The 57,671-nt window shown below is 37.1% G+C and carries 40 protein-coding genes (1 of these 40 running past the window's edge); 15 read left to right on the top strand and 25 right to left on the bottom strand.

What is annotated here, in order from left to right; all coding sequences use genetic code 11:
• On the top strand, window positions 1-636 hold the 3' end of the coding sequence (locus KQI76_RS04030; protein ID WP_216399027.1) for a sensor histidine kinase. Its footprint begins 789 nt before the window's first position; the window shows 636 of its 1,425 coding nt (coding positions 790-1,425); its start codon lies beyond the left edge, outside the window; its stop codon occupies window positions 634-636.
• Between the two features lie 105 nt (window positions 637-741).
• Window positions 742-2,337 (top strand): response regulator transcription factor, encoded by a 1,596-nt coding sequence (locus tag KQI76_RS04025; RefSeq protein WP_216399026.1) that lies wholly within the window; start codon window positions 742-744, stop codon window positions 2,335-2,337.
• A gap of 297 nt (window positions 2,338-2,634) precedes the next feature.
• On the opposite strand, the gene KQI76_RS04020 is transcribed toward KQI76_RS04025, so the two are convergent.
• The 4 genes from KQI76_RS04020 to KQI76_RS04005 form a co-directional block, all read right to left on the bottom strand.
• Window positions 2,635-3,210, bottom strand: coding sequence for a class C sortase (locus KQI76_RS04020; RefSeq protein ID WP_216399025.1), 576 nt, complete (start codon window positions 3,208-3,210; stop codon window positions 2,635-2,637).
• The gene (locus KQI76_RS04015; protein ID WP_216399024.1) at window positions 3,210-4,052 is read right to left on the bottom strand and encodes a class C sortase; all 843 of its coding nucleotides are present in this window, start codon (window positions 4,050-4,052) and stop codon (window positions 3,210-3,212) included. The genes KQI76_RS04020 and KQI76_RS04015 overlap by 1 nt, the downstream gene beginning before the upstream one ends.
• A gap of 66 nt (window positions 4,053-4,118) precedes the next feature.
• On the bottom strand, window positions 4,119-5,822 hold the full coding sequence (locus KQI76_RS04010) for a SpaH/EbpB family LPXTG-anchored major pilin (RefSeq protein WP_216399023.1): 1,704 nt from the start codon (window positions 5,820-5,822) through the stop codon (window positions 4,119-4,121).
• Window positions 5,823-5,833: 11 nt separating this feature from the next.
• A complete protein-coding gene (locus KQI76_RS04005) occupies window positions 5,834-8,431 on the bottom strand; it encodes a SpaH/EbpB family LPXTG-anchored major pilin (protein WP_216399022.1) in 2,598 nt (865 codons plus the stop codon).
• Window positions 8,432-9,760: 1,329 nt separating this feature from the next.
• Here KQI76_RS04005 and KQI76_RS04000 point away from each other — a divergent pair.
• From KQI76_RS04000 to KQI76_RS03990, 3 genes are all read left to right on the top strand, one after another.
• Window positions 9,761-10,900, top strand: a complete 1,140-nt coding sequence (locus tag KQI76_RS04000) for a response regulator (protein ID WP_216399021.1) — start codon at window positions 9,761-9,763, stop codon at window positions 10,898-10,900.
• Between the two features lie 328 nt (window positions 10,901-11,228).
• Window positions 11,229-12,383, top strand: coding sequence for a response regulator (locus tag KQI76_RS03995; RefSeq protein WP_216399020.1), 1,155 nt, complete (start codon window positions 11,229-11,231; stop codon window positions 12,381-12,383).
• Between the two features lie 5 nt (window positions 12,384-12,388).
• Window positions 12,389-15,499 (top strand): ATP-binding response regulator, encoded by a 3,111-nt coding sequence (locus KQI76_RS03990; RefSeq protein ID WP_216399019.1) that lies wholly within the window; start codon window positions 12,389-12,391, stop codon window positions 15,497-15,499.
• Window positions 15,500-16,109: 610 nt separating this feature from the next.
• Here the strand turns inward: KQI76_RS03990 and KQI76_RS03985 are convergent.
• Window positions 16,110-17,234, bottom strand: coding sequence for an NADH-dependent flavin oxidoreductase (locus tag KQI76_RS03985; RefSeq protein ID WP_216399018.1), 1,125 nt, complete (start codon window positions 17,232-17,234; stop codon window positions 16,110-16,112).
• 96 nt (window positions 17,235-17,330) lie between these two features.
• A complete protein-coding gene (locus tag KQI76_RS03980) occupies window positions 17,331-18,776 on the bottom strand; it encodes a DEAD/DEAH box helicase (RefSeq protein ID WP_216399017.1) in 1,446 nt (481 codons plus the stop codon).
• Window positions 18,777-19,179: 403 nt separating this feature from the next.
• On the opposite strand from KQI76_RS03980, the gene KQI76_RS03975 reads away from it, so the two are divergent.
• The gene (locus tag KQI76_RS03975; RefSeq protein WP_216399016.1) at window positions 19,180-19,884 is read left to right on the top strand and encodes a dihydropteridine reductase; all 705 of its coding nucleotides are present in this window, start codon (window positions 19,180-19,182) and stop codon (window positions 19,882-19,884) included.
• 408 nt (window positions 19,885-20,292) lie between these two features.
• Here KQI76_RS03975 and nrdG read toward each other — a convergent pair whose 3' ends face one another.
• The 7 genes from nrdG to gloB all read right to left on the bottom strand — a co-directional run bounded on the left by nrdG (window position 20,293) and on the right by gloB (window position 30,087).
• Entirely contained in the window at window positions 20,293-20,862 is a 570-nt protein-coding gene (gene nrdG / locus KQI76_RS03970; protein WP_216399043.1) for an anaerobic ribonucleoside-triphosphate reductase activating protein, read from the bottom strand.
• Window positions 20,849-23,026 (bottom strand): anaerobic ribonucleoside-triphosphate reductase, encoded by a 2,178-nt coding sequence (gene nrdD / locus KQI76_RS03965; protein WP_253288796.1) that lies wholly within the window; start codon window positions 23,024-23,026, stop codon window positions 20,849-20,851. Before nrdD ends, nrdG begins: the two co-directional genes overlap by 14 nt.
• Before the next feature lie 757 nt (window positions 23,027-23,783).
• Window positions 23,784-25,196: a glycoside hydrolase family 1 protein gene (locus KQI76_RS03960; RefSeq protein ID WP_216399015.1), complete on the bottom strand. Its 1,413-nt coding sequence runs from the start codon at window positions 25,194-25,196 to the stop codon at window positions 23,784-23,786.
• Between the two features lie 9 nt (window positions 25,197-25,205).
• Entirely contained in the window at window positions 25,206-27,056 is a 1,851-nt protein-coding gene (locus tag KQI76_RS03955) for a beta-glucoside-specific PTS transporter subunit IIABC (protein WP_216399014.1), read from the bottom strand.
• A gap of 102 nt (window positions 27,057-27,158) precedes the next feature.
• Window positions 27,159-28,019, bottom strand: a complete 861-nt coding sequence (locus KQI76_RS03950; protein ID WP_216399013.1) for a PRD domain-containing protein — start codon at window positions 28,017-28,019, stop codon at window positions 27,159-27,161.
• A gap of 655 nt (window positions 28,020-28,674) precedes the next feature.
• Complete coding sequence (locus tag KQI76_RS03945; protein ID WP_216399012.1) at window positions 28,675-29,295, bottom strand: DUF3298 and DUF4163 domain-containing protein; 621 nt, start codon at window positions 29,293-29,295, stop codon at window positions 28,675-28,677.
• A 90-nt stretch (window positions 29,296-29,385) separates the two neighbouring features.
• Window positions 29,386-30,087, bottom strand: coding sequence for a hydroxyacylglutathione hydrolase (gloB, locus tag KQI76_RS03940; protein ID WP_216399011.1), 702 nt, complete (start codon window positions 30,085-30,087; stop codon window positions 29,386-29,388).
• Window positions 30,088-30,377: 290 nt separating this feature from the next.
• On the opposite strand from gloB, the gene KQI76_RS03935 reads away from it, so the two are divergent.
• From KQI76_RS03935 to KQI76_RS03910, 6 genes are all read left to right on the top strand, one after another.
• Complete coding sequence (locus KQI76_RS03935) at window positions 30,378-30,899, top strand: Gmad2 immunoglobulin-like domain-containing protein (protein ID WP_216399010.1); 522 nt, start codon at window positions 30,378-30,380, stop codon at window positions 30,897-30,899.
• A 416-nt stretch (window positions 30,900-31,315) separates the two neighbouring features.
• Entirely contained in the window at window positions 31,316-32,338 is a 1,023-nt protein-coding gene (locus KQI76_RS03930) for a LacI family DNA-binding transcriptional regulator (RefSeq protein WP_216399009.1), read from the top strand.
• Between the two features lie 131 nt (window positions 32,339-32,469).
• A complete protein-coding gene (locus tag KQI76_RS03925) occupies window positions 32,470-33,717 on the top strand; it encodes an ABC transporter substrate-binding protein (protein WP_216399008.1) in 1,248 nt (415 codons plus the stop codon).
• 14 nt (window positions 33,718-33,731) lie between these two features.
• Window positions 33,732-34,604: a carbohydrate ABC transporter permease gene (locus tag KQI76_RS03920; RefSeq protein WP_216399007.1), complete on the top strand. Its 873-nt coding sequence runs from the start codon at window positions 33,732-33,734 to the stop codon at window positions 34,602-34,604.
• A gap of 12 nt (window positions 34,605-34,616) precedes the next feature.
• Window positions 34,617-35,441: a carbohydrate ABC transporter permease gene (locus KQI76_RS03915; protein ID WP_216399006.1), complete on the top strand. Its 825-nt coding sequence runs from the start codon at window positions 34,617-34,619 to the stop codon at window positions 35,439-35,441.
• A gap of 53 nt (window positions 35,442-35,494) precedes the next feature.
• The gene (locus KQI76_RS03910) at window positions 35,495-37,678 is read left to right on the top strand and encodes an alpha-galactosidase (RefSeq protein WP_216399005.1); all 2,184 of its coding nucleotides are present in this window, start codon (window positions 35,495-35,497) and stop codon (window positions 37,676-37,678) included.
• A 269-nt stretch (window positions 37,679-37,947) separates the two neighbouring features.
• Here KQI76_RS03910 and KQI76_RS03905 read toward each other — a convergent pair whose 3' ends face one another.
• From KQI76_RS03905 to KQI76_RS03850, 12 genes are all read right to left on the bottom strand, one after another.
• Window positions 37,948-38,997, bottom strand: coding sequence for a 2,3-butanediol dehydrogenase (locus tag KQI76_RS03905; protein ID WP_216399004.1), 1,050 nt, complete (start codon window positions 38,995-38,997; stop codon window positions 37,948-37,950).
• 21 nt (window positions 38,998-39,018) lie between these two features.
• Window positions 39,019-39,654: a GntR family transcriptional regulator gene (locus tag KQI76_RS03900; RefSeq protein ID WP_216399003.1), complete on the bottom strand. Its 636-nt coding sequence runs from the start codon at window positions 39,652-39,654 to the stop codon at window positions 39,019-39,021.
• 497 nt (window positions 39,655-40,151) lie between these two features.
• The gene (locus KQI76_RS03895) at window positions 40,152-41,270 is read right to left on the bottom strand and encodes a 5-methyltetrahydropteroyltriglutamate--homocysteine S-methyltransferase (RefSeq protein ID WP_216399002.1); all 1,119 of its coding nucleotides are present in this window, start codon (window positions 41,268-41,270) and stop codon (window positions 40,152-40,154) included.
• A gap of 687 nt (window positions 41,271-41,957) precedes the next feature.
• Window positions 41,958-43,580: a glycoside hydrolase family 13 protein gene (locus KQI76_RS03890; protein ID WP_216399001.1), complete on the bottom strand. Its 1,623-nt coding sequence runs from the start codon at window positions 43,578-43,580 to the stop codon at window positions 41,958-41,960.
• 49 nt (window positions 43,581-43,629) lie between these two features.
• The gene (locus tag KQI76_RS03885) at window positions 43,630-44,607 is read right to left on the bottom strand and encodes a LacI family DNA-binding transcriptional regulator (RefSeq protein WP_371817645.1); all 978 of its coding nucleotides are present in this window, start codon (window positions 44,605-44,607) and stop codon (window positions 43,630-43,632) included.
• A 948-nt stretch (window positions 44,608-45,555) separates the two neighbouring features.
• Complete coding sequence (locus KQI76_RS03880) at window positions 45,556-46,077, bottom strand: YdcF family protein (RefSeq protein ID WP_216399000.1); 522 nt, start codon at window positions 46,075-46,077, stop codon at window positions 45,556-45,558.
• A gap of 387 nt (window positions 46,078-46,464) precedes the next feature.
• A complete protein-coding gene (locus KQI76_RS03875) occupies window positions 46,465-47,445 on the bottom strand; it encodes an ATP-grasp domain-containing protein (RefSeq protein ID WP_216398999.1) in 981 nt (326 codons plus the stop codon).
• 667 nt (window positions 47,446-48,112) lie between these two features.
• Window positions 48,113-49,687, bottom strand: a complete 1,575-nt coding sequence (locus tag KQI76_RS03870; protein ID WP_216398998.1) for a bifunctional metallophosphatase/5'-nucleotidase — start codon at window positions 49,685-49,687, stop codon at window positions 48,113-48,115.
• Window positions 49,688-49,821: 134 nt separating this feature from the next.
• On the bottom strand, window positions 49,822-50,628 hold the full coding sequence (gene phnE, locus KQI76_RS03865) for a phosphonate ABC transporter, permease protein PhnE (RefSeq protein WP_216398997.1): 807 nt from the start codon (window positions 50,626-50,628) through the stop codon (window positions 49,822-49,824).
• A 14-nt stretch (window positions 50,629-50,642) separates the two neighbouring features.
• Entirely contained in the window at window positions 50,643-51,458 is an 816-nt protein-coding gene (gene phnE / locus KQI76_RS03860; protein ID WP_216398996.1) for a phosphonate ABC transporter, permease protein PhnE, read from the bottom strand.
• A gap of 3 nt (window positions 51,459-51,461) precedes the next feature.
• Window positions 51,462-52,235: a phosphonate ABC transporter ATP-binding protein gene (gene phnC / locus KQI76_RS03855; RefSeq protein ID WP_216398995.1), complete on the bottom strand. Its 774-nt coding sequence runs from the start codon at window positions 52,233-52,235 to the stop codon at window positions 51,462-51,464.
• Between the two features lie 101 nt (window positions 52,236-52,336).
• A complete protein-coding gene (locus tag KQI76_RS03850; protein ID WP_216398994.1) occupies window positions 52,337-53,398 on the bottom strand; it encodes a phosphate/phosphite/phosphonate ABC transporter substrate-binding protein in 1,062 nt (353 codons plus the stop codon).
• A gap of 323 nt (window positions 53,399-53,721) precedes the next feature.
• Here KQI76_RS03850 and KQI76_RS03845 point away from each other — a divergent pair, with 323 nt between their 5' ends.
• From KQI76_RS03845 to KQI76_RS03835, 3 genes are all read left to right on the top strand, one after another.
• On the top strand, window positions 53,722-55,059 hold the full coding sequence (locus KQI76_RS03845) for a CoA-disulfide reductase (RefSeq protein WP_216398993.1): 1,338 nt from the start codon (window positions 53,722-53,724) through the stop codon (window positions 55,057-55,059).
• Window positions 55,060-55,280: 221 nt separating this feature from the next.
• The gene (locus KQI76_RS03840; protein WP_216398992.1) at window positions 55,281-56,342 is read left to right on the top strand and encodes a DUF4352 domain-containing protein; all 1,062 of its coding nucleotides are present in this window, start codon (window positions 55,281-55,283) and stop codon (window positions 56,340-56,342) included.
• 358 nt (window positions 56,343-56,700) lie between these two features.
• The gene (locus KQI76_RS03835; protein WP_216398991.1) at window positions 56,701-57,516 is read left to right on the top strand and encodes a class I SAM-dependent methyltransferase; all 816 of its coding nucleotides are present in this window, start codon (window positions 56,701-56,703) and stop codon (window positions 57,514-57,516) included.
• Window positions 57,517-57,671 lie beyond the last annotated feature (155 nt).

The following is a 57,671-nucleotide window of genomic DNA, read 5'->3' as shown; positions in this document are numbered from 1 at the left end:
TTAGCACAGAGTGAAATGCGAGTGCTTCAAGCTCAGATTACGCCACATTTTGTATATAATAGTATGGATGCTATCCTAACTTTAGCTGAACAAGGAGACATCGATTCTGTCAAAAAAATGACCTATGCACTGTCTGACTTTTTCCGAATCTCATTAAGTAAAGGACAAGATTGGATAACCGTTGAGAAAGAAATAAAACACATCTCTGATTATTTGCTTATTCTAAAAATTAGATATGGCGAAATGTTAACTTATAACATTGATATTCCCCAGGAAATGTTCAATTTTAAAATACTTAAGATGGTACTACAACCGATTGTTGAAAATGCCGTCTACCATGGGATAAAGCTTGTCCGTAGAATTGGCTATATTCATATAAGGGGCTGGCATGATAATCAACATCTCTATTTCTCGATCGAAGATAATGGCAAAGGGGTTCCAGAAGAAAAACTAACAGAAATCCATGCGGAATTAGCTAAGGGAATAGAGACAAATTTTAAGGAAGGGTACGGCCTCTATAATGTGAACAAAAGGTTGTTACTCTATTATGGTGAATCCGCAAAAATCACCTTTGATAGTACACTTAATAAAGGAACAACCGTTAAAATCAAATTACCTTTGCAGACATTCGACTAAATGATTGAATAGCGAAAGATTTTCTTACATACGTTAGCAAGGGGTTTACTTGGTGACCCTCCCAAGTCGAGTGATTGATTATCCTATGATATGAGGTGAACATTAATGTATAAAGTTTTTATTGTCGAAGATGAACCACTCATTCGTGACAACTTAAGAAATGAAATGATGAGACTAGCTAAACAACTCCCAATTACATATGCAGGAGAAGCATCTGATGGTGAATTAGCCTTAGCTTCAATTATTGATATAAAACCGGATATCCTAATCACGGATATCAGAATGCCATTCATGGACGGTCTAGAATTAGCCAATGAGGCGAAGAAAATATATCCGTGGATTAGACTTCTCTTCATTAGCGGTTTTGACGATTTCTCATACGCTAAATCTGCACTTCAATTGCAGGCAGAGGACTACTTACTTAAACCAATCAAGTCAAAGGAACTCGAACAAACTTTAAGAAAAATCACTGAAAGCCTAGAGGAAAGAAAAGACCAATTTAGTGTCAAAGACGAGAATGAAGAATCACTTACTCAAGAAGTACACAAGAATCTTTTCTTAAACTGTCTGTTCAAAGGTGATTTAAAGATGAATGAGGTCATTGAAGAATCTAACAACTTTCAAAAAACAATTGTTGGCAAAAAGATCTCTGTTATCCTCGCTACCAATCATTATAATAAGAGCTTTGAAGATTATTTTCACTTTAGTGAAAAACTCAACTTTTCCTTTGGCGATGATGAAGAAATCCTATTCTCTAGCATTTCTTCTCGCTATATTAAGATTTTAGTTTTTCATTATGATTACAACACTTTACTCGATAAATGTTATCAAGTAGCTCATACATTACTTCACGAACTTGACATCGACTCTTCCGATTTAGTCGTCGGCATTGGGCCAATCATTGATCGAATCAGCGAAATCCCCTATAGCTATGAGATGGCGAAGCAATTGATAGGAACTTACGGTATTATCCGTTCGGAAAAGATTATTAGTTTTGTTGATAATCTAAAAGAAGGTGAAGTGTCACCAACAAATCCCTTTAAAATTGATTTAGCTGATAAAATAACTTCTATTTCAGTTGAGAATATGGACGCATTTATCGAATCCTTAAATGGCAGTCAATTCGATACAATTGCCCGGCAAAGAATGTTTCGCTTTTTTGTTTTACTAGAAATCAATGCCCTAATCTTGAAAAAACAAGAAGGAAAGGATGCCCCAGTCTATCAAATAGAAGATTCACAGGAAATGAACCAGATCGCCAAGTCTTTAGATAGATATACAAACTATTTAAAAGATACCTTAACCTACTTCCTTGAAGTAGAAATTCACCCATCCATGGTGAAATATAGAAGTATCATTCAAAAGGCACTTCTCTATATGGATGAGAGTTTCTCCGACCCTGATATGTCTTTAAATACAGTTGCGGAAATTGTTAACCTAAGCCCTTCCCACTTTAGTACCATCTTCTCACAGTCCTTAGGGCAAACCTTTATTGATTATCTTACTGAACAGCGAATTAATAAAGCTAAACATCTACTAGCGACTACTAATGACAAACTAACAGCTATTGCTTTAGAAATCGGCTACAATGATTCAAATTACTTCAGCTATTTATTTAAAAAGAAAGAAGGCCTCTCCCCGACAGAATATCGAAAACAAATGAGGAAAAGACCTGTTCATTTCAAAGATAAGCCTAGCTAGTGTTGATTCAAATCTGTATTTTAACAAATGGAAATCCGTTAAAAATGGGCAGAACCTATACAAGTTCGATTTGCTTGGTGGAACTAGGTCAAGGATAGGAGAGATCCCTATAAGCAAATCGTTATTTACAAAAAGCGTAAAAGTTAATCAAAGGCCATTAGCATTTCCTGAATTTATCCAGAAAATCAAAAAGTTAAATTCATCTTATCGTTTATACCGGTAACAAGGATTTAAATCGATTTACCCTTCATAGCCAGTTGCTCATCTAGTCACTTGATAACTTTCAAATGTCTTAATTTAATCTGGAGGATTGTTAACTCTCTCTCCAATTACAATTATTCTATAGTTCTTTGAATCAAAAGGAGGACAAGTTAATAAGGTTACTAAATCTCTGCCTTTTTGTACCTTAAGATACTCTGTTTCAGTTACCTTTATCTTTCGATTATCTATCACCCTATAATTTAACTGTTCATCTAACCTATTTATTTTAAAGATATCACCAGAATCTAATTTATGAATATTAGTAAAAAACTCTTTTGATGCCATCCCTGAATGGCCAGCCAAAACACTATGCGTATTCATACCACCAATTGATTCTTGGGGATTTTCAATCAGTCCAATCCCTTTTGCTAAAATATCATTTGATGCACCGTAATAAATGGGTAAATGTAAGTTGAGCTTTGGAATTTCAATTGTTGCAAATACGTCGGCATCGATGGCACTTTTAGGGAGGTCCTTTTCAAATCCCCCATTGAAGCTTTCCACCACATCATTCAAATGCGCCTCGTAATATCGCTTTGATACAATAGGATAAAGAACTAGACATATTCCAACTAGGAAGATAGCTAGCATGAGTGTTTTTTTATATTTCATCATCCTATTCCCTTTCTCTTCTTTATGACTTTTCGGACTACTACCAGTACCGTTATCACTATAATTAAGCCGCTCACTATCAAAGTATACATTTTCACTTTACTATTTTTTACAGGTTGCATCGCTTCTTCACTATCTTGATCTTGAAGGTCTTCCAGTGGGATACGTGTTCCTCGGACTAATAAGCGATGACTATTTATCATATAAGGTTCACATGTTATCAATGTAACGTAATCTTGGTCTGGTACGATTGATAAATCATCCATTTCATGTGGAAGGACAATTTTAATTTGGTCAACCTGATAAGCTAATGTTTCATCTAATGTATGAACAAAGAATTTATCGCCTATCTCAAGTCCATCTAAATTTCGAAATAATTCAGATGTAGGGAGTCCTCGATGTCCAGTTAGAGCAGCATGTGTACCTTTTCCGCCAATTGGTAATGATGAACGCGGTAGATGCCCTACCCCTTTTGATAAAACAGTATCACTAACACCGCTGTAGATTGGAAGTTCAACATCTATAGTTGGGATGCTAATATACCCCATCGCCTGGCCAACATTTATAATACTTTCATACTCAGATATCTTCCTTTTTTCCTTATCATCTTCAGAGAAAGGATCATCTATAGTTTTAACTTGTTCTGTTAATAATCGATTATGTTCTATTGCGTCTTCCTTTTTTCTATTAAGTGTCTCTGCATCAATTTCATTAATGTTACTTTGATAATCTTCGATTACTGTATAGTGCACAATGCTATTAAGATAGTTGGTTATAATCGGGAACAAGAAGATTGATAAACCCAATAAAAAGGTGAGCGTAATAACTATTCTTTTTTTCATGTCCGTACATCCCTACTTATTTAAATAAGGAATAGGTGTTCAAACCTATTCCTTTTTTATTAAAACTTAAATTTCTTTATTCACTTGGCGTTTTTTATTATTTAATAAGTTAAAACCTGCGATACTCATTAGCAGTAACCCGGAAACAGTAAATACTAGTGTTCCCATGCCCCCTGTTTGAGGAATCAACCCTTCTGGCATATTTTCAATTAAGAATTCTTGTGTTAAATTCGTACCATCATCAATGACAAATTCAATCGGATTAGCTAGCAAGTTATATCCTTCTGGAGCTTCAATTTCTACTAGTCTATATTCACCCGAAACTAAACGATCCCAAGTTAATACCCCACTAGCATCTGTTGTTTTTACTGAACCAGCTACATCTACCCAATTACCATTTTCATCACGTTGTTGTAATTTAAAAGTTGCTCCTTCTAGTAAAATATCATTATCATTCTTTGCAACTTTTGTAATTGTTACGCTTCCTTCTTCTGGTGTTGTAATCGTTGGATCTGACTCTTTATCACCGTCGTCACCTTTATTATTATCCCAATCTACGACTGCTGTATTCTCAATTGGGCCTTCGCCTAATGCACTTTCATCTACTACAGCGGAGAACTCTACATAAAGTACATCACCTGGATTTAGTTTAGCAATACCAGCTTCTGTTAATGAAACGTCTAAAGTAAAATCATTATCTTCAGATGCTTCTACTAAGACATAGTCCTCATTAATCACTAGGCTCTCTTCAAGATCATTGATGTATACCTTTGTAGAACCAACTGTGTAGTTAAGACGATTGTCGATTTGGTCATATAGTGAAAATTTAGCATATTCATCTATATCAGTTGGTGCAATCGCTGATAGACGAAAATCTACAGTTTCACCAACTAGAGTCGTTGTTTCTTCTCCCCATTCAACTTCGTTTATATCTTTTTGTTCCTTGAAAACTTCTGGTTCTTTATAGTTTTGGAAATCTGGTAGAACAATCGTTTCAGGCTGTTCATCACCAACTACTTCCTCAATTTCAAAAGGTATCTTTGTATTATTTAATAAATAACCATCTACTGTTTCAACTTCTTCAAAGTAATAAGAACCTGGTGTCAAGCCTGTCACTCTAATATAACCATCAAGACTAGAAATATAGTCTACTTGATCAACTCTAGTTCCATCTTCATAAAATAGGTGGAAGGTAACACCTGCTAAAGCATTTTCCTCAGCATTCTCACCAACTTTGACAAATTCAACCCCACCATTAACCGGCGTATTCTTTGGATACACATGTACGTCATATAATAACTGTGTACCATTTTCAATCGTTAATGGAACATCAATGTAATAAGTAGCAGGATCTGTTAAATGCCCTGGTGCAGAGACTTCCTTCAGTGTATAGCGACCAAGATCTAAATTATCAAATGTAACTAGACCATTTGAATCTGTTGTGCCTCGAATAGCCTCACCTGGGGTTTCTAATTCAACCCACTCTTCTTGATTATTTGTCCCTTTTACTAATTCGTGTGTTTGCTGAATTTCATAAACAGTCCCTGGTAGGGGTGTTGCTTGATCGGGAATATCAATATCCTGATCTAATTCAATACCTGTGCCATCAACCTTTTCTGATTCGTCACCATCGAAACTATACTTATGGACTGAGATTGATCCTCTTTTTGTGAAATCAACCGGTGGATCTTCGGACGCAAAGGCTGACGTCGTGAAGTTAACCAATAAAAGTAATGCGATTAGAAAAACTCTAAAAAATTTCTTTTTCATTCTTATACCCCTTATCTATAATTAATTTTTTTGAATCTTGAAGTGAATAGACTTAAGCCTGCAGAAATCATCAACAAAAGTCCTGTTACTGTAAAGACTAGACTTCCAACTCCACCTGTTTGTGGAAGCTCCTCTTTCGGTGTATTTTCTACCATATAACTCTGTTCATGCGTTGTTTTATCACTATCAATCTCAAATTCTATCGGATTAGCAAGTAATAAATAGCCTTCTGGGGCTTCAACTTCTATAATTCTATACTTTCCTTTAGGGAGTTTACTCCAGTGTAATTTCCCATCTTGGTCAGAAATCTGTTCTTCCCCAAAGTCCTCCCATGTCTCTCCAGACTTAATTTGCAAACGAAATACTGCGTCAGGAAGTGGTAACTCTTCTAATAAGTCATTTTTAAAAATCTTAAGAATATCTACACGACCTGTTAATGGGATCGTATTTGTTTCATTTGATTCAGGATTACCTTCTTGGTCTGACTGATTAATAAATTCAATCGTTGCCTGATTCGGAATATTTGTTAAATCCCCCAATGTTGTTTCATTTACTTGTGCAGTAAATATTAAATTTAGTTTAGAAGTTTCAGTAAGTTTACTAATTCCTGCCTCTGTTAATTCGACGACTAATAAACCATCTTCCCACTGCACTGTATAATCCGTCTCTGGTTCTAATTCAACATTTGAGTTAGTCGTTAACTGTGCTGATTCTTTAACGTAGGTTAATCTAGAGTCAAGTTCATCTAGAATTCTGAATTCCTTATATTTTGTAATGTCCTCCGGTAAAGAAGATGTGATTTTGAAATCAACTGTATCTCCAACAAGTGTTTCAGATGTATCTCCATACGCACTGTCATCTTCAAAACTGTTCTTTTGTTCTTTTATTAACTCAGGATATCTATAATTTATAAAGACTACTTCTAATTCAACAGTACCTTTCTCAATTGTTACAGTCTGTGGCTCAGCCGTAGACATATAGCCTTCCGGTGCTTTGGTCTCAGTTATAATGTAATCACCAGGCTCAAGATAATCAATTTTATAAGCGTGAGATATTTCTTCTCCTTCTCTCGGAATATTGAGCTCAAAATCATTAGGACCTTCTACAGTAAACTCTGCACCTTCTAAGGGTTGATTACTGCCATCAACTTTTACTATATTTAACGAACCACTATAAATCTGCGCTGTATCACTGATTGGATTGGTGTATCTTGAATAAAACATAGCTGTATTATCAATAACCACTTCTTGTTCCACAACTGCTTGATAAGTGACAACAAATTCACTTCCAGGATTGAAATTACCTAAATGGATCTCACCATCATTCCAATCCGGGGTCGGCTCCACATCAACACCGTTTAATTTCACGGTCAATGAACCCTCTAGATAGCTAAGTTCAGCAGGTAAATCATCTTTAATAATCCCTGCTATTATTTCTTGTGTATTCCCTTCTTCTGGGTAATCTAGTGTCACTTGGTATTCGACTGTGTCACCTAACTTCATTATTGCTTCATCTGAAAACTCAGCATTTTCACCATCTTTAGTGATATTACGCACTAATTTTTCAATTGTACTTTCTGTTTGATCAGGCAATTCAAATATTCCAACTTGTTGGAGATTATGTGAATCACCGGTTGAACCAGTAAATCCCCAATAGACGAGTGACCCACCAAATGTATCGATTACATCCTCTTGCCCATTAAATTGGTAAACGATTGGATCATAACCAGCAATATTATAAGTCAAAGTATAGGTGGAACTATCCCAATCTACTTCAACTTTGCGCCAACGCTTGTCTGTCAAATCTTGGTCAGCTGCGTCTTGTAAATTATCTGGCGATTTAAAATAAGGTGAAGATACATCATGCTGTTTATAAAAAGGATCTTGAGCTGCGCCTCTCCAAGGAGGTGTCTTGGTTAAATCAATATGCCCATAGAATTTATCACCATTAGCGCCTCCGTTACCGAAGTTAGGTGTCCCGTTATCATTTGTATTTTGTTCATGATTGTTATAAAAGGTATCAAATTCTAGAATAAGGGCATTCCTAATGAAATTACTTTTATAGGGGTTGAATGGATCGTTATCATCATTATCCTTGCTATATGCCCCTAATCCAGCACCATTTGCTCCAAGTGTACTTTTTAACGGCACTCCACTCGTATTTGTGTGTCCCTGAATAGTAAATGTGATTCCGTCCGCTCCCCGCGTACCATCATAATTACCATTATCCCATTTGTCTCCTAAATTCGTGTACATCAGCATAGAGAAATCCTTGTTCATATCAATCGGGTTCCTATACCAAAGTCCACCGAATTGCCATTGTTCATCCTGTGTAATAACCACAACGTCAGAACGATTAGGATCCAATGAAGGGCCATGGTTTACCCCCCAAGTACTCCCTCGATTTGCTGTAATTAATTCAAATGTATCCGTAAGAATGATGTCGCTTTCAGGTAGCTGATCAAAATCGTAAAAGTCTTCATAAACGATCTCATCTGAATGAGCATCTGCATGAACAACTTTTAAGCTACCAATATTATTTACAGAATATATGATAAACAACATCGAGAGAAGAATCAGTATATCCTTAGGGTAACGCTTCCACCTCATCTAAACACATCCTTTCTTAAGATATTTTTAATATCTGTGAATAAAATACATAAGCTTTACCTATCAATTTACACTCGATAGGGCAAGCGTTTGCATTTTCGGCAAAAATATAGGTCCTTATTATTAACCCCCTTTTCTCTCTCTTTTTTTGAAATTTTATTGAACTTCCCTGTATGATTATTAAAGTTACTTGCTATTTCTATCTTCCATCGTAGAAACCATTAACTATGTACTTAATCTTTAAAACTATAGTTCGGTTATAAAGAAGTATAACGACTCTTACTATTTCTATAACTGAAATAAAACTAGACAAAAACTGAATTGTAGAACTTTTCTGTCAAAATTGGCGATTAGGATCTGGTTAAACGACTGTTCCCGACTATACCCGCATTCAAAAGTCATGACTAAATAGCTTCTACTTAACACTTAGACCATTAACCATAATTGACATTCTTTTTGATTTGATTATTACATCAAGTACTATTTCATCTATTAAACCGCCTATAATCATTAAGTCACTCGGCCGTGCTCATCTGACTATATTCTTAGTCATTTACCAGCTATGTGTGTGATTAATGACAATATTAAGAAAAGTATATTCTTAAGGGTTGGTTAGTTGTAAAATAAAAGAGAGAGGATTTTCCTTAAAGAATTGGATAGATTTCTGGTATTGATCTACCACTGACCAGCGAATGTCTAAAGCTGAATTTTTTTCAATCAGCAACTCATTTTTTAATAACCTTCATTGATAGTTGTAAGTGGTAGAAATAACTGTATAAGTAGAGGTGATATTGGATGTGAATATAGCCACTCCCCATCTATCGCTTAAAAAAGGATAGGGAATGCTAGTATTCATCAAGCATTGGTGGAAATCAAGCTCAGAAGATCACAAGTAGAATTCAAGTAAAAAGGACGTGATAATAAGGGAGCTAAACAAGAATGATCTATTTAATTTTTTAAAGTCCTTCAGATCAAAGCTAGAAATTAGACTCATTAATAGGGATCATAACTTTAGTAGATTACAGAAAAATGCAAGCGGTTACATTATAATCAAAAATTGGGTGGTTAAATACAAATGACCCTAACTATATTTACCTTTTCAGCGTGCTTCCAGATAAAATATGTTTAGTCATTTGTCACTTATTGTTCAGTTATTGTTCGGTTATTGATAGTAAAATTAATACAGTTATTCTACTTTTTCGAATGAAAACTATATAAGCATCATTTTTTGATGAAATGCAATCATACTTTATAACATTATAAATACTATATTCAAAATAATATGACTTACCTCAACACTTATTATATATACAGTAGGAGCTGATTATTTTGTTAAAGGTAATAATTGCTGACGACGAACAACTTGCAATCTATCAATTAGAAAGATTCCTAAAGTCATCTAATATCGTTGAGTTACAAGGGGCATATTTAGACGGTTATAAAGCATTCGAAGCAATTGTAAAGTACAAACCCGACCTTGTTTTTCTAGATATTAATATGCCAGGAATAGACGGGATAGAAATCACTAAAAAGCTTCTTGAAAAAAATATCAACACCATTGTTATTTTTATAACAGCTCATGATGAATATGCGATAAAAGCATTCGAAATTGGTGTAACAGACTACGTATTAAAACCATACACAGAAAAGAGAATACACCAGATTCTTCATCATTTCAACAATTTGCTTCCACCAACACCTAGAAATCAAGAAAATACAGTAATGATACATACTTTTAAATATCTCCACTTTACGAAGAACGGTAAGGAAATAAGGAATATCAGATGGAGAACATCAAAGTCACGCGAACTATTTATTTATTTAGTACAAAATAGTGGGGAACTTGTCCGAAAAGATGTATTAATAGAATTATTATGGCCAGATATTGAAGTGGACAAAGCTTATGATAATTTATATACGACGATTTACCAAATGAGAAAAACCCTAAAAGATATTGGCATTGACATTGATATCATTAATACAGTAAATGGCTATGAAATAGATTTCAAGGAGACAATTTATGATGTCATTGAGTGGCGAAACTTAATGATTCAAATAGAAGACCGCATATCGGATAATGGGAATCTGCAAGAAATAACGGTTTTATATAAAAAGGCTTTAAAACTTTATAAAGGGCATTACTTAGAAGAAGAGCCTTATATATGGAAAGAAAATATTAAAGAACAATACCGAATCATATTTTTAACCATATCGAAAAGCGTTATCAGTTTACTAGAAGAAAACCAAAAATATACAGAGGCTATACTGATAGCCTTGCATATCCAAGAAATATATCCATATCTTGTTTATCCTTATTTTGTTTTAATGCAGCTATATGACAAGTTTGGTGACCATTATAACGTTCAAGTTCAGTATAGAAATTTGAACACAATGCTCGAAGATGAGTTCGGCAGTAAGACGGATAAAGAAGTTCAAACGTGGTATCGAAACTGGTTGCAATCGCTATGATTAAATATATAGAGCAAGTTTGAATTGACGATAAAACGATTATTCCTTTCAAATAAGTAGCGGACTACACCATATCTTAGCAATTATTTATTTTTTTTAATTATTAAAATAGATATAAATAAATGAGCAATTCAAACGATATTTAAAGTAATCGATCTAATTCATATATTTTAACAATAAATGGTGAATCGGAGTAACAACCTGCCAGATATTTTTTCAATATGGGGTCGTGTTGTTACTTCACCAATCCCTCCAATTATAGAAGATAACTGGATTTTTATTTTTTTAACTTTTTTACAATATAAACATAACCTAGAGGATGATAGATATGAAAGCAATACTGATTGACGATGAATCCCTTGCTTTAGACTTTTTAGAAAGTCAACTTAAAAAAATTAGTGATATCTCAGTCGTTCATAAATTTGTTGAATTTAAAATTGACCGAGATGCAAAAATATTGAATGAAATTGACGTCGTTTTCCTAGATATAGAGATGCCTCAAATGAATGGGATTCAATTGGCAGAAAAGCTTCTTGAAATTAAACCATCTTTGATCATTGTTTTTGTAACAGGATTTCATGAATATGCAGTTCAAGCATTTGGATTAGATTCATTAGACTATATTCTCAAGCCGATTCAATTAAATCGATTAAAAATAACAGTAAACCGAATCGAAAAAATGCTAGACTACTACCGAATGAAGAAAATATCAGAAAAGAATCATCTTCAGATAAAGGTTTGCAAAGAATTATCCTTTGAAATTGCCGGTGATAATCCCGAAATTGTCCATTTTCGCACAGCGAAAGCCCAAGAGTTATTTTTATATTTATTATTACATAATGGAGAAACCCTACTTAAATCTGAGTTAGCCGATTTGCTAAAGCTAGGTGAGCATGATTATTCACAATTATATACAACAATTTATCATATCCGTAAAACGTTAAATCAATTTTGCCAATATATATTATTGGAGAATGTTAAGGACGGATACCGACTGACGCTTAACAATGTTGCTATCGACATTGTCGAATGGGAAAATTCTATTCTTTCTGCACCACCTGTCAGTAAAGATAACATTAATAAGTATGAAGAAATTATGAAATTATACACAGGTCCTTATTTACAAGAATATAATTACTTTTGGGCTGAAGCCGAACGCAAGCGATTAGAAGAGTTATGGCTAAAATCTGCTCATCAAATCGCAGGTTTTTATTTATATTATAACTATCTAGAAAACGCTGAAAAATGGTATTCTAAAATATATAAGTTAACACCAGCAAATGAGAAAGCAAACTTTTCCTTAATGAATATATATGACCGTTTTGGCTATGGAGTCCTTGTCGACCACCAATTTAATCAATATAAAAGTACCTTGATAGAACTTGGTTTGGAAGTAGAGCCCCACATTCAGAATTGGTATGAACAATGGATTCGAAATAAGAAAAGATCAGATCACAAAAGTAAATCTCTGAAAGGGGTTTGATCAAATTGCAAGCCAAAAGAAATAAACCAACCAGCTTATTCATATTAATCGCCATCTTGCTATTCTTAACTAGCCTTCGCTTGTTATGGTATTTTTATTTTTATTATTCCCCTTCTGAACAACCTGTCGCTAAAGAAGGCGTATTAGATTTACAAGACTATGATTTAAGTGATGATCAAATCCTTGCACTTGATGGAGAATGGTCGTTTATTCCGGAAAGGCTCATTGAGGATCCACAAGACCTTCATCCCAATCAGATTGATCAATTTATTAATATATCAGAGCAAGAAAGGGTCGATGAATCCATTAAATATGGAACCTACTATTTGAAGATTTATCTTGATAAGGATACCGATTTTGGCCATTTACTTTCTATACGTATACCATCCACAAATACAGCATCAGCACTATATATAAATGGTCATTTAAAAGAACAATCGGGTATTGTATCATCAGATAAAAGTCAACATAAAGGGAAAGGAAACCCTTATCTAGCGACATTTAACATTGACGATAATGAAATTGACATAATGTTACAGGTTTCTAATTTTGATACTACTAAAGGAATCTCAGTCAGTAAGCCCTTTAAATTTGGTAGTTTAAAAGCAATAACAAATAATAAAAATTTTGAAGATTATTTGGTCATAAGCATGGTTGTTATTTTGATTCTTCACAGTGTCTACAGTCTTCTAATTTATATCTTTATTCATCGTGAAAGAATTATGCTGTTTTTCGCAGTCGGATTTCTTTTTCCTGCCATGGATGAGTTACTTACTTATAATAGTGCCTCAATGGAATGGTTACATTTAAATTATGAATGGTCATTTAAATTTAAAGAAATCATTTATCTGGGAGCAGCTTTATTTCTTGTCCAAATGATGAGATATTTATTGAAAGACTTTAAGAAATACAAACAATTTAAATGGTTCACCATTCTGTATGGGGTTTGCGCACTCCTAATCATTTTCTTACCCCTTAATGATTTAATCGAAGTTAATATGATCTTTTTCGCTCTTTATTTTATCTCCTTTATTACCGTGATACCATTAGCATTAAAGGACTATTTTCAATACAAAGAAGAGTCTATTTTCATTGCTGTCATTATAATCGGCGTCATATCCGGGATTATCTGGGGACTTATTAAGGCAGTTTCAGGAATTCATTTGCCTTTTTACCCATTTGATTATATCTGTGCTTTTATTGGATTAGCACTCTTTTGGTTTAAACGCTTCTATCGACAAAACGAACAAGTGAACGATCTTGTTGATGAGCTGAAAATTGCAGATCAAAAAAAGGATGAATTTCTGGCAAAAACCTCCCATGAACTACGCAACCCGCTTCATGGAGTGATCAATATTGCCCAAACAATCTTAGCTGAACAAAAGCATTCATTAACAGAGAAAAATAAAGCTGACTTAAAATTACTCATTCAAATTGGACAACATATGAGTTTTACCTTAAATGATCTACTTGATATCACACGACTCCAGGAACAAGATATTGACCTTCATAAGGAAAGGGTAAATTTACACACAATTACTACTGGGGTACTTGATATGATTTATTTTATGACAGAAGGAAAAAACATTTCTTTACGATCAAAAGTTCCCGCTTCCTTCCCCGACCTTTACGCGGACAAAAATAAATTGATTCAAATATTATTTAACTTAATCCATAATGCGGTGAAGTTTACAAACGAGGGGACTGTAACCATTGGTGCTTCACAGGAAAAAAAGATGGCCATCATCACAATTACAGATACTGGTGTCGGTATTGATAAAGAAATTCAACCCTATATTTTTCAAGCCTATAAACAAGACGACAAGAGCACAACTGCCATCAATAGTGGGATTGGCTTAGGACTCAACGTTTGTAAACAACTTGTGGAATTACATGGTGGAACAATTAAAGTGGAATCAGAGGTTGACAAGGGATCGATATTTACCTTCACTATTCCTTTGGCAGAAACTTCAACAGCTGAACTAAATCGTAAAACAGAAATGACTAGCTCTGCGCGGATAGAAGAGGAACCCGAATTAATGACGGAGTCGGCTGATACCCTTTCTGAAAGTAAAGTGACAAATACCAATATATTAGTTGTTGATGATGATCCTATTAATCTACGCGTTTTAAAGAATATCCTTGATACAGATTTCGACATAGCCACGGCTACAAGTGGTCATCAAGCATTAGAACTTTTAAATACCAGGGAATGGGATTTGGTCATTACAGATGCAATGATGCCAAACATGTCAGGTTATGAATTAACAAGGACGATTCGTAAACAATTTACTCTTTCGGAACTACCAATTTTAATTCTGACGGCAAGAGCACAAGCTGAAGATGTTTATACTGGCTTCCAAGCAGGTGCAAATGACTATTTAACTAAACCAGTGGATAGATTAGAATTACAAGCACGCGTGAAGGCATTAACAACATTAAAGCAGTCTGTTAATAAACAACTTCGCATGGAAGCTGCCTGGATGCAGGCTCAAATAAAACCGCATTTCTTATTTAATACATTAAACACGATTGCTTCTTTAGCAGAAATAGATACAGACAGAATGGTCAAATTACTTAACGAATTTGGAAATTACCTGCAACGTAGTTTTGATATCCATAATACACAACCTTTAATCTACCTTGAAGAAGAATTAAAGATCACACGTTCCTACCTATATATTGAACAAGCTAGATTTGGGGATAGAATCCAAGTGGAATGGGAGCTTGAAGGTGACTTGTTAGCAAAAATTCCTCCATTATCCATTCAACCCTTAGTAGAAAATGCAATTAGGCATGGTATTCTCAAACGGCAAAGGGGAGGAACTATCACCATCAAAACTACAGATTATCAAGGTTATCAAGAAATAGCAATTAGCGATGATGGTGTGGGAATGAGTTCGGATAAGATCACACATCTTTTAACTGACCCACCTGAATCCGTGAAGGGTATTGGTATTTCAAATACCAACCGGCGTTTATTAAAATTATACGGAAAAGGATTATCAATCCGAAGCATACCTAATCACGGCACAACAGTATCGTTTCAGATTCCTAATGATGAAGTTGCTAAAATGTCTAGTCAACAACCTATAAATAAACTAAAGAGTTCCTAATTGGGATAAATCACACTGTCGATTTTAACTTAATCGGAGAGGGGAAATCTTGATTTAGGACTGTCTAAGGTTGCAGGAACAGACTAAAACACGCAAACTTTTATCTTTTCGATTGATACGAAAAGATACCTTCTAAATTTTCGTGGCCACTGAAAAAGTAAAAAAGCGACTTGGATCTGTAAGGTCAGATCTAGGTTGCTTTTTTTGTTGTATAAGATGACTAAAATCCCAATTCAAGGTTAGTCATTAAAAGTCAAACAACTTACCTAATAGAACGCACCGTTGATTTTCACTCCAGGTGGCAACTCCTGCGGAAAAAGTGCGCGTCCGGAAATCCTTATTGCAACACGGCAGTGGAGCAATAAGGAATGTTAGACTAAAACCGCCACGTCCTGTGGCAACGTCTAACTGACCCACATCCCGTGCGCCCGAGGACGTACCCAGGGAAAGCGTCCACCCAGACTGTAAATCACGGAGCGACACTTCTAAACCATTTAAGTCGTGATGAATCCATATAAATAATCATAATATCAAAAGGGAATCCAGTATCTATTGAATCCCCTTTTTATTTTTTAGCCGCGTTTTGTTCCACTCTCTCTTTTTCCTTATCTTACTTAACGATCGGCAACCATCCTGGTCTGGTCTGTATATATTCCCACATTGCGTCAGGGAAGGCTAAGTCTGCCCTGTCTTCCAAATGAATTTCTGTCCGGATCGTGCTTTCTTTTCCTGTTTTGACTTTAATAATCCAATCAGGTTCGACAATTAGTTCCCTACCTATCGCTAATAGTGGTAGGTTTAGTTCTTCGATTGCTGAAATAGCATCGTCTGGTGTAATGATTTGGCCAACCCCAATAATTGGCGTATCTGCACCAACTGTTTCAACAATTGCTTTAAGGACTGGTGTTTGATCTTCCGAATTACGGATAGAGCTTTGCAGGTAATGACCGGTGGATATGTGAATATAGTCGAGTTCTTTTTCTTTTAATTCCCTTAATAGAGCTAATGTATCGTCCAGTGTGATGCCTGGCTCTTCGATCTCTTCGGGAGAAATCCGGTAACCTAATATAAAAGGTCGATCAGCATGTTTTTTGATTGCTGCTTTAACGGAATCAACAACTGCTAGCGGGAAGTTCATTCGTTTTTCTAATGTCCCGCCCCAGTGATCATCTCTTTGATTAGAGTGTGGTGAGAAAAATTGCTGGATTAAATATGTGTTGGCTCCGTGAATTTCTACACCATCGAATCCTGCTAGAATCGCTCTTCTCGTTGCTTGGCCAAAGGCTTCAATGATGTCATGTATTTCTTCATCTGCTAATGCTCTTGGTATTTCAGCATTTTCACGCATGGCTGCGATTGCACTTGCACTGACAGGTTGAAGCCCTCTGAGTGTGCGGGCTGATCCCATTCGGCCAACGTGGAAAATTTGCAAGATCGCTTTTGTACCCGTACTTTTAATCGTGTCTGCGAGTTTGGCTAAGCTCTCAATATGCATGTCAGATGCAGCGCTTAATGAGCCAGCGAATTTTCCATCTTCTCTAACTTGCGCACAAGAAGTAATCACTGCACCAAGGCCTTTTGTCCGACGTTTATAATAATTGTGCTCATCTGTCGTCACCATGCCATTTTCAAATGCTGAGTTTGTGGTCATCGGTGCCATCACAATCCGATTATCGATCGTAACACCCGATTTAAAAGTAAACGGTTCAAACAAGGGCTTATATTTTTCCTTCATTTGTAGAGCCTCCTCTTTTAATATAATACCTTTATTATCCTTTATATATGTGGAATTAACTAACTTTTTGATCTTTCTTTTTGTTCAGCGACCCTCTTATTCCTTAGCTTCATAAACCTTCAACAACTTCCCTTTTACTGTTGTGTTCTTCATCGTTTTTAAGACTAGGGGACCTTTGCCATTTAAGATTTCGATAAAAGTTGCCCGATCAAGAATAGTAATAATCCCAATATCCTCTGCGGTTACACCCTTTATTTTAGCGATTGTCCCTACAAAATCAACTGCTCTAAGCTTCTTTCTCTTACCACCATTAAAGTACAGTTTCATAATATCTTTATTTAGATTTTCATTTTTTTCTTTTTTTATCGTTGATTTTAGGTTGATTTTCCGATCAAAGGCTGGCCGATTCTTAGCCACTTCCGCTTTCTTTGGAGCTGCTGATCGCTTAATCTCAAAACCAAGATAGGCTTCAATCTCTGGTAAAAACTTCTCTTCAGACGGAAGCATAAATGTGATTGCTTTCCCTACCTCGCCAGCCCTCCCAGTTCTTCCAGTGCGATGGACGTAGCCCTCCTTTTTTAGTGGCAGATCATAGTTGATAATATGACTGAGCTTATCAATATCGATGCCTCGCGCAGCTAAATCAGTTGCCACTAAATAGCGAAAACGGCCGTGTTTAAAGTCACGCATCACAGCAAGCCGAGCTTCTTGGGCCATGTCACCATGGATTTTACCACATGGATAGCCTGCTTTAATTAATTGATCAGTCAACCGATCAACGCGCCCTTTTGTCCGACAAAAAATTATACAGCTATCTGGATTTTCAACGATCGTTAAATCACGGAGGAGGTCATATTTTTGATCATCTGACACTTCAATCAGCACATGATCAATTTCATCTGCTGTTATTGCACCTGTCTCTATCTCAATGTCGACAGGTTCTACCATATACCTATGCGAAAGCTCTTTAATCTCCTTTGGTAAGGTAGCCGAGAAAAGCATTGTCACTCGATCTTTAGGTAGGGCTTTGATAATCGCCTCGACCTGTTCGATAAAGCCCATATTCAACATTTCATCCGCTTCATCGATGACCAAATAGCGGATCTGGTCTAACGATAGTGTCCCTTTACCGATATGATCAAAGACACGGCCAGGTGTGCCAACAACGACATGTGTCTTTTGTTTTAATTGTACTTTTTGGCTTGCGAAAGATTGCTTACCAAACACAGCCAGCGCCTTAATTCGTTTAAAGCGCCCGATGTTGGTAAAATCCTCTTTAACCTGAACAGCAAGCTCTCTCGTTGGTGTCAAAATTAAGGCCTGGGGTTTATTCTCAAGCCAATCAATCGATTCAGCAATCGGAATTGCATAGGCGGCTGTCTTACCGCTTCCGGTTTGCGACTTCACGATCAGATCTGTTTGTTCTAAGACGAGTGGGATCACCTTTCGCTGCACGTCAGTTGGTGTGTGATAAGCTAAAGCCTGAAGGGAAGTGATGATCTCATCACCCAATTTATAATCATTAAACCTTGAATTCTTCATTTTTTGACCTCTTTTTAGGTTAGTTTCTATTTAATATTGTACCACGATTAGGGAAATCGATTAGGCTTTAATACATAAGTCTAAATCTGAGCAAAGCAGGTGAGATAGGATAGATGACATAATCTTTTAAGCTTGAACGATCAAAAAGCGGGGTCACTAAGCTTAAGTAAACTTTGACTTTGTGGAGGACGCCTCCCCAATTAAGTTTGGGATCAACGAAACAAACTTCTGTTGACTCTTGGCAACTTGCTTATAACCCGGTAATTTCTAAGAAAATGACAGTGAAGAACTTACAGTCAGATAAGCTTTAGTAAACCTTTTTAAATAATCAAACTATTTAATTGAGAATTGTTATCACTTAGTGTATGATTAAATACATATAGTTAAGTGAGGAGAATGAGACATGCAAATATATTGGACCAAAATAAATCAGATTATTGAAGAAACACCCGAGATTAGAACCTATCTGCTCGATTGTCCGGAAGATTTTACTTGGGAGGAAGGTGCGCATACCCACTTCGCATTAAAGGGTTTTAATGATGGAGATAAACCGAATCGTAGTCTAGTTCGCCATATGTCTATTTCTACTTTACCACATGAAAATTCAATTGGGATTACAACACGGATTAGGGAGCAATGTTCTGAGTTTAAAGCAATTCTAAGAAACCTTGAAGTCGGTCAAGAAGTAGCCCTATTTAAAACAATTTCAAACGTACAGCTAAAAAGGGAAAATAAAAATATTTACTTATTATCCGCTGGTGTCGGTTTAGCAACTTTTAGACCGCTTGTACTTGAGTATTTCGAACACGATGACAGGATTAACCACATCCATTCATTGAATATTGACTCTTCAAAAGCGTTCTTATTCACTCATATCTTCAAGTCTTCACCTGAAAAGAAGTTCACAGCCCAGTTTGTCGATAACCGCCAAGATTATTACAATGAAGTGGAAAGACTGGCTACCGATCAGGATGGACTTTTCTATCTTGTTGGTAGTGATGAATTTATCCTAGAAAATATTGAATTGCTTTATGAACGGGGTATCAAGCCGGAGCAAATCATCCTTGATAAGCACGAACAACAGCGAATTGAACTTTTAGCTCTTTAATTGTCATTTGATTCATGACATCCATTCAGTTTCTTTCGTTAAAATGAAGCAACAAAAACAATTAAAAGCTTCTAAACATTTACCAGACCACTGAAAAGGTCAAAAATGCAAGCTGGAATTAACTTCAGCTTGCATTTTTATATACTTGATCTATCTTCTGACCTAAAAAACGAAAGCACTCCGGCATTAGATCCATACAGGTCGGAGATCAGGTCATACTTGGTTAAGACTTTCTCTTGGAAATGAGCCTACTTAGCAAACTCACAACGATTAATGAGGAAGTACTTAATGGAATTTACGTTAAGCATATTTTAAACATTATGCTAACGTTCGCCCATGGTTGGTGAACAAAAAAATACCCCCTAGGAAATCACCTAAGGGATATCTTTTACTGGTTATCTCTATCCGTTAATCATAATTGCCATCCTTCCAAAGGACCAGTTCATCAGCTGCCAGTGTTTTTTGAACATCAATAATCTTCTGGTTTGAACTGCCTCGGAAAGCTAAATTCAAGTCTTTTTTTGCCTCGACAAAGCGTCCATCAACAAGGACATCAATCAGTTCAAGTAAGTCAATCTTATCCTGACTACTTTTCATTAATTCCTGATAAGTGTAACCACTCCATGACCAAATATCTTTACTTGAGCCAAATACCTCTCTTACCCTCTTACATAAAGATAGAGTCACTTGAGTATTTAAAAATGGCTCCCCACCTAATAAGGTCAGTCCTTGGCAATAATCAGCTTTTAAGTCTTCGATGATTTGGTCTTCCAACTCTTTTGTATATGGCTGACCATAGGAAAAGTCTTGTGCCGCCTTGTTGTAGCAACCTCGACAAGCAAAAGGACAACCACTGACATATAAACTACAGCGAACCCCTTCTCCATCGACAAAATTATAAGGTTTATAGTCCGCGATATAGCCTTTACTTAAGGCTTCAGCTGTCCAGGTTATTGGGAGGGATTTAATAAGAATCAGATCCCTTCATGTGCTTCTTACGTGAGGAGATTTCCTCATGTCGTCCTTCTACCATTGGGCGTTTCTGTGGATTACCTAAATAGCCACAGGTTCTCTTAACCACGTCACAGGTCTCTGGATTTGTATTGCCACAGTTTGGACATTCAAAACCCTTCTCAGTTGGGTTGAAATCCCCATCAAAGTTACATTCATAGCAATGGTCAATTGGCGTATTCGTCCCTAAATAACCGACCCGATCATAGGCATAGTCCCAAACAGCTTCCAAAGCCTTTGGATTGGTTTGTAATTTCGGATATTCACAATAGTGGATAAAACCACCACTTGTATATGGTGCATATTCCTTTTCAAAATCAATTTTTTCAAACGGTGTCGGCGCCTTTCTGACATCATAGTGAAAACTATTCGTATAATAGCCCTTCTCCGTAATGTCTTCAATTGCACCAAACTTCTCACGATCCAGTCTACAAAATCGGTCGGTTAAACTCTCGCTTGGCGTTGAATAAACACTAAAATGTAGATTTGCTTCATCGCCCCATTCATCTGCTTTTGCCTTAAGAATTTTAATGACATTTAAGGTGAAGTTTTTCGCCTCAGGGTTGTCCTCCCATGCCTTTCCGTAAAATGCAGCAGCAACCTCATACAATCCGATGTAACCTAAAGAAACTGTTGCGCGTTTATTCAAGAAAAGTTCCTCTACTTTATCTGACGTTTTCAGTTTTTCACCAAAAGCACCGTGTAAATATAAGATCGGAGCATTCTCTGGTTTTGCTTCCATTGTTCGACTTGCTTTAAACATTAAAGCATCTTTGATTACATTTAAACGTTCTTCCAATAATTCATAAAATTTATCAAAGCTTTTATCTGCTTCAATCGCAATTCGCGGTAAATTTAGAGTGACAACTCCAAGGTTCATCCGACCTGATGTCACTTCATTTCCTTCTTGGTCCTGCCAAGACTGTAAGAAGGAGCGACAGCCCATTGGGACTTTAAAGCTACCTGTCAATTCAACAATTTTGTCATAGCTTAAGACATCTGGATACATGCGCTTAGTCGAGCATTCTAAGGCCAATTGTTTAATATCGTAATTTGGATCTTGTGGCTCAAGGTTTACACCCCGCTTCAAGGTAAAGACGAGTTTTGGAAAAATAGCCGTCCGTTTTTCCTTACCTAAGCCATTAATCCGAATTTTGAGAATAGACGCTTGAATTTCTCTTTCAATCCAGCTTGTCCCCAAACCAAACCCTAATGTTGTAAATGGGGTTTGCCCCTGAGAGGTATAAAGTGTATTAATCTCATATTCCAAACTTTGCATGGCATCATAGATATCTTTTTTAGTTTTTTCTAAAGCAAATTTTTCTTGCCGTTCCACACCTTCGATCCACTCTTTGGCCGTTGTCAGGTTCTTTTGATAGTTGATTTCTGCGTAGGGAGCTAAGACTTCATCGACACGGTCAAAACTACACCCACCATACTGACTTGAAGCAACATTCGCAATAATCTGTGCCGTCTGAGCTGCAGCAGTCTGGATGGATCGTGGCGATTCTACCTCAGCATTGCCGATTTCAAATCCCTCTTCAAACATCGTTTTGAAGTCAATTAGACAGCAGTTTGTCATCGGTGCATAAGGTGTGTAATCTAGGTCATGATAATGAATTTCACCTTTTTCATGGGCATTTGCTACATGAGGGGGAAGCATTCTTAGTCCAATGGTTTTCCCGACGCTTCCTGCCGTTAAATCACGTTGCGTATTAAAGACCTTACTATCCTTGTTGGCATTTTCATTTACAACCGTCGGATCTTTATCTAATAATTGATCAATTTTTTGGTTAATATCACGGCTATTTTTCCGTCTCTCCGCTTTTTCCTTCCGCCTTTGGATATAGCTATCAGCTAAATCCTTCATCCCATGGTGATGTAAGCGTTCTAAAACATATTCATCGATTAAAGAGGTATGAATTGAAGTGGGTTCACTTTGTTGAATAATGCGATCTACTTCATTCGTAATCTCTTCAATCGTTACTTTTGCATAAGGTAAATTTGATTTTTGTACAGCTTGAATGAGGGCATTTTTTATTTTAGCAGGGTCATACTTCTGCTTCCGACCATCCCTCTTCTCAATTGCTTGATTGATCAATGTTAATTGAATACTACTTGTATCGATCATTTCTTTAAATCCCCTTCCCATCCTATTGTTGATAAGCAGTGATACTTACCGCTGCTATGATATAAGAAAAAAAAAGACCTCTAAAAAGGCAAATCCCCCCTCAGAACCTTGTCTGATTCTTTGCCTTGAAGTAGGAATATTTCTCTATGCCACTTTTGAAATAACTTGACTTAAGTAGCTGCCCTTATCGTGGCAGAGCTACCTTAAATCCATTTCAAAAGGCGATGAAGTTTTAATAGTTTCACTATATCACACAACATATTGTGGATCAATAAGATGCTCGGGACTATATTTAGTATTTTTCTTTTTGTTCACAATTTCGCCTTTTCTCAAAATCTTGCCAAAGTCAAGCCCAAATTTCCTTTTATAGCTTATAAAAATCTAACCAAATAAGCAATAAGTCACCCATAGCTACTCTTTATCTACGCTCATCGAGAAAAAAGAAATTACCATTACTGATCTTTCTATTACCAGCTATAAATTGAAACTTCAACCAGTGGGGGCTTGGGCCTGTTAATGCGGGATAAAAATCCCCTTCTCTATTGCAAAACCTCTTACAATTTAAAACTTTCTCATCCCTTGCTTTATAAAATTTAATTTTTGGTGATGTGACTATCCTTTTCATTTTTAAGTAACTAACAAAGAAAGCAAAAAAAAGCTCCTCAGACTAGACAATGGAAGATTGTCTCCCATCTAGTTTGAAGAGCTTCATCCAATTATTATCACTAACAATTGGATGACTACTGTCTTTTACTTTTTATTCGTGTAGGTATTTACCATTTGTTTCAATAACTTGTTTATACCAATCATAGGATTTCTTCTTATAACGATTCAATGTTCCTGATCCATCTTTTTGTCGATCAACATAAACAAAACCATAGCGCTTATCTACTTCGGCTGATGCCGCACTGATCAAATCAATAATCCCCCATGATGCATAGCCAAAAACCTCAACCCCATCTTCAATTGCTCTTTCAACCTGTAGTAAGTGTGCTTTAGTAAAGGAAATTCGGTAATCATCATTAATTATGATCTTACCCTGATCATCATATTCAACTTTGTCCTTATGCCCTAACCCATTTTCAGCTACAAATAGTGGTAGACCATATTGTTTATAGTAATAATGCAGCACATAGTACAAGCCCTGGGGATCTATCGGATAATCATACTCACTGTAATCAACATAAGGGTTTCGCAATCCACGTAAAATATTACCCGCACTTGTATCATACTTACTCTCATCTTTAGCTACAGTTTTACTATTGTAGTAACTGAAGGAAATAAAATCAACTGTGTGACGTAATAGACTCAGATCCTCTTCTGTGATCTCTAAGTCAACATTATACTCCTTGTATAATCGTTGTGCATAATAAGGATACTCCCCTTTACAATGCACATGGACAAAATAATCAAGTTCCTGCTGTTGATGAAGCGCCTCGATTACATCGTCAGGATTACAGGTCATTGGGTACTTTGCAGAAGCCGCAACCATACAACCTACCTTTAATTCTGCATCACATTCATGCGCTAACTTGGTAGCCAATGCACTTGCTACTAATTGATGATGGGCGATTTGATAACGCTCAGCCATCGATATCTCACTTTTATCCGTTAGCACTCCTGCTGATAAGAGTGGTGATAATAAGGTAACATTAACCTCATTAAAGGTTAACCAATATTTTACTCGATCACCAAAGTAATCAAAACATGTTTTAGCATACTTTGCAAAGAGGTCGATTACCTTTCTACTTCTCCAACCATCATATGTTTTTGCAATATGCAGGGGAAGTTCATAGTGCGATAATGTAATCATTGGTGTAATGTTATAATAAATTAATGTATTAATCACATTATTATAAAAGGCAATCCCCTTTTCATTTGGTTGTTCTTCTTCCCCGGTTGGATAAATACGTGACCATGCAATTGAGAGACGAAGTACCCTAACATTCATGCCAGCTAATAGTGCGATATCCTCTTTATATCGATGGTAAAAGTCATTACCAATAAGCTTTAAATTGTGTGGCTCTGGCTCTTCTGTCAGTGGTCCTCTCACACCATTTGGCATCAAATCTTGAATAGAAAGCCCCTTTCCATCTTCATTATAAGCACCTTCACATTGATTTGCTGCGATTGCTCCACCAAACAAGAATTCCTTTGTAAATGCCATCATAAGACCCTCCTATTTAATTACTGTTAATAATCCATTGTCTCTAGTTACGGTTTCACGACTTGTCTCAATGATATCTAAATAGTCATTAGAATTTGTGATGATAATCGGCGTTATACAATCGTAACCTGCTTCACGAATTTTCTCTATATCAAAACGAATCAATTCCTGCCCTTTCTTGACAGTTTCATTAATAGATACAAGCGCTTCAAAGTATTTTCCTTCTAATTTTACTGTATCAATACCAATATGAATCAGCAACTCCACACCCTGATCAGATTTTAAGCCAATTGCGTGTTTCGTTTTAAATAAAGCCTCTACCTTTCCATTAAAAGGTGCATAAACAACGCCTTGACTTGGTTCAATTGCAATCCCCTTCCCCATAGCCGATGTAGAAAAGGCAGCATCATTTACTTTAGCGAGCTCTACTGTTTTACCTTCAAGTGGTGCATAAACTTTCTCATTATCTCGCGTTTCAATACCTTCCGCTTGCTCTACTTTTTCTTCCGTTTTTTCAACGGTTTCCTCATCCTTATGGAAAAGGTAGGAAAATACAAAACCGAGGACTAATGCAATACCTACTGTAATCGCAGCATGGAAAAATGAATTATCTGGTCCAAGATAAATTGGCAATGTGAAAATTGTTGATGTACCTGCAGAATATGCCTTCACACCTGTAAGACCCGCATAGAGACCTGCTATACCACCTGCTAACATCGTTGCATATAAAGGTCGTTTTAACTTTAGCGTTACCCCATACAATGCGGGCTCAGTAATTCCACAGATGGCAGTAGATGCACAAGATGATGCTAATGCTATCGTTTCTTTTTTCTTTGATTTAATTGCTACCGCAAACACTGCAGCTGCTTGCGCCATATTACTTGAAAGTGCACCTGGTGAATAGATGGTCGTATAACCTACAGTCGCTCTTTGCACGGCTTGGGCAGCCCCTACACTATAATGCATCCCTGTCATAACTAATAAAGGATTAAATGCTCCAACAAGGGTTGGTACAAGCCAGCTTACTCGCTGGTCCAAGAAGTTAAAGAAAGTTGCAACATACTCACCAACAAATGCACCAATAGGGCCCAATAATAGTAAACCAACAGGGGCAACAATCAATATAGTGATAATTGGTACAAGAAAAGTCTTAACTGCTTTTGGCGATATTTTCTTAGCAATTTTTTCAATATAAGATTGGAAGTAAACAATTAATATAATCGGAATTACACTTGATGTATATGTTGCCATATACATAGGTACACCAAATAAAGAGACTGCATCCCCTGCGTCTTTTAAACCAATTAAGGTAGGATGAACAAGCATTCCAGCAAAGATAAGCGCAAGATATTGGCTTGTCTTAAACTTCTTAGCTGCTGAAATCGCAAGGAAAAATGGCATATAGTAAAAGACTATATCAGAAACCATATATAAAATCGTATAGGTTTGTGACTCAGGTGTCACCCAATTGAAGGTTGTCGCTAGTGATAAGATCGCTTTAAGCATCCCCGCCCCAGCTAGTGCACCAATAATGGGAACGAAAATTGCTGCTATTGTATCAAAGAAAGAAGCAATTGGCCCCTTTTTTTCCTCTGGAGTACTTGAAGAGTCCCCATCAATATTTGCTACTGACATGATCGCATGATAAACATCTTCTACATGCGTCCCTATAACAACTTGAAATTGGCCTCCTTTATTTACACAACTAACAACTCCACTTAAGTTCTTTACTCTATTTTGGTCTACATTTTCTTCATTTTTAAGTTGGAAGCGCAGTCTTGTTATACAATGTGTTAAGGAAACAATATTGTCACTGCCTCCAACCTCCTTAATAATTTCTTTTGCTAATTTTTCATACTTCATTATTAAAAACCTCCTTGGAATTAAAAAAATACCCAAACAATAGTAAAAGCATTGGTACTTTTACAAATTGCTTAGGTATTGCCTGATTGCTCAGTAACAAGCCTAATCGAAATATGTTTTTTCTCTCAAGGTTAAACGATTAATGTGTAACATCAGGTAGAACATCTCTTCCTTAGTTATAGTCACATTAAGTTTCTTCTTTAAATATACTGCAATTTTCTCCACACATTTATAGGTATCCGGATATTTTTCATATACTTGTATAAATAATTCAGGTTCTATCGTATTTCTCCTTTCACTAGGATCATGGATACGCTGTAAAAAGTAACGCATGTGGATGATAAAACGGCTAAAGTTAACGGTTGTCTCATCTACTTCCATCTTAAAATGGAACTTAATAATATTTAGAATGTCTTGAATAACTTCCGCATCATGCATGGGTGTTTTTTTGGCTACATTGCTTTGCTGGCCGTTAACAAAATGCATAGCGATAAAACCTGCTTCATCTTCGCTTAACTGAACCTTTTCCTCCGCTTCAATAAGCTTAAGTGCGGTTAAAGCAGCTTGAAATTCCGCCTTGTAAAATTTCTTGATTTCCCAAATAAGTGCATTTTTCAGATGGCCACTTTGTGAGGTGCGTTGCAAAGCATAAGATATATGATCTAATAAACCTATAAATACGGAGTCATTAAAAGTCACCCCGAGATCTTGCTCTGCCTGATCAATAATTTTCCTTGTAAGATCAACATATTCTATGGAAGCAAATTTCGTCATGTGCTTGAGTTTCTTTTCTTGGCTGGCATCTTCTAATACAAAAACCTGTTCAACCTTTGCTTCATCCAACTTATCATTAACTTTAGCATGGAAGCCGACACCTTTACCTAGCACAATTTTCTTGTCCTTATTCTGATCCTCGACAAGAACCACACTATTATTAAAAATGCGAATAATCCTCATACCCATACTCACCTCCCAAAAAAAACCTAGACTTATGGACATATTCATTGAATATATCACAAAAGTCTAGGTTTTGCCTTCTGATAATGAAGTAACAAGCCTAAATATGTTTTTATTATAACCGCTTTCATTTCACTAGTCAAGCCCTGAAAAGTTATTTATTTAAATTCGGCCGATATAGCCTATCAGAGAGGGCTAGGTAGCCACAAGAGCAATCCAATCCCTAGTATAATATCTGCCATGGGGGTTGATTTGAATAGCTTGTAAATACAAGCGAAAATCCTAACTAAGCTAAAAAAATATATTCATAAAAAGGATTTGAACTAGGCAAATATGAAGAAGAGCAAGCAATTCTAAAGGGACAAGAAAGCATTTAGAGCTAGATAAAGTGGAACTTCAATCAGTGGAGGTTTTTGGACTACATGAGATGGTAGATTTAGTCTGCCTTCCCCCTATCCCTCATTGATTGTTATTGCCACAAGGATGTGACCTAAGGGCAATTGAACCAATCGGGCTTTTACAGGCAGTTGATCCCCCACTTATCTTGCTCAATTCTGATAGTGGGAGACTTATTGCCTGTTAATGCGGGATAAACAGGTAATTAAGTAAAAAGGAAAACACACCTCAGCTCGTTTTGATGTGTGTTTGTAAAAATAACTAACTACTGACTAGCTGCCATTCTCCCGAGTGGACTATCTTCCTTTATCATATCCTGAAGGTCATAAACGGAAATCGGAAACATAGGAAATCCAAAAACATAAGGCGCCAGATCATAGAGTTGAAAATAGATGACAAGGGTTTTATCAGCAATATAAAAGTCTTGATCAGGTCGAACACCTTCAAATTCACCTAATAGCGGGATCTCCCTTTGTTTGATTTGATCATTGATCAAGTGTGACAGTTTTTCGATATAAGCACTGCCTGGCTTAAATAAATCTTTGAGCTGACAGAGCCTTTCTTTTTTCAGATCAAAAGTTAAAGCCTTGATTATCGTCAAGCCATGTGCCGCCTGGTGGTGATAGGTATAATTAGACAGTGATAAACTCAGGACCTGACGTTGATTGTTTTTCAACTCATATAACCCGATCATTTCCTCTACAATTGCCGGCATGTTAGCAACTTGTGTATCGATCAGTTGCTGCGTTTGATCAACAATCGCCTGATTAATCAATCTTGCCAAACTTTGCTTCTCCACCCCGATAACCTGCGGATAATAAACGGTTTTTCTTGGTCCATCACTAATCTTCAGCGTTTGAATATTGATCGGAAATCCAGCGCGCATCTTACCATCCCCTCCTATGTAAACAGTGTATTCACAGTTGAAAATTGTGTGTCTACCTAGTAGAGGGTCAAGTGAACAAGAATCGATAGGTTAGAAATGGTCCCTGGCTTGGCGTCGTTTAATAAAATCTTCCAGCGACTCCGCCTGTAAAAACAGGTTTATCTCCTTCTCCCGACCAATCGTAGAAGGTAATGTTGATTTATCTTCTTTCCTTAAGGCGGTGACCTCAGCCAAGGCTTCAGTAATCTTCCTATTCTTTGGATCAATGGACTTGGCAAAACGTAAATTCGTTTCTGTATATTCATGACCTGCATATACCTTAACTGTATCTTTAAGATGTTTAAACTTTTGCAAGCTATCATAATGGGCTTGATAATCACCTGTAAAGACGCGTCCTGTTCCAGCTGAAAATAAGGCATCACCACAAAAAAGTGCATCCCCCACGAGATAGCTAATGTGCCCATCCGTATGTCCTGGTGTTTTTAAAACAGATACAGGCTTTTCGAACAGTTCAAAAGTATCCCCCTCATCTAAAATATGGTCATTCAAGGGAACCGTTTCTTGTGGACCATAAACTGGTGTACCTGGATGTAGCGCTAAAATTTGCTCAACCCCATCCGTATGGTCGTGATGATTATGGGTTAAGAAAATCGCCCCTAATTCTAACGCTTCCGCTTCTAGATAAGCGATAACGGCACTTGCTTGACCAGGATCAACAACAACTGCAATTGAATCTTTCTCAATCACCCAAATGTAATTATCCGAAAAAGCTTTGATTGGATGAATTTTCATCAGCATCACTCCTCACCTCCAGTATATACTTTTCACCTATACACTTCCATCAAGGAGCAAACTACTTCCTGTAACTGAAATAAAGAGACGACCTAAACAATTAGGCAATTGATTGCCACTTATTTTGCTCACATCTTGAAGTAGGTATCTTATTGCCGGTTAATACGAGATGAACAGCAGTTATTCCCTTTGTTAAAGATAGGGGTAAAAAGGGTATACAAATAATACAGCTCACCATTTAATCAAGGTGAGGAAGAAAAAGTCTTAAAACAGAGGAGAAGATGATCACCATGAGAAAGACATCCCTTTTTGCCTCCATCTTTATCATATTCAGCTTGGTATTTATAACGGCCTGCAGTGAAAATAGACCAGAAGTTGATAACGAAAGCAATGAAGGAATTGAAGAAGATCAAGAAGATGAAGGAAATGATCAAACCAATCCTGAAACAGAGGAAAATCATAGTGACGAAAGGGATCAAGGGCAGAATGAAGGAGAAATTGTAGCTGAAAACGAGGCCTTTCGGATTTTTCAACCTGCTCCCAACAGTGAGCTTGATCATGAATTCACTGTAATCGGACAAGCTCGTGTCTTTGAGGCAACGATTCAATATGAATTTAAAGATGGTGACGAGATAATAGATAAGGGATTTGTTACAGCAAGCCAAGGCGCACCTGACTGGGGCGACTTTGAAATAAACTTTCAATTTGATGAACTGACCAATCCACCCGCCACCATTATTATCTATGAAGAAAGTGCAAAAGATGGTTCACGCTTATACGAGTTAAGTATTCCTGTCTATGAAAAGGACTAAGCAGAGGATTTTTTATGTATGAAGTGATTCAATCAGGGATATAATAATAAGGAAATTTCAGTCTTTACCCCTTTACAAATAATAAAAAGCGGTAAGCAAAGCATAGAGCAGGTTGAAGATAGGGATCTGCCCTGTCATCCCATTATTTCCTCACTAACGAAGGATTTGATACTGAAGATGATAGCTACCATCGTGCTAAGTCATTGATGGACTTCCTATCAAAACTGGAATTTCAGAGGTTCTGGCCCTGGCTAGAACCTCCTTTTTTATATGTCTTAACAAATGTTTTTCAATGATAAATATACCTTACTACGGGATTCTTTTCTGTTAATTGGGTGAGTGGGTAAAATTTTAATTGCATATTTATTGTATTTGTGGTTATATTTTAGTAAACAGTAAAGAAAGGACCTGGGCAAATGGTAGGTATACGAGATGTCGCAAAACGGGCCGGTGTTTCAATCGCAACCGTTTCTAGAGTGTTGAATCAGGATCCAACTATTTCTGTTACGGAAGAAACCAAACGAAAAATTGCTGAATCAGTCAAATTTTACAACTATCAAAAGAAGAAACCGACGAAAAAGCAGGTAATTAATGTTGCGTTAATCACCACCGTTTCAGAAATCGATGAATGGGAGGACCCTTATTTCAGGGTCATTCGTCGTGGGATCCAAGTACAAGCAGAAATGAGTCAAGTTCACATAAAAAAAATCTTACGATTATCTGAAAGTCCTCTTGATTTAGAGGCACTCAATGATTGTCAAGGGATATTGATTATTGGTCAGGTGGCAGCTTCAGTGATTGAGAAAGTATCTGCTATCAATTCCAATCTGCTTATCATTGATGATCCGAGAGTTTCACCAAAAATTGATGCTGTATTCACAGACCTAGGGCAAGCGGCAATCAAGCACTTAGAGCGCTTGTATGCAAAGGGGCATCGTAAAATTGCCTTTATTGGTGGAAAGCGGGTTGAAATCGATGAAAATAGTCGAAAATACGAGACAGAAGATGACTATCGACGGGTTGCATATGAAAAATGGATGGAGGAAAAAGGCTTAAAAGAGAATATCCAAATTTATCTAGGGGGCTGGACAACCTTAGATGGCATGCAAGCAACGAATCGGTTATTAGCGGAATGCCAAGGATCCTTACCAACAGCAATCATGGTTGCCAATGATCCTATTGCAGTCGGTGCCTACCGATCATTACAAAAACAAGGATTATCGATTCCTGATGATATCTCAATTGTTAGCTTCGACGATATTGAAGTAGCTGAATTTTTAACGCCTTCTTTAAGCACCGTCAATATTCCTACAGAGGAACTAGGTAAGATAGCTGTCAGGATGTTAAATGAACGAATCAAGGCGGTACGAGATACCCCTATTCAAGTTGTTGTTTCTAACAAGATCATTATTCGGGAAAGTGAAAGGGAAGTAAGGTAAACACTAAAAAGTGTTTACCTTACTTTTTTACATCCATTTTAGTTAAAAGTGTTGACATTCAACCAGTAAACATTTATATTTGAGGTAACGAAAGAAAGCGTATTCATTATAATATAAAAGGGGAGAGCAAAATGACTTCTATGAAAAAAGTTTTTATAGCATGTATGACCTTAAGTATCGTTTTCTTGTTAGCAGCTTGTGGAAATGGTGATAGTCAGGCAGATGGAAAAACTGAAATTGAATTTTTCAATCAAAAAAAGGAAATGCAGACAACCCTTCAGGAAATCATCAAAGACTTTGAAGAGGAAAATCCAGATATTACAGTTAAATTCACCAATGTACCTGATGCAGGAACCGTTTTGAAGACAAGGATTTCTAGTGGAGATATACCGGATATTATCAATATTTACCCACAGAACGCCGACTTCCAAGCGTGGGCTAATAGTGATATCTTTACCGACCTGACTGGTAAGGACTACTTAAATAATTTAACCGAAGGCGCCGCAGAGGCCTATGCAATCAATGACAAAGTTTACTCGGTACCATTGACTAGTAATGCTTGGGGCTTCTTCTATAATGTTGATAAATTCGAAGAACTAAACTTAGAAGTCCCTAAAACTTGGGATGACTTTGAACAACTGATTAAAGACATTCAAGGAAAAGAGGAAACACCATTTGCTTTATCATTGACACAAGAAGATGCTTGGACCTTAAATGGCTACCATCAATTAGCATGGGCAACAACCAATGGCGGGTATGAGGGTGCTAATAATGCCTTAGTGTTTAGTCCAAAGGGCTCGATAAAAGTTGGAAATGCTGATTTTGATGCTGTTGCAGATCAGTTAGATTTACTAAATGGCACAGGTCAAAAAAATGCCACAGGTGCATCCTATGAAGATGCAATCGCTACTTTTGCTAACCAAGAAGCTTTAATTCTACCGAACGGAACATGGGCACTACCAGCCGTACAAAATCAAAATCCTGAATTTGAGATCGGTATGTTTGCTTACCCAGGCCAGGAGGAAGGTCAAGAATTAACTGTAGGTGCTGCAGATTTAGCATTATCGATTGCTATGGATTCTGAAAACCAAGAAGCAGCTGAAAAATTTGTTGAATATATGACTAGTAAAGAAGCAATGCAAAAGTACTATGATGTCGATGGCTCTCCAACCTCAGTTACTTCAGTAGATACGGAAGGTAAATTTTCAGAAACTGCCGGTGTAACACAATATGTATTTACAGATCAACAAATCGTTTGGTTACAAAAGGATTGGACATCAGAAGAAACCTTCCACCATTTAACAGTTGAATATGTAAATAGTCAAGATCGTGATCAATTAGCAACGAATTTGAACAACTTCTTTGATACCATGAAGTAATAGGGGATGATGATATGAAAAAGGATAATGTTTTCAATCGTAACTGGGGATATATCTTTGTATTTGTTCCAGTAGCATTACAACTCGTCTTTTTCTACTTACCCATGCTGCAAGGCTTCTTTTACAGTTTGACAGATTGGACAGGCTTAACCCCTGATTACAATATGGTCGGTTTGGAAAACTTTCAAAGAATGCTCACTGATCAAAAATTTATTAAGTCCATTGGCTTTACCCTCTTCTTCACCTTGGGACTAATCGTCGGTGAGATTGTTTTAGGAATCGTGATTGCACGATTCCTAAACCGTAAGATGAAAGGCGTAAACTTTTTTAGAACTGCATACTTCTTCCCAGCCGTATTAAGTACTGTAACTTTAGGTTTGATTTTTAAGCAGATATTTAACTATGGTCTACCTCAATTGGGGGAATCTCTAGGTATTGGCTTTTTAGAACAAAATCTGATTGCCAATGAACAAACCGTTTTTTGGGGTGTTTTATTCGTTGCATTATGGCAAGGTGTTGCAATGCCAGTCGTTATCTTCTTAGCTGGCTTGCAAAGTATTCCAAAGGATGTCCTTGAAGCAGCCTCGATCGATGGCGCAAGTAATGGACAACGTTTTTTGCATATTGAATTGCCTTATTTGCTCCCATCAGTTAGCATGGTTTTTATCATGGCCTTAAAAGCCGGTTTGACCGCATTTGACTTAATCTTTGCCTTAACAGGTGGCGGTCCTGCTGACAAAACGACAACATTAGGTCTATTGGTTTACAACTATGCCTTTAATAACAATCAATACGGCTATGCCAATGCGATTGCTGTCGTCTTGTTTATAACTATCGCGGTCATATCTGTTTTACAAATTCGTTTGTCTAAGCGCTTTGAAGTCTAAGGGGGAGAAAAAATGAAACGAAAAGGATCAATATTGAGCTATTTATTTTTAGGTATAGGGTTTATTTTGATTTTCATCCCACTTTATATGACTGTCATCAGCTCATTTAAGGAGACCTACCAAATCACAGGAGATTTCTTTGGACTTCCCAATCCATTTACTTTGGGTAATTTCCAACGAATACTCTCAGACGGAATCACACAATATTTCTTTAATTCAACGTTGATTTCAGTTATATCTATCTGTTTAATTACGTTTTTTATTCCAATGGCCGCATTCTCAATTGCCAGAAATATTTCTAAGAATAAGGCTTTTGCCCTGATGTATAGTTTTTTGATACTAGGTATCTTTGTTCCTTTCCAAGTAATCATGATACCCATAACTACAATGATGACTAAATTAGGGCTTTCTAATATCCCAGGATTGATTATTCTCTACTTAGCTTATGCAGTACCGCAAACCTTATTTTTATATGTTGGTTATATCAAAACTGGGGTTCCAGCTGAGTTAGATGAAGCAGCTGAAATTGATGGCTGCGGTAAATTTAAAATGTATTTCAGTATAGCCTTTCCTTTGATGAAACCAATGCACGCAACAGCTTTGATTATTAATGCACTATGGATTTGGAATGACTTCCTCTTACCATTATTGATTTTGAACAAGGATTCATCAAATTGGACCTTACCATTGTTTCAATACAACTATCAAGGACAGTATTTTAATGATTTTGGCCCTTCCTTTGCATCCTATGTAGTAGGAATAGTAGTCATTCTAATTGTATATTTAATATTCCAAAAGAGTATTATCTCAGGCATGACTAGTGGCTCAGTAAAATAATAGTCAGGGACCAACTAGGATAGGCTGACTAACCAATGGAGGATTAATTTATAATGATAACTTTTGACCAGCAAACGAAAACTTTTCACTTACAAAATAAAACAACCAGTTACATCATTGGAATAGAAGAACATAACTATTTGACCCACCTTTATTTCGGGAAGAAGATTAACCACTATTCAGGTGGCTATCGTTATCCAAGGACCAATCGTTCTTTTTCGCCTAATCCCGCTCATTCAAAAGATCGTCTGTTTTCCTTAGATACCTTACCTCTCGAATATCCTGGCTTTGGGCACGGTGACTTTCGAGAACCTGCCCATCTAATCAAGCTAACATCTGGAAGCCGTGTCAATGATTTCCGATATGTTTCCTATGAAATTCAGGACGGGAAACCCGCGCTTGAGGGATTGCCAGCAACCTATGTACAGGACGAGACGGACGCGATGACCTTGGTTCTTACATTGCAGGATACCATCAGTCAACTGACCTTACGCTTGTTCTACACAATTTTTGCTGAAGCATCGGTTATCACGCGTTCGGCCCAGTTAGTGAATGATGGAAGCGAAACAGTTGAAATCAATCGGTTAGCAAGCCAAGCGCTTGACTTTGGCAATCAGCCCCTGGAATTAATTCATTTAAACGGGACCTGGGCTAAGGAACGACAATTGACCCGAGAAACGATTCATCCTGGTATCAAGGTGATCGATAGTAAACGGGGTTCAAGTAGCCATCAGCAAAATCCATTTGCCGCCTTTGTAACACCCCAAACCACAGAGTTTCAAGGTGAGGCATATGGTTTTAGCTTATTGTACAGTGGCAACCATGAAACAATCGTTCAAAAGGATCCCTTTGACCAAATACGGGTAATCATGGGGATTAACTCCTTTAACTTTGGTTGGCAGCTCCAACCAAAGGCTAGTTTCCAAACTCCAGAGGTGGTCATGGTGTATAGTGACCAAGGCTTGAACGCGATGTCTCAAACCTACCATGATTTGTTTAACCAACATCTGATTCGAGGCAAGTACAAGCATAAAGAACGGCCAACTTTGATCAATAACTGGGAAGCAACTTATTTTGACTTTAACGAAGACAAAATCATGAACATCGTATCAGAAGCCAAAGCGCTAGGAGTTGAAATGTTCGTCTTGGATGATGGTTGGTTTGGTGGCCGCGAAGATGATTTTACCTCGCTTGGCGACTGGGTAGAAACAGAGGGTAAATTAGCCTGTGGCCTAGAAAACCTGGCACAACAAGTTCATGACCAGGGAATGAAATTTGGTCTCTGGTTTGAACCAGAGATGATTTCTGAGGACAGCGAGTTATTCCGTGCACACCCAGAATGGGCCTTAGGGATTCCAGGGCGGGAGCGATCTTTAAGCCGCAGCCAATATGTCTTAGATTTCTCTCGAGCGGATGTGCGTGAAAACATCTATCAACAAATGACAGCAATCTTTGACCGTGTGCCTCTAGATTATGTAAAATGGGACATGAACCGAAATATGACTGAGGTCTATTCAGTTTTGTTAGGACCAGAGCAGCAGGGCGAAGTGGCCCATCGATATATCTTAGGCTTGTATGAATTTTTAGAGCGCTTGACCACAAGCTACCCGGAGATTCTATTTGAAAGCTGTTCTGGCGGAGGCGGCCGTTTTGATGCCGGATTCCTCTATTACATGCCCCAAACATGGACGAGTGACAATACCGATGCCATTGCCCGCTTGAAAATCCAATATGGCACTAGCTTGGTATATCCAATTTCCAGTATGGGGGCACATGTATCGGCGATTCCCAACCATCAAACTGGCCGTGAGACAAGCTTAACAATTCGTGGCAATGTTGCAATGTCCGGAGTCTTTGGTTACGAGCTAGATTTAACTCAATTAACAAGCGAGGAAAAAGCTGAAATCAAAGAACAGGTAGCCTTTTATAAGCAACATCGTCAACTCTTGCAGTTTGGTGATTTTTATCGCTTGAAGAGTCCCTATGAAGGCAATGATACCGCCTGGATGTTTGTTTCAAAAGATCAAAAAGAGGCCATGGTCTTTTATTTCCGCGTACTAGCAGATGCCGCCCACCCTCTAGTTACCTTGAAACTGACAGGTTTAGCAGCAGATGCAGTCTATGAAATCAATCAAGAGGAATTTGGCGGGGATGAATTGATGAATATCGGTTTTTATATTGATTCGGAGCTTTATGGTGATTATGCGACTCAACGCTTTTATCTAAAAAGAAAGTAAAAGCTAGAAAGAGCCCATTCATTTATGTAGTGACACAACTACTGGTAGATCATTTTTAAAGAGCTGAAGGACTAGGACGCATTTCTTGTCCTAGTCCTTCTTATTGCTTTTTAAGCAGATCTTTAATGGATGGTCTTAAAATTGATTCAATTACATTAGAATCCACAATTTTATTCTTATATTTCCACGTAATTCAGGGTGAATATTATGTATAGAAAAAGCTGTCCAACAGTCAAATATGCGACCTTCGGGCAGCTTCTAAACGCAAATTATTTTTCACCACTTATTGCGACTAAAATTTTAGATTGTGTTTTGTCCTTTGTTAATGTTTCGAATCCATTTGCCACAATCTCATCTAGCTCAATTTGACTGGTAATAATCCCTTGAGGATTTAATTGACCAGAGCTCATTGCATCAATCGTTCTTTGGAAAATAGAAGGTGTATAAACGATGGATGATAAGATGTTGACACCCGTATTTGTAAGTTGAAGTGGATTCCACTCAATTGGTTTTGCGAAAATAGACTCGATCATCATATTACCACGTGGCTTTGTTACATCAATCGCTTGTTTAAAGGTTGGGGCGACACCAGCTACTTCAAATGATACATCAACCCCATCCGGAACGATTGAACGTACGGCTTGAACAGGGTCACCATTACCAGAGTTAATGACATGTGTTGCACCTAATCTTTTTGCCTTTTCTAATCGATCATCAGATAAATCTAAGGCAATCACCTTGCTTGCACCAGATGCTTTTGCTGCAATGACTGTTAATAAGCCAATCGGACCTGCCCCAAATACTGCAACAGAATCACCCAATGAAACACCCGCATCTTTTACCGCTTGGACAGCAACAGCCGTTGGTTCAACTAGTGCACCATCTTGTAATGTTAAGTTATCTGGTAAATGATGGACGTTTGATACAGGGACATTCGCATATTCAGCAAATCCGCCATTTCCGTGTAGTCCGATAAAGTTATAGCCATCATACCGATCCACATCTTCATGCTTGTTCCCATATGTTAAGGTAGGATTAATAACAACACGGTCACCAACTTTAAAGTTTTCAACCTTTGCACCAACTTCTTCAATTACACCAGCAAATTCATGCCCCATAGTAAGTGGAGCCATTTCACCAGTCAATTCAGCTTTTTTATCAACTGGAACAAAGACTGGACCCTCAATATATTCGTGCAAATCACTCCCACAGATACCTGCCCAAGCTACTTTTACCTTTACTTCATCTGCTTTTAAGTTACCTAGTTCAACGTCTTCCACTCTAATATCTTTTACACCATGCCAAACTGCTGCTTTCATTTTTCACCCTCCAAAAAAGTATTAAAAATGACGCCATAAAATAACATCTTTAATCGCTGTTCGGGCATTCTCAAAATCAGACACTTCTATACATTTAATAAATGTTTCGATGGACTCATGGTAAGATTCAACTAAATCCATTTGCCATTTAGTTTGTGCTGCTACATTTGTAACAAATATCGTCTTTTTAAAAAATCGTAACATAGCTATATTTCCTGATACATCAATAAACAATTTTAATAAGTGGGCGAATGAAACAACATATTCATATATATCTTCTGTAGACTTCTTTTGTTTCATTGTTTCAAAACGACGTAATAGTTCATCTTGTAGGTCAGATGTCCACTTCGTTTCACATTTTGTAAACGCAAAGTCCAATATAGAGTAGAGAGCTTCCAAATAGTCACTTAATTCCTGGTCTGATACTGTTTTAACCCTGACGCCTTTATGTTGGATTTTCTCAACAACACCATCCCTTTGTAATAAATAAAACGCCTCACGAACAGGGGCATGACTTACCTGTAACTCTTTAGCGATGCTTGCTTCAACCAAACGCTCACCTTGCTTATAATAACCAGAAAATATACGAAATAATAATTGCTCAGCTATTTGTTCTGCAATTGTTGTTTTTGAAATTGATTGATTATTGAGCCCCATCAGACCACTCCAATAAGTTTTTTTCCTGTCTATTTTAACACAGTTCAACTTATCGAGTAGGTAAAATTAAAGTGTTACATTATAGATTATCGATAATCTATAATGTATTTTAATTGAAAAGACCATTATTTTCAAACTTCTTGCTTAACTATGTATGCAAACAGTGTAAAGAATGATTAGGAATTAAAACATAGAAATATCATGCTTCATTTACTTTCTACATGGATAGATGGGGCTTACCTATTTCAAGAGATAATGTAATAACAACTCTTTTCATACATAAAATTACTTGTAGGATTACTAATGCAAATGACAGTGGGATTAAATCTTAGGGGAAATTTACCCTCCACTATCATTCGCTAATTGGCGTATCAATTAAAAAAGTGAAGGGTAAATAATCTATTAATTTACGATTAAAAACATTGGTTTTTGTTCATCTAAAGTTAGTCATTGAGTGGAGAAGATCCTATGAAACAATCTGCTTGATAAGATTACGTTTACCAGACTTCCTTGGCAATCTCCACTACATGTTTCAGCTTATTCCATTGATCCTCTTCTGTGATCTTATTTCCTTCTTCTGTACTTGCAAAACCACATTGAGGACTTAGCGCCAATTGTTCGAGCCGTAAATATTTACTGGCTTCATCAATACGTTTTTTAATAACTGTCTTATCTTCTAATGGTGCCGTTTTAGAGGTAATCAAGCCTAAAACAACTTCTGTGTTTTTATCCTTTATATGTTTCAAAGGTTCAAAGCCACCAGCACGATCGGTATCATATTCTAGGAAATAAGCATCATAACCTAATTCGTCAAAACGACGGGCAACATAGTCATAGTCGCCGGCACCATGAATAAAGGTTGAACGGAAGTTTCCTTTGCATAAATGGGTACCAACAAGTAAATCTTCAGGTTTATCCTTCAATATGTCTTGCGTTGTTTTAACAAGGAGATCAAAAATATCATCGATTGGCAGACCATAACATTTGTCCTCGATTTCCTTAACAAATTCCTCATCCGTTAATGCGGCTAAAATCGTATCATCAAACTGGATATATCGGCACCCCGCTTCATAAAAAGCATGTAAAGCGTCCTTATAAGATTGACCAAGGTCTTTGAAAAATAATTCAGCGGTTGGATAAAGTTCCTTTTCAGTTTTTGAAATTTCTCTATAAATTGAAACAAAAGGTGCTGGAATCGTCATTTTCGCTAGTTGTGATCCATCCCCGTGCTTATCAACCATTTCCTTTAGGAATTTGAAATGGTCAATAAACTCATGGCCCTCCCACTTAATTTTACCATCTACCTCAACTGTTTCAGCTTTTGTTTCATCACCATCAAAGATAAAACCCGTATCCTTTTTAATTTTTTTAAAACCAGTTAGACCAAAGTAATAATCAAATTGCCACCAGGCACGACGGAATTCACCATCTGTAATTGCTTTTAATCCGACATCAATTTGTTGTTTAACAATCTTCTCAATCTCAAGATTTTCTATTTCCTTTAATTGCTCCAAAGTTAAATCACCTGAGGCAACTTTTTGACGTGCTTCTTTAATATTATCTGTTCTTAAGACACTACCAACATGATCTCCTTTAAATGGAAGTTGTGTTGACATATTACTCCCCCTCCTATTATCGAACTTTTCAAAAAATTTAGTCTAAAAAAATTAGCCAGAAAAATGAAAACAACTCGTCCAACAGTCAAATTTAGTTCCAGATATGAGAATAGCTTTTAAAAAACAACATAATCAATGAATATTCTGCATGCCCCACTCAAGATAAATGCCTATTCACATTTTATCATGAAAGCCTTCAGATGAATAGGAGCTCATTGTAAAATTCCCAAAACGGAAGCTATAATAAGGCGAAACTTCAATCAGAGGGGATTTGAGGCCTGCAGGACCTAGGCCATAAAGACGTTACCACAAGAGGTGGTCGTTTTTTGTCTGCCTTCCCCTATCCCAACTGATTGTTCGTACCATAGGGGGCATCCTAAAGGCCCCTAAACCAAACGGACTTTTACAAGCAATCGATCACCCACTTATCTTAAACGCTTTTGCCCAAATCTTGAAGTGGGAATCTTGTTGCCTGTTAATTCGGGAAAAACGATGGACTCCCCAATGATACTTTCTTTATGTTCACATGGAAGTTTACAACACCCCAAAATACACTTTACTTTTAGCCGGCATGGTCACTGAACCTTACTTATTGGTAGGATTCAGAAGCTCTCGAATACATGCTATATCTGCAAAAGTCTCCATGTTTCTCTTTCATAAAATTTAAGCTATAAAATACACCTAATTCTACATTCTAACGACCAAAGCTTCATATGGCTGCAATTCAATATCTTTTAATCGAGCATTATTCCGCTGATAATTACTGATAATTACTTCTGCAGGCTCCACATCCAGATGACTAAAGTGAGATGAATGTTCAGATATATTTGCAATAACCAACCATGTTTCTCCCTCATATCTTCGGTAATAAGCAAACACCTCTTCAGGCGTATTATCTACAAGTTCGAAATCTCCCCACACCACGATTGGGTTTTCTTTTCTAAGTTGAATAAGTCTTTGATAGGTATAAAAGATTGAATTCGGATCCTCTAAACTTTGCTTTACATTAATCTTTTGGTAATTTGGGTTTACATGTAACCATGGTAGCCCAGTGGTAAATCCACCATTCTCTGAATCATCCCACTGCATAGGAGTTCTTGCATTGTCACGTCCCTTTGCATTAATTGATTCGATAATATTTTCTTTTGAGTATCCTTTTTCTAAACGTTCATGATACATGTTTATACTTTCAATATCTTCTACTTCACTAATGTCATTTATCGGGTAATTGGTCATTCCAATTTCCTCACCCTGGTAGATATAAGGCGTCCCCTTCATTAAATGCAGTAATATCCCAAACATTTTTGCACTTTCTGTTCTATACTCCTCATCATTACCCCAACGAGAAACAATACGAGGTAGGTCGTGATTGTTCCAGAATAAGCTATTCCAACCTTCATTACCTAAAGACGTTTGCCATTTAGATAACACTTCTTTTAATCTACCAATACTCAACGCTTGTAAATCCCACTTTTCTTTTCCAGCTTGTTCATCTAATCCAATGTGCTCAAACTGGAAAACCATTGACAATTCATTACGTTTTGGATCTGAGTATAGTTTAGCAATTTCAGGAGTGGCCCCCCAAGTTTCACCAACTGTTAAGACATCGCGATTACCAAATGTTTTGCGATTCATCTCTTGTAAGTATTCATGCAATTTTGGCCCATTTCCTGTAATCTCTTGATCAGGTACTTTTCCAATCAAATCAATAACATCCATTCGAAATCCACCGATGCCTTTGTCTAACCAAAAATTCATCATATCGTATATTTCTTTACGGACCTCTTCATTTTCAAAATTTAAATCCGGTTGTTTTTTACTGAATAAGTGCAGATAATATTGACCACTTGCTTCATCATATTCCCAAGCAGATCCACTAAACGTCGAACGTAATCCATTTGGTACATCACCATCAACCGGATCTCTCCAAATATAATAATCCCGATAGGCATTGTCCTTACCCTTTTTGGCTTCAATAAACCATTTATGCTCATCCGAAGTATGGTTAACTACTAGGTCCATAATAATCTTAATTGATCTCTTACTCGCTTCCACAATCAATTCATCCATATCTTCGATAGTTCCAAACTCATCCATAATATCTTGGTAATCGCTAATATCATAACCATTATCATCATTTGGAGATTTATATACTGGACTTAACCAAATCGCATCAATACCCAATTTCTCTAAGTAATCTAAACGGCTAATAATTCCTCTTAAATCACCAATACCATCCCCATTACTATCCTGAAAGCTCCTTGGATAAATTTGATAAATCACTGAGCTATGCCACCATTTTCTTTCCATTTTATCAACCTCATTTCTCTACGTATACGTTTACGTAAAATGTTTATTTTTATCTTGCTTTCACAGAATCTCTTTCCACGATTTCAAAAGGAATCACTTTGGATTTAATCTTACTTTTATTTCTTAAAGCATCTATAACACTTTCACAACCACTCTTCCCCATTTCATAGAAGGGTTGACTAACTGTTGTTAAGGGGGGGACACTCATATAAGATATTCTTGAATTGTCATACCCGATAATAGATAGATCATCAGGAACATTTAAACCATTTGCATATGCAGAATAGATTCCCCCTAATGCAACATCATCACTGAGGCAAAATACTGACGTAACCTTAGTTTCCTTAATTAGTGTTTCCATTGCATCTTTTCCTGAATCAAAACTATAGTCTCCATACTGGATTTTAACAGGGTCTATTTTAATTCCTGATTCTTCAAGCGCCTTTTTATACCCCTCTATCCGAGGGATTCCCGAAACCTTATCTTCCGGGTTTCCTCCTATACATGCGATACTCCTATGACCCTTTTTGATTAAATAGTTTACGGCTGCGTACGATGCCGCATAGTCGTCAACTTTTATATAAGGGGCTTCAGAACGTTCTGAAATCGTAGACAGTAAAATATATGGAATTCCTAAGGATTCTAATAGATCAATTTCTCTATCCCTTAATTCTACAGAAACAATAATCAATCCATCCACCCTGCGTTCAGCCATCATATTAATACTTTCATAGATTCTAGAACGATTTATTCCAGAGTGGTTGATAATTACACTAAAACCATTTTCATAAGAGACATCTTCAATACCACTTACAATATCTCCGTAAAAATTACTTGCAACATTCGGCATAATAACACCAATAATATTACTTTCTCTTGTCACTAAACTTCTCGCCATTTCATTTTTTCGAAAGCCAAGTGACTTTGCTCCGGCTAATACCTTTTTCCGTGTTTCCTCACTATAGCCCCCTACATTGTTTAAAACCCTTGAAACGGTTGCAATTGAAACATTCGTTAATTCTGCTATATCTTTAATTGTTGGTGCGATTTCAATCCCCCCTCAAAAGCAAAAACAAGCAAACTCTTCAGGTTAAACGTTTACGTAAAACGCAATATTTATCTTGAAGCTTCCTGTCATTATATATATATCGTTATTGAATGTACCTTTAAGCGAAAAGTCTACTCTTATTGTCTGCAATTCCACTCAACTTATAAATTTCAGATCATTCCAAACCGTTTATTAACTTGTTCATATTTAAAGTAAATAACAGAGTAAACGTTTACGTATATAAATTATCACTTTTATTTTTATAAGTCAAGAGATTTTTTAGTCTTTATCTCTCAATATCTAGGGGTGTGTTGTAAAATGAAGCGCAACAGTTAAAAAAGACACGAAGATTCGTTATACTAAAGTCACCACAACCAGTATATTGAAGAAGTTCATCGATAAATTTTTGTTTCATCGCAATCTCCTCTTTAACTATTTTATTATGATAGGTAAGTATAGAGCTATTGTTTTTTATCATCTGAGCATCATAGATTTGAACTTTAAATCATTCACTAATAACTTTCTAAAATACAGGGTTATAACTTATAAGCAGTTTGTTCAGCAAATATAAAAAATTGTGTTTAAATTAAAATCTAACAATTTGATCTTTCTCACGCAATTCACCATCAGGGTCTTTCCATGTAGTTTTTGTTGTTACCTTATATCTCTGAGCATCCAAAAACTTAATCCCTATCTAAATATCTATTTCAACGAGTACTACTAATAATCCTTCGTTAAAAATTGCCCTACCTTAATCTGATGTTTACAACAAATAATATGCCCCCGCCAAGCGAGAGCAAAGTAATGTGCCACTTCATCAATTTCATTTCTTGCATAGAATTATTCATCCACCGCAAAGGCCCCAGTCCTTCCGCCTTGCGCAACAATTGCCAAGTCTCCACGATACCTACAGAATCTAACTCCACATTAATATCTGATTAAATAATAAACCCACTTCACATACTCAACCGCAACAACATAAATCCCTCTAAAATTAAACCACCAAAATCTCGAATTAAAAAATCTATTTTTCGAACCTGTAAAAAATAATCTTACGCTAGTATCCTGATAAACCTTTTTAAAAATATATCTCGCTCGACTCGTATGAAATTCACTAGTCACAATGATCACCGACCTAAACTCCCGATCCAAGACAATTTCCTTTGTCAAAGTAGCGTTCGTAAAAGTTGATTCAGCTCTCGATTCTAAAATAACCAAATCCTCTGATATGCCCTGTTCACGTAAAATATCCTCATCAAAATCATCTGAATTTGATAGAATTAAATAACTTCCATACCCTTCATTAAATAGCTTTATCCCCTTTTCTAATCGACCCTCAAAGCCACTCAATACGATAATAGCATCTGACTCTTTCAGTTGATCAACCCTCACCAACAAATTGCCCGCAGTGATCAAAACAATAATGACGATGACAATTAAAGTTACCATAAACTAATTCCTCTTCTCCTACAACAATTCAAGCGTTTAAGCTAAATCTATATTTCTATTTAAAAATTGCAGAAAACAACGATATACAAGCCTACTCATCTTATATTATCAAAGATACTCTATTTTTATAACAAACACACGAGCTAAATATTGCAAATAATTGATAAGAAGCACTTAATCGACGATAAAAGAAAACAACCCAGACTTGTGTGATTCCCAAATCTGGATTGTTTAACCCGCTAACCTAATTAGTCCTAAACCAAAACTCTACTGAAAACAGAATCCGGATGAGCTTAGCATTTTTACAAGACAATCAACCACCCGGCAACTAAATATACAAGCGCCGCAAAAATCTTTTGGCAACACGGGTATCCATCACTCTATATTCTACTCTACTGTCTCCGGAAACATCCCATCAATCACCTTACTCGCCACATCGATCCCTTCACCAACCCAGGGGAAATGGTGGAGTGTAATCATTGGGTCTAAGTTCACTTCAATGATGTTAACCTCATCACCGTTAATTAAGACATCTACACCGGCTGCTGTCACACCAGGAATAGAAAGCATCGCTTGTCTAATGTACTCGATTGTCTCTGCGCTAATCTCAGCAGTGACATCAATCGCATCACCACCTGTTGAAATGTTCGAATTATCCCGTAGATTGACGACGGTATCTTTAGCCGGAACAGATTCATAAGTATAATGATGCTTTTTAAGCACACGCTCAGTTTCTTCATCCATCTCCAACAATTTATGAATCGGGTTACCAACTCTTTTACGATCCGCATTCTTCAATTCAATCAACTCTTTTATATTATGCTCACCGTCGCCAACCACGTTCGCTGGTACACGATTAACAATACCAACAATTTCTTCATTGACATAAGTGAAGCGATACTCCTTCCCTTCTAAAAACTTTTCAACTAAAACCTCATTATTTTCTACTGCAATCTTTTCAAAACACGCTTCAAACTCATCATGTGTATTGATATTAACGAAAACCAACTCACCCTTCTTACCGTCGTAAGGTTTTAAAACAACTGGCAAAATTGACTCAGCCCATTTCCAAGCTCTGTCTAAATCCGTTTTAGCGAAAACGGTATTTTCAGGTGCATTAAAGCCTTTGCTCTTAAGCAACCTGCTCGTCACTTCCTTCATATCCATCGTTGTCCTAGCCAAATCAGAATTATATGAATGCGTCACTATCCCATCATGGATTGTATAACTCTTGCTTGGGTGCGACATGTTAAAATCTCCATCAGGTAAAATCTCTATTTCTACCCCGCGTTTAATCGCTTCATAAACGAGCAATTCATCACCAAAACTCAAAGTCCTGCCTACTACGTCTATATATTTCAGTGTCATATCTATCCTTCTTTCAAATTGTAATTAGCTGTGTGCATTCATTATACGCTATCTAAAAGTAACATCAAAATAATCATCGTTAAAAAGTACAAAATAAAATTGGTTTACACATGTGAAATTCATCGATCTAATAACTCTTTACGGCTATTCGGTAATTCACAGTCTTTTTTATGTTTACTTACAAGTACCATAAATAAGATACATCCACTTTAAAATTATTTACACATACGATTTAGTTCTATCGTGCATTTCCTTTTCTTCCACGTTTTGCTCTCAACTTCCGTGATTTGCTCTCAACTTTCATGATTTGCTCTCAACTTTTGCGATTTGCTCTCAACTTTTAAGATTTGCTCTCAACTTTTGCGATTTGCTCTCAACTTCGGCGTTTTGCTCTCAGCTTATCACATTAGGAGAACTATATGCAGATAACAATCTTAATAATATAGTTATGAATCAAATAGTCCACATTAGTCTTAAAACTTATTCAGTGTTTTTCTACAAAATTGCTTCAATATTATTGTGTGGAATCTACATTAAAGCTCTGTTTTAAATTTTTTTTATCCTTAAGCTAACCTAGCCTTGAATCTAAGCAAACAGCCTTAAGCTCATTATTATCAATGGCTTAAGGCTGATGTTTTACGAATGTCTATTTATGCTAAAAAACTAATTAGTATCTAACTCTCCAATTATGATTAACGGTTGCTTCGATCACTTTATGTTCTAGAATGTAATTGGCAATCAATTCGGATACATCAATCGGAATTTCCTTCACAACCGGGCAGGTTTGATACATCATGTAGTCACCGCCACCATTGGAACGATAGTTATTCATAACAACATCTAGCTCCTGCTCTGGCAAGAGTCTTTCTCCTTTATAGTCCAAACGGGTGATACGCTCTCCTACAGGTTTACGGATATCAATCTCGTACTCGATACCTTCCCACATATCATAGTTATAGTGGGCAGGCTTTGGTGTGCTAAATGCTTTGCTCACTTCTACTCTGCCATCAGATTGACGTTCAAAGTAACTTGCAGATCGTTCAAGCGCATCCTTGATAACCTCTCCAGTTACGCGAAGGACAACCAATGTATTTGGATAGATGTAGTTAGCAACTACGCTGCGCATTGTGACATCATTCGGAAAACCTGGGGAAAGATTATCAAATAGAGCTGTGTTAGACACATCAACTCCAGCGGCATCCATTTGAACTTTATTAATAAATTCAATTAAGGCATTATCTTGGAGGCGAATCGCCATTGGATCTGTAACCGTCATATCGCCTGTAATTTTTCCAATTGGCTGATCAAGCCACTTTTGGGTCTCATCCTCATAGGACTGAATAGATGTGACTACATTCGTGTCAGGCTCTACTCCTTCTACAGATAATAGATCAGTATTCGTCTCAGTCACTCGATAATGTCCCTCATCCTTTTGGAAAGTTACCGTCACCTTACCAAGTGCAAGACCGTTATTTCCCGGTTGGATGACAGGCACACCATTAACTTCTCTTCCTGCTATTTGACGATGCTGATGTCCCGTTAGAAGTAGATCAATTCCTTCTAGCTCAGTACAGAGCTGGTAAGCTTGATTCTCTCCTGTTAATGCTTCTGTTGGTTCACCTGTTTCCAGATCACGTTCAAAACCACCATGATAGGAAACAATCAGAAAATCAATCTTTTCCTCTTTTTTAAGTATTGGGATCCATTTCCTTGCGCTTTCGACTACATCTTCAAAGCGAAGTCCCCTAATGTGTACTTCCTTCTCCCAGTTTGGAATATATTTTGTTGTAAGACCAAGGACACCAATGCGTGGTCCATTTTCAAAGGATTTTATAAGGTAGGGTTTTCCGAAATAAGGTTCACCTGTCTTGGTATCTACAATATTGGCGGATAGCCAAGGTTGAGTTGACTCCTCTACCGCCTTATTTAATAGGGGGAGTCCATAGTTAAATTCGTGATTGCCAATCACACTTGCATCATAGTTTAAATCATTCAAAATGGAAACCATCGGATTTGGTAAGGTATGCTGGGAGCGTGCATAGTGATAGGTAAGCGGAGTGCCCTGAATAAGATCACCGTTGTCAATCATTATTGTATGTTCATTTTTGGCTTGCTCCTGCTTGATAAGTGTTGCAATCTTAGCTAAACCGAGCTCTGCCTTTTCATTTGTACCATAATTTTGTGGCAAAACATTCCCATGAATATCACTTGTCTCCATGATGACCAATTTAAAATTTTCCATTATAAAACTCCTTCATTCTGTTAATTGAGCCTATCAATTGATAAAAATAGTTTAAAAAAACAAGTATAGGCGAAAGGGAATAGTTCATATGCGAATTTCCCCACACATGAACTATCCCCCTTATTCCAGTCTTTTTAACCACGTACCAATTTTCCACGTATTTTGTTTGAGTATATTTCTACAATTAGGATTAGGATAACTAGGCCAATTAAGATGGAACCAACCTCATTCCACCGGTAAGCATTCATGGCGAAGATCAAGGGGGCTCCAATACCACCAGCCCCAACTAATCCTAGGATAGAAGCTTCTCTTAAGTTCATATCAAACCTATAAATAACAATTGATAAAAACATGGAGAATAATTGCGGGATAATGCCATAGCGTATTTTTTCAAATGTTGTACAGCCAATCGAGGTCATTGATTCTAAAACGCCAATATCAAGATCCTCAATGGCATCAACAAACAATTTCGATAACATACCGATTGAAACTAATGCAATTGTCAATATCCCTGCAAATGGCCCGGGTCCAGTTACCCGAATGAGCATTAAACCATACACAAGAGATGGAACGGTTCTTACCATAATCAGAAATAATCTGGTTAACCAAGCAACGGGTGCTGGCACGATATTCGATGCAGATAAAAAGGCAAGTGGTACTGCCATGATTGCTCCAATAATTGTACCTAAAAAAGCAATTGCTATTGTTTCAACTAATAAATACGGAACACCTTGACTAGTAAAGGATAGCAATAGTTCCAAGTCAGGATTGATAATACCTGTGAGAATACTAGCGGCAATCGACCAGCCACTTTCTTGCATATTCTCAAAACTGAGCGCTGTTAATGACCATACAAATAGGAAAAGTAAAATCGTTGTTACAACAATGATATACCGTCTATTCTTAGGTGCTACTTTTAATTGTTTTTCAATTGTATCCATCATCTTGTTCCCCTTTAGATTAACCTTTTTCTGAAGTGTTCACTGACTCTTTCAATAAGAAAGACGGTAATTATAAGCATAAATAGAATCATTCCTACACTTGAATAATCACGCCAGCCTAAGCCTTCATTGAGCAATAATCCAATCCCACCAGCACCTACATAGCCTAAAATAGAAGCATAACGTACATTTCCTTCAAAGCAGAACAGAGAAGTAGATAAATAATTCGGTAAGACTTGAGGGAAAATGGCATAGCGAAATGCCTGTACCCGTGTCATTCCAAGTGATTCCATTGCCTCAAAAGCATCCATGTTCACATTTTCAATCTGCTCATATAAAAACTTCCCAACATAAGCAATTGTGAATAGAAAAATAGCAACCGTTCCAGCAAGTGTCCCTAGTCCAAATATAAAGGTTGCAATAAGTGCCATTACAAGTGTTGGCATCGTTCGTAATATACTTAAGAAAACCCTCGCAATCCCTACGATGACTCTGTTTTTCACAATATTATTTGATGCTAGATAGGCAATTGGGATCGCAGTAAGTGAACCCAATACAGAACCAAGCAAGGACATTTTGATTGTATCCAGTAATGGCTGCCATATATGTGACGTATAGTCCCATCGAGGCGGGATCATGTCTAAAATAATGACGAAGAATTGATCCCATCGTTCAAATAGTACAGGCAAACTAAAACCAGTCAACTGTACCGAAAAATAAACCCCAATCAGAAGTAGAAGCAAAATAAGAGGGGTAGGTGACCTTTTTTCAATAACGACTTTTCCGTTCGGTAGGGCTATCTTCTTCGGAGGGAAAATCTTATCATACATCGCTTACTCCTCCTTATCCTCTATCATTGTTTTCTTTTCCATTTGGCCTTTATAGATATTATCTAGGATTTCATCTGTAACTTCTTCTGATTTACCATCGAATACAACCTTACCATCTCGAATACCAATGATACGGTCTGCATACTCCAAGGCTACTTCAACATGGTGAATATTAATGATGACAGAAATATTCATCTCCTCATTAATACGCTTAAAATCATCCATGACTTGTTTGGAAGTAACGGGATCAAGAGAAGCAATTGGTTCATCAGCCAGAATAATATCTGGATTTTGTGCTAATGTACGTGCTAGTGCAACACGTTGTTGCTGGCCACCCGATAATTGACTCACACGGATATATGCCTTATCAAGAATACCCACTTGATCTAGTGCACTCAGTGCTTTTATTTTATCTTCCTTAGAGAATATCCCTGTCAACCTCCGCCAAAAAGGAAGTTCTGGAACCAAGGAAACTAGGACGTTCTTTAATACAGTTGTTCTTGTGACAAGGTTAAAAGATTGGAAGATCATCCCAATCCGTTTGCGGAATTCCCGAATTTCACGGCCCTTTAAAGAACTGACCTCAACATCATCCACAATTAATTGTCCGCCAGTAATATCATGCATCCGGTTAATACAACGAAGTAAGGTTGATTTACCAGCACCAGACAGCCCAATGATGGCAACAAATTCTCCTTGTTCAATTGTTAAATTAATTTCCTGTAGTGCCTTTACCTGATTTCCATATGTTTTCTCAACATTAATAAATTCAATCATCCATGGATCTCCTATCTTATCAAAAATGAGGATGCCCCCCACAGGGATCGTTTCCTCTTAAGGAATCACCCTGTCCAGAACAACCTCATTGATTTTATAACTTATTTTAGATTTCTTACAACCTCTTGTGCTGTTCTTTCGTCATCATAATCAGAGTCTTTTGATATCTGATAGCCTTCGTGATTATAGATAGAGATAACTTCTTTTCCTTCTTCTGTTTCTCCGATATTAATGAATGCTTGTTGAATGGCTTGTTTTAAACCATCATCCATAATATCAGAGTTCTTGCTGACACTGACTGTATCATTATAAATTCCAGGTGTTACCCCAATGACATTTGTTTCTTCCCAAATTGATTTTTCACGGTTAAAATCACTTGTCCAACTGTCCTCATTATCACGTCTTGCATCAGCATATGTTACAAGCACATCAATTTGTTTTCCTTCAGCTAGACGGGCAAAAGCACTTCCATATGAATCTGATTGTATGACATTATCAAGATCAGTAATTGTCTTATCAAAATTATCGCCCAACCAGATTGCTGGATAGATATAACCCGCTGGAGATGAAGATGACATAACAGCCCAAGAAGCGCTATTCACATCTTCCCAAGTCAATTCTTCGCCATTATTTACTTTTTCCGCTAATTCTTGTCCCTTTTCAGATGGACCTGCAATAATAAGGGCACGATAATAAGTTACTTGTTCATCTGATGGTTCTGTAGGCTTGTTATCATTCCAATCACTCGCATTATCAGAGTCTTTATTTAAGCCTGCACGAGTTGCTGTTAAAACAACTTCTGCACCATCATCATATAATACATATGTCCCACCAGGGATGAGTCCAACATCTATAGTACCAGCAGAAAGACCTTCTCCAACAGCTTCATAGTTTGTCCCAACTGTAATATCTACATTCTCTACATCATAGCCTTGTTCAGCAAGTTCCTTTGTTAAAAGCTCTTTTAATGGCTCTGTAGCCGTAATAATTTCTTCTGGTTCTCTTGAAGGTACAAAACCAATTGTTAATTCATCGATTTGTACATTCCCTGTATCTTCTGATGCTCCATCGTCAGATGTGCCATTATCGCTATCAGTGCCTCCACATGCTACAAGTACAGAAATAACTGCTAATACCATGAAAGACAATAAATATTTCCTCATTATTCTCTTGCCCCCTAATAAAATTCTTTTGTCTCAATTGAATTGTAACGATATACGATCATAATCGTCAAGGTATTTTAGAAAATTAACATTGAGTTTACAAAACATCTCGAGCGTCTGATATGACTATTATTTACAAACAGTAATTTACTATGCACCTGGTTTAGTCGTTTAAAAAACAAGCCCTATTTGAAGAAAAGCGCTTCAAAATTAGGAAGCTTTTACTCTGATTTCATTCAAGGTGTGAAATAAATAATCTCTATTGGGGTATAGATGATAATGAACATCTATTTCAAACTTTATTTAAAAGGGAGGAAATTATTGTGCAATATGTCATTATCGGTGGGGTAGCTGCGGGAATGAGCGCAGCTATGGAAATTTACCGTACAGATGATTCAGCCAAAATTACCGTGCTAGAACGAGGAGAAGATTATTCTTATGGCCAATGCGGATTACCTTATGTGGTCAACGGAGTGATCCCATCTATAGACAAGGTTGTTGCGAGGACTGTTGAACAATTTAGAGACAAATATGGGATTGATGCAAGAATAAAGACAACTGTGACCGGACTTGATATTGAAAAACAGGAAGTAGAAGCCCTTGATCTAGAGACGGAAAAACCCCTTCGAGTGCCTTATGATCGATTACTTATTGCAACAGGTTCAGATCCAATTGTGCCAAACTGGGAAGGAATAGGCTTGCCAGGAATTCATGCCTTTAAAACAATGACAGATACAAAGAAGTTAATGGAGGATTTGACGGATGATAAGAAGGATGTCACCATCGTTGGTGGTGGTTACATTGGTCTTGAAATGGCGGAAAGTTTTAATACACGGGGGCTTAAGGTAAGGCTGATCCAACGCGAACCACAAGTAGCCGAAATTTTCGACCCTGAGATGGCCAAGTTCATTCAAAATGAAGCTGAAAGACAAGGGATTGAAATTATTTTAAATGAATCAGTCCAAAGCTTTTCGGGAACTGACAAAGTAGAGGAAGTAAGGACTGATAAAGCTAGCTACCAAACAGATTTAGTCTTACTTGCTATTGGGGTAAGTCCAAATACAGATTTTCTAAAAAAGACAGGGATTCATATGTTGAGAAATGGCGCGCTCATTGTGAACTCTTATCAGGAAACATCAATTTCAAATATCTATGCCGCAGGAGATTGTGCCTCCCACTACAATCGAGTTAAAAAAATGAACGACCATGTTCCGCTCGGGACAACTTCAAATAAGCAAGGTCGAATCGCAGGTGCAAACATGGCAGGTCACACGATGACCTTTAACGGCATTGTCGGCACATCGATTATTAAGTTTTGTGATTTGACACTGGGGCGAACGGGTCTATCAGAAAAGGAAGCTAAAGCACTCAATTTACCATATGAAGTGATGGCAAGCGAGGCTAGAACTCATGCTGGTTACTACCCAGGCTCAGAAGAATTACATTTAAAACTGCTCTATCATAAAGAGACTCACAAACTATTAGGTGGGCAAATAATTGGTAAAAAAGGTGTCGACAAACGTATTGATGTTCTAGCAACAGCCTTATATGCTGGGCTGACAACTCCGCAATTGCTCGATCTGGACCTGGGCTACGCCCCACCATACAACGGTGTTTGGGATCCGATTCAACAAATGGTAAGAAAATCAGGACTAGTTTAACTTATGACATCTAAAAACAGATTTTCATATGAGCATTACAAGACCAATTCTCAAATTATTTTCAACCGCCAAAAACACTGATATTTATAGAAAATTCAGTATAATCAACTAAATCGTCTATTGACATGGAGAATCAAAAAATATAGTATTTAACTACTTATGGCGGAAATCAAAGTCAAGACAATGCCGCCTGAAAAATATAATCATTGGAGGGACTCTCGATGAAGTACACTCGACTATTATTTTTGCTGTCCATTATTTCACTCTTATTCATAACAGCATGCGCACAAGACACAGATGATGCGCCTGAAGCAACATCACCAACAGAGACTACAGGAGAAGAAACGACAACAAGCGAAGACGATACAAGTGCAGAAGCATCTAACGAACTCTATCATGAGATCGGTGAAACTTTCGTTATAACAACATATTACTCCGATGCAGATGCAGAGGTAACGGTCAATAAAGTATGGACAGAACCTGCTGATGATCATATAGAATATGTAGAGGAACGTGTCAGTTCAATAGAAGAAGATACAAATGTTACCTTTATTGATTATACGGTAAAAAATATAAGTGATGAAGATATTAGCTTATCAGATCTGCTACCAACATATACAGCAGCCAATACAGAAGTAGATGTATCTTATCCTGAAAATGATCTCTTTACTGATGAATTGGAATCCTATGATTACATTCTTGAATCAAATGATTCACTAGACTTAGTAGGTGCGGTTGTCACTGAGGAAAATTATGAATATACATCCGCCTTCTTATGGAACATCACACAAGATATACCGGAAGTTGTATTTTTCACTCCACAATCAGAGCTAGAAAGCCAGATTGGGATATATGAAATTGGTGAGCCAATTTATTTACTCGATTATAAAGACAACGGAAGCCTGCAAGCTACAATCAATGATGTGAACATTGAGGAAGACCCTGACATCGAACAAGGAAGTGTTGACTTAAGTCAGATGTCAGCATTAGTAGTCGACATAACGATTGAAAATACAATCGATGACCTTATAACCATTGAACAAGCACTACCAGTCCCGGTTATAGATGGTGAAATGGTAACTCGTACATTTAATTTTAATAGCGATGGAAATTGGATTGATTTATACGAATCAGAAGGTGTATTGGAAAAAGGCGATAAGATAACAGGAAAGGCCTATATTAGTGTGGAAAAAGATAAGATTGATGATGTCCAATTGTATTATTTCCATCAAGACCTTCTTACATTCCCTGACTATTCCAAAGTGCTGGACTATAACCTATAATCACTAGGCGCTCGAGCAAGTGATCATTAAGGTGAATTAGACAGTAGACATTTATTTAAAGGAAAAATAGCTTTTAAAGCCCATTTTGCCTCAAACTAAAATAGCCCAAATCAGTTCAAAATGGAGCTTCAAAGCAAAACCCTACCAACATATTTTGGTGGGGTTTTTTCCGTCCATATGAGAGCACGATGGATTGGTTGGTCTATTCAAATTGAGAAAAAGAGTGCGCCCAAGCCTAGCTAATAAAGTGAAACTTCAATCAGTGGGAGACTTGTAAGTTATATCTCAATATAGCCAAAAATTGTTTGTGCTATAATCATGACAACAACTATTGTTACAAGGATAAGAGGTGAAACATATGCAGGATATTCGCAAAAATAATATCGACCGGTTTTATGGCTACAGTCAGTTTTACAATCAGAATCGCCCCATCCCACCAAATACTATGATTAAAATACTGACAAGATACTTGACCCATAAGCCCAATCAAGTAGTAGATGTCGGATGCGGAACCGGATTGTCATCCTTCATCTGGTTAAATCAAGCAAATAATATTATTGGCGTAGAACCAAATGATGAGATGCGTGAAGTGGCGATCGCTCAATGGCAAGCCCAAGAAGAGCCTAAAAACCTTCGATTTGTAAAGGGAATGTCAGATCAGCTAGATATCGACTCAGATTCCGTCGATATTCTTACCTGTTCTCAATCCTTTCACTGGATGGATCCCCAACCTACATTGCGTGAATTTGCTCGAGTTCTACGCACTGGCGGAGTTTTCGCAGCTTACGACTGCGACTGGCCCCCTTCCTTTACGATGGAGGTAGAAGAACATTACCAAGCACTGATTGAACAGGCTGAATCCTATATAACCGAACTCGCAGCCAGCGAGCAATTAGCATTTAAATGGAATAAAGATGACCACCTACGACAAATTCGCGATTCTCAACTTTTTTCTTTTTCTAAAGAAATTGTTTTTCACCATTGGGAACCATGTGATGCAGGCCGATACGCCAATATCGCTCTAAGCCAAGGCGGATTACAGACAGCGCTCAAATTAGGGACCAATGATCTTCATGACGCAATCAGCGCCTTTCAACAACATGTAGAAGAAGCCTTCGGAGGAGAGAGCCAAGAAATTCTCTTTAGCTACCGTATGCGTCTTGGGATTAAGTAATTTAAAAGACCAAAAGCCACCCGTTCACACGGGTGGCTTTTTCGGTTGTACAATATATAGCGTTGGTAAGTTAAAAAAACAGAAACCATTGACGCTATATTTTTATTTGAATATTTTATGATTTGTCTCATTTATAACTCACTTTATAATCCCGG

Origin of the sequence: Amphibacillus sp. MSJ-3 (assembly GCF_018919165.1) — a bacterium.
In the GTDB taxonomy this organism is placed as follows: domain Bacteria; phylum Bacillota; class Bacilli; order Bacillales; family Amphibacillaceae; genus Amphibacillus.
Note: the sequence above shows the minus strand (reverse complement) of the source record. Positions and strands in the feature narration are given on the sequence as shown.

Excerpts from the sequence above, each read along its gene's own strand:
- KQI76_RS04025 (WP_216399026.1), top strand. The coding sequence starts at position 742 with ATGTATAAAGTTTTTATTGTCGAAGATGAACCACTCATTCGTGACAAC.
- KQI76_RS04020 (WP_216399025.1), bottom strand. The coding sequence starts at position 3,210 with ATGAAATATAAAAAAACACTCATGCTAGCTATCTTCCTAGTTGGAATA.
- KQI76_RS04015 (WP_216399024.1), bottom strand. The coding sequence starts at position 4,052 with ATGAAAAAAAGAATAGTTATTACGCTCACCTTTTTATTGGGTTTATCA.
- KQI76_RS04010 (WP_216399023.1), bottom strand. The coding sequence starts at position 5,822 with ATGAAAAAGAAATTTTTTAGAGTTTTTCTAATCGCATTACTTTTATTG.
- KQI76_RS04005 (WP_216399022.1), bottom strand. The coding sequence starts at position 8,431 with ATGAGGTGGAAGCGTTACCCTAAGGATATACTGATTCTTCTCTCGATG.
- KQI76_RS03995 (WP_216399020.1), top strand. The coding sequence starts at position 11,229 with ATGAAAGCAATACTGATTGACGATGAATCCCTTGCTTTAGACTTTTTA.
- KQI76_RS03985 (WP_216399018.1), bottom strand. The coding sequence starts at position 17,234 with ATGAAGGAAAAATATAAGCCCTTGTTTGAACCGTTTACTTTTAAATCG.
- KQI76_RS03980 (WP_216399017.1), bottom strand. The coding sequence starts at position 18,776 with ATGAAGAATTCAAGGTTTAATGATTATAAATTGGGTGATGAGATCATC.
- KQI76_RS03975 (WP_216399016.1), top strand. The coding sequence starts at position 19,180 with ATGCAAATATATTGGACCAAAATAAATCAGATTATTGAAGAAACACCC.
- nrdD (WP_253288796.1), bottom strand. The coding sequence starts at position 23,026 with ATGATCGATACAAGTAGTATTCAATTAACATTGATCAATCAAGCAATT.
- KQI76_RS03960 (WP_216399015.1), bottom strand. The coding sequence starts at position 25,196 with ATGATGGCATTTACAAAGGAATTCTTGTTTGGTGGAGCAATCGCAGCA.
- KQI76_RS03955 (WP_216399014.1), bottom strand. The coding sequence starts at position 27,056 with ATGAAGTATGAAAAATTAGCAAAAGAAATTATTAAGGAGGTTGGAGGC.
- KQI76_RS03950 (WP_216399013.1), bottom strand. The coding sequence starts at position 28,019 with ATGGGTATGAGGATTATTCGCATTTTTAATAATAGTGTGGTTCTTGTC.
- KQI76_RS03945 (WP_216399012.1), bottom strand. The coding sequence starts at position 29,295 with ATGCGCGCTGGATTTCCGATCAATATTCAAACGCTGAAGATTAGTGAT.
- gloB (WP_216399011.1), bottom strand. The coding sequence starts at position 30,087 with ATGAAAATTCATCCAATCAAAGCTTTTTCGGATAATTACATTTGGGTG.
- KQI76_RS03935 (WP_216399010.1), top strand. The coding sequence starts at position 30,378 with ATGAGAAAGACATCCCTTTTTGCCTCCATCTTTATCATATTCAGCTTG.
- KQI76_RS03930 (WP_216399009.1), top strand. The coding sequence starts at position 31,316 with ATGGTAGGTATACGAGATGTCGCAAAACGGGCCGGTGTTTCAATCGCA.
- KQI76_RS03925 (WP_216399008.1), top strand. The coding sequence starts at position 32,470 with ATGACTTCTATGAAAAAAGTTTTTATAGCATGTATGACCTTAAGTATC.
- KQI76_RS03920 (WP_216399007.1), top strand. The coding sequence starts at position 33,732 with ATGAAAAAGGATAATGTTTTCAATCGTAACTGGGGATATATCTTTGTA.
- KQI76_RS03915 (WP_216399006.1), top strand. The coding sequence starts at position 34,617 with ATGAAACGAAAAGGATCAATATTGAGCTATTTATTTTTAGGTATAGGG.
- KQI76_RS03910 (WP_216399005.1), top strand. The coding sequence starts at position 35,495 with ATGATAACTTTTGACCAGCAAACGAAAACTTTTCACTTACAAAATAAA.
- KQI76_RS03905 (WP_216399004.1), bottom strand. The coding sequence starts at position 38,997 with ATGAAAGCAGCAGTTTGGCATGGTGTAAAAGATATTAGAGTGGAAGAC.
- KQI76_RS03900 (WP_216399003.1), bottom strand. The coding sequence starts at position 39,654 with ATGGGGCTCAATAATCAATCAATTTCAAAAACAACAATTGCAGAACAA.
- KQI76_RS03895 (WP_216399002.1), bottom strand. The coding sequence starts at position 41,270 with ATGTCAACACAACTTCCATTTAAAGGAGATCATGTTGGTAGTGTCTTA.
- KQI76_RS03890 (WP_216399001.1), bottom strand. The coding sequence starts at position 43,580 with ATGGAAAGAAAATGGTGGCATAGCTCAGTGATTTATCAAATTTATCCA.
- KQI76_RS03880 (WP_216399000.1), bottom strand. The coding sequence starts at position 46,077 with ATGGTAACTTTAATTGTCATCGTCATTATTGTTTTGATCACTGCGGGC.
- KQI76_RS03875 (WP_216398999.1), bottom strand. The coding sequence starts at position 47,445 with ATGACACTGAAATATATAGACGTAGTAGGCAGGACTTTGAGTTTTGGT.
- KQI76_RS03870 (WP_216398998.1), bottom strand. The coding sequence starts at position 49,687 with ATGGAAAATTTTAAATTGGTCATCATGGAGACAAGTGATATTCATGGG.
- phnE (WP_216398997.1), bottom strand. The coding sequence starts at position 50,628 with ATGGATACAATTGAAAAACAATTAAAAGTAGCACCTAAGAATAGACGG.
- phnE (WP_216398996.1), bottom strand. The coding sequence starts at position 51,458 with ATGTATGATAAGATTTTCCCTCCGAAGAAGATAGCCCTACCGAACGGA.
- phnC (WP_216398995.1), bottom strand. The coding sequence starts at position 52,235 with ATGATTGAATTTATTAATGTTGAGAAAACATATGGAAATCAGGTAAAG.
- KQI76_RS03850 (WP_216398994.1), bottom strand. The coding sequence starts at position 53,398 with ATGAGGAAATATTTATTGTCTTTCATGGTATTAGCAGTTATTTCTGTA.
- KQI76_RS03840 (WP_216398992.1), top strand. The coding sequence starts at position 55,281 with ATGAAGTACACTCGACTATTATTTTTGCTGTCCATTATTTCACTCTTA.
- KQI76_RS03835 (WP_216398991.1), top strand. The coding sequence starts at position 56,701 with ATGCAGGATATTCGCAAAAATAATATCGACCGGTTTTATGGCTACAGT.